Genomic DNA, 57306 nt, shown 5'->3' with positions numbered 1-57306 from the left:
CTCAGGCTTATATAACTTAGCGATCCGAGTCGATAACCCAGTATTTATGCGCGAGTCGGAGCAGAAAATTGAAATCCTGCCCCAGCCCGTACGGCTGAACGTGCGCGGTGAAGTAGGGCAGCCCCATCAGCTGTACATCAGCACCGAAGCCAACGTGATGTTAAGCGAGCTGCATCTGGCGTTGACCATTCTGACTCCGGATCAAAACAGTATTGCGCTGGCGGTGACGCCAACTCAGCTGGAGCAACAGTTGCCGCTGGATATGCTCAGTGGTTACGGCAGCTTCTTTATTTCGGGCATCGCGGTTGGCACCACCGCCGATGGCAACGAATTTTATCTGCAGCTGCCGAAGCTGAATTTCTATATTACCCCGCCACCGCCACCACCACCGACCGAAGAGGAGTTGCGCCAGCGGCAGTTAGCGCAAGCGCAGCAGCAAGAAGCGGAAGCCAAACACAGTGCCATCCTAACCATGGTCATGAGCACCGTGGTGCTGTTTGTGATGCTGGCGGCTGGGATAGGGGCATGGTGGTATCGACAAAAGTGGGTTAACCAACGGCGTCAGCAACAACAGCAAGAAGCCGACAAAGTGGATCTGACCCCAGATGAGGTTGACTTAAGTGCTTTTGCTCAGCCAAACAAGCCAGATTAACAACAACTTTTGCTGCACTTTTAGGCAGTTGGTTGAAGTTTGACTGAATGAGCTGAAAAGTCTTAAAAACCGTTTGACGGCGATTAGGACATTCCTTAATATTCGCTCCGTCTTCAGGGCGCTGCGGCGGTCTGATAACGGTGCGGAGTGGTAGTTCAGTTGGTTAGAATACCGGCCTGTCACGCCGGGGGTCGCGGGTTCGAGTCCCGTCCACTCCGCCATTATTTTGCTGATTGATACATTGGATCAGCGCAGGGGATTGAGCGTTCGCAAACTCAGTCAGCTGTAAAAACCAGTTTCGGCGGAGTGGTAGTTCAGTTGGTTAGAATACCGGCCTGTCACGCCGGGGGTCGCGGGTTCGAGTCCCGTCCACTCCGCCATTATTTTGCTGATTGATGCAATGGATCAGCGCAGGGGATTGAGCGTTCGCAAACTCAGTCAGCTGTAAAAACCAGTTTCGGCGGAGTGGTAGTTCAGTTGGTTAGAATACCGGCCTGTCACGCCGGGGGTCGCGGGTTCGAGTCCCGTCCACTCCGCCATTAATTAAAAAAGCCTGCTTCTGTTGAAGCAGGCTTTTTGCGTTTCTGCCCTCGATTCTGTTTACGCTTCTCTTCTCTTCTCTTCTCTTCTCTTCTCTTCTCTTCTCTTCTCTTATTGCTATGGCCCTCTTGCTATTTAAGCCTACCGCGACCAAGCAACCCTCAGTTGATCCTCACCCACCGTTACCGTGATCCTGCCTCTATTGCGTGCCGTAATCGGCCGCGAAAGGCGACGCTCTTACTGCAATGAGGATCCGCTTGCACCGGATATCAGTATTGATGGCAATATTCACTTCCACTTGTTGCGCTGGGCTACCACACTGTAGGTGGACGGATATTAAACAAAGTTGCTTGAGTGCGGGTATCGTTGCCTTTTAAAGGCGCATTTGGGAGGTATTTTTTTCCGATTTGGGGTTTTATTCTGCTCTGGGTCGATGCTGCAGTAGAGGCTGAAGTTTTAATAAAAACTTTGCCATGTGTGCCAAAAAATGCCGCTGTCCAAGATGTCAGCACTCAAACAAGCTTGAATCATAACTACTTGCATTATTTACGTTTTTTTATAGTCTAGTGGCCCTTGCGGCAGTTACCTCTAATGACTACGGTCACGACTTTGGTTGGCTCAGAGTAAAATCTATTCTGTGATTATTCCGGCACTGAGTTACTCAGTTGACGGAAATGGGGTAAGCGGTATTATCGTATCGGTAAGGCAAGCTTAGCTTGCCAATTTGTGGAGATTCTATTGTGATTAACGTGTTTCTGGTCGACGACCATGCTCTAGTTCGGACCGGCATTCGCCGTATTCTGGAAGACGAACGTGGCATCAAGGTTGTTGGTGAAGCCGAAGACGGTGATCAAGCGGTGCTGTGGTGCCGTAAGAATACAGCGGATGTGGTCGTGATGGACATGAGCATGCCGGGGATCGGCGGCTTAGAGGCAACCCGCAAAATTTTGCATTTCAATCCAGACACCAAAATCATCATTTTAACGGTACACACGGAAGAGCCCATTCCATCACGGGTTATGGCGGCCGGCGCGGCGGGCTTTTTAACGAAGAACGCGCCACCGGCAGACATGGTGCAAGCGATCCGTGCGGTCGCCTCTGGCCAGCGTTACATTGATCCGGTGATTGCTCAGCAAATGGCGCTGCGCCCATTTAACCCAGAAAAGAACCCGTTTGATGAACTGTCTGATCGTGAACTGCAGATCAGCATGATGGTCACCTCGGGGCAAAAAGTGTCCGACATCGCTGAGCAGCTGAACATCAGCCCAAAAACGGTTAACGCCTATCGCTACCGTTTGTTTGAAAAACTGAAGATCAGCGGCGACGTAGAATTAACTCGATTGGCAATTCGATATGGTATGTTAGACGCAGAGAAAATCTGATGTCGTCGGTCCATGTCTGAACAATTTGACCACCGAGCCTTTCTGAGCTCGGTGACCAGTGAAGCCGGTGTTTATCGTATGTACGATACACCGCAAGGCACTGTCCTTTATGTTGGCAAAGCCAAAGATCTAAAAAAGCGCTTAAGCTCCTACTTTCGAACCAACGTGCCCAGCGTCAAAACCCGCGCGCTGGTGGCACAAATCGGCCATATTGAAGTCACGGTTACCCACACCGAAACCGATGCGCTGATCCTCGAACACGATTACATCAAGCAATACATGCCGCGCTATAACGTGCTGCTGCGTGATGATAAATCCTACCCCTATATTTTGCTGTCCGATCATCGTCATCCGCGATTGGCCTTTCACCGTGGCCCACGGCGTGCCAAGGGCAGCTATTTTGGCCCATACCCTAATGGCGGCGCGGTGCGCGAAAGCTTGCACCTGATGCAGAAGCTATTTCCTATTCGTCAATGTGAAGATGGCTTCTACCGCAATCGTTCTCGCCCCTGTTTGCAATACCAACTGAAGCGCTGTTCTGGGCCCTGTACCGAGATGATCAGCGACGAGGAGTATCAACAGCAGGTGCAGTTGGCTAAGTTGTTTTTGCAAGGCCAAAGCCAGCAGGTGCTGGGGCAGCTGGTTGAAAAAATGGAAGCGGCCAGCGGGCAGTTGCAGTTTGAAAAAGCGGCACAGTATCGCGATCAACTGTTAGCGCTGCGGCGAGTGCAAGAACAGCAAGGGGTGCAGGGCACCAGCGATGGCGAGTTGGATGTGGTCGGAGTTGCCGTAGAGGGCGGCATGGCCTGTGTGCATGTACTGTTTGTGCGCAAAGGTAAGATTGTGGGCAGCCGCAGTTACTTTCCTAAATTGCCTAATAACACCGACAGCGAAGAGGTGCTGCTGGCGTTCTTATCGCAGTTTTATCTGGGCGGCGGAGACGATCGCATGGTGCCCAAAGAGATCATTGTGAACATCAGCAGTGATGAGTTGGCACCGCTGGCGCAGATTTTGTCACAGCGCAGCGACAGCAAAGTGGCCATTAAAGCCAAGGTTCGCAGTGAAAGAGCCCAATTTCAGAAGCTGGCGGCCACCAACGCCAGTACGGCTCTGAGCAGCCGCATTGCCCATAAGAGCACCATTACCGAGCGACTGCGCCAATTAACCGAAGCGCTGGAGTTAGAGCACAGCATTCGGCGGATGGAATGTTTCGACATCAGCCACACCATGGGCGAGAAAACCGTGGCCTCTTGTGTGGTCTTTAACCGAGAAGGCCCAGCGAAGCAGGAATATCGGCGCTACAACATCAGCGGCATCACCCCAGGGGATGATTACGCCGCCATGACCCAAGCGCTGCAGCGGCGTTATCGCGGCAGCACCGAAGCGGAAACCCTACCCACCATCTTGTTCATCGATGGCGGTAAAGGCCAGCTAACCCAAGCGGAAGCGGTGCTGGAAGAGGTGCTTGGCGGTACGGATTTACCGATGCCACTGATGGTCGGGGTGGCGAAAGGGGAAGGGCGCAAACCTGGGCTGGAAACACTGATCTTAGGTTTCAGTCGCGAGATCATCGATCTGCCCTCGGATTCACCGGCCTTGCACTTGATCCAGCACATCCGCGATGAGGCGCACCGTTTTGCCATCAGTGGCCACCGCGCGGCGCGGGGCAAAGCACGAACGCAGTCAACACTGGAGTCCATCCCCGGCATTGGCGCCAAGCGACGGCAGCAACTGCTGAAATTTATGGGCGGAATGCAGGAATTGAAGCGTGCAAGTGTGGCCGAGATCGCTAAAGTGCCCGGGATCAGTGCTCAACTGGCACAAAAGATCCATGATGCGTTGCGCAGCTAATGTAAATTGCGGCATGATTGCCGGCATAAAGTTAAGCCGGATCAACTATGAAACTCAACATCCCTAACATCCTGACCCTTTCCCGTTTGTTTATGATCCCGGTCTTCGTCGCCTTGTATTATGCGCCGTGGAAATGGTCCTTTGTTGCCGCCGCAATTTTGTTCGTGGTGGCGTCGCTGACGGATGCCCTTGATGGCTACTTAGCGCGCCGTCTGAATCAATCCACCCCGTTTGGTGCCTTCCTTGATCCGGTTGTTGATAAGCTGATGGTTGCCACCGCGTTAGTGGTGTTGGTCGCCGAGCTGCACAGCCCAATGGTGACTTTTGCCGCGGTTGTTATGATCGGCCGCGAAATTGTAATTTCCGCCCTGCGGGAGTGGATGGCAGAGATGGGCAAGCGTGGCATTGTGGCGGTGTCGTGGTTGGGGAAATTCAAAACGGCAGCGCAAATGGTGTCGATCACCGGCTTAATTGCCCATTGGAATCCGCTGGTGGATCAGATCTCACTGTACCTGTTGTACATCGCAACCTTCTTAACCGTCTGGTCTATGCTGTCTTACATTCGCGCTGCCTGGGGTGATTTAACCCGACATGGTTGATCTGTCGCCGCAGTTTGTTTTGTTTTACAACGGTTTGATTGAAAAGGCGGCAAACAGTTCATTCTAAGCAAATCCGGCGTTGACCTAAGCAGGGTTTCAGTTAGAATACGTCTCGTCTTCGGGGCTGACCTAAGTTGTTGGCTTCGCTAGAAATGCGGCACTAGCTCAGTTGGTAGAGCGCGACCTTGCCAAGGTCGAGGTCATGAGTTCGAACCTCATGTGCCGCTCCAAAATTCAGTTTGTTGATGGCTCAGCAAACACCAAGATATGGCGCGTTGGCAGAGTGGCTATGCAGCGGATTGCAAATCCGTGGACCTCGATTCGACTTCGGGACGCGCCTCCACATCGACGATAACGTTTCGGCGTTATCGCACTTGTTGCCCGAGTGGTGGAATTGGTAGACACAAGGGATTTAAAATCCCTCGCTCTTAGAGTGTGCCGGTTCAAGTCCGGCCTCGGGTACCACCTTCTTGTTTCGATAAGAACGTGGTGAATGCGAACGAAAGTTCGTGATCAGCGGCACTAGCTCAGTTGGTAGAGCGCGACCTTGCCAAGGTCGAGGTCATGAGTTCGAACCTCATGTGCCGCTCCAATATCTCAAGACGCACAAGCGGATTGATACAGTACTACGGCGCGTTGGCAGAGTGGCTATGCAGCGGATTGCAAATCCGTGGACCTCGGTTCGACTCCGGGACGCGCCTCCACATCGTCGATAACGTTTATCGTTATCGCACTCGTTGCCCGAGTGGTGGAATTGGTAGACACAAGGGATTTAAAATCCCTCGCTCTTAGAGTGTGCCGGTTCAAGTCCGGCCTCGGGTACCATCTTTCTTCTTCTGGAAGAGAGGCGGACAAAACAACCAGCCAAGTGCTGGTTTTTTTGTCTCTAAATTTTGTCTCGTGCCATGCTTCCCCACCGAACGGCAGCGTTCCTTGCCTCTGATTGACTGCTCTCCTGCTGTTGCGTTTACCACGCAGGGCGGCCAGACAAAAGGCTGGTCAATCCACAACCACAACGATATATTCAACATTGTATATAAATGTTAATTCCATATATTTATTAAGGTTTTAACGTTGCGGCAGTGCATTATGTTGATGGCTGCCACAGGTTGTGAGCAGTACACATAATGAATAAGAAAAACTACTACGACATTTTAGGGCTGCCGCCGTGCATCGATGCAGTGGCGATCCGCGCCACCACCTCGATCTTACGCAATCGCTATCAAACCGGCTCGGCCCAAGAGCAGCTGAAATTTAAACCGTTGCTGCAAGAGATTGAACACGCCAGTGCGGTACTGTCTTGCCCAACCGCACGGCAGCAGTTTGATCTGGCCCAGCAAGAAAAGTGGGATCTGCGTGGCCACTTGGCCATTCGCACCACCGGCGACAGTGCCTTGGATGAAATTTGGCACTATAGCCTCAGTTATTATCCTGAGCTGGCGGATGACGATGCCCGCTTGGCCTCTTACTCACCCTCGCTCAGTTTTGCGTTTCGGCTGCTCGTGACCGAGAAAAAAGCGTTCGATTGGGGCGGCCGCATCGCCGAAGAGTTAGAGCAGCAATTTTTTCAGCACTACTTTGGCCACGAAGCGTTGCTGATCCGAGCAGCCCAGCGGCTGCTGCAGGCGCGCGAATACCAAGCGGCCTGCGAGCTGAACCGAGCGGTGGTGGTGTTTGGCCAAGCAATTAAGGTAGAGCAGGTGTTGGCAGACTTACGTCAGCGCCATCAATTAAGCGATCAATTGCTGCAGTCAGCGGCCACGCCAGAGCCGGAAATGCCCATTGTCCAATACGATCTGGAGCCAGGCTCCCAGGTGGGGCGGATGGCCGTGGGCGCCGCTGCTGCGGTGTTACTGTTAGGGGTGGTTAACGTTAACTGGTATGGCTAAGGCCGCGCAGGCACAGTGCCGCCGATCGTTTCAGGTTTTTTAGCGGCAGGTGGTGATTGAACGTCGCCAACTGATATTTCAACGCCAGCCAATATTGGCCCATCTCTTCATGGTATTCACTGTACCCCCGCGCCAGCGCCGCTTGGGCGCACTGCACCCCATTCTCGTCACTGTGGTGTTGATGGCGTTCGATGATGGCCGCCATGGCTTGCAGTCGATTTAGTCGCTTGCAGCTGATGGAATTGGCTCGCATTAAATACTCCATCAACTGCTGTTGTTGGCACCATACTGCGCCGGTTTGCGCCAACTTTAACCACAGATCCCAATCCGACGCCGAGCCTAATTGAGTATCAAAGCCACCACTGCGAAGCAGAGCGGCTTTGCTGGCGATCACCGTAGAGGTGCCCACCACGTTTTCCGCCAAAATGTCGGTCAGTGAAACCCGTTGGGCGGGCAGTTGCAGCTGCCGTTGAAAACGAGGCCAGTAGCTGAAGCAATCGACAATGGCACGGCGCTGTTCATCGATGTGCTGGTAATTACTAAACAGTAAGGCGATGTGGGGCTGCTGTTGCAGTAACCGTCGCTGCAGGCGCAGCTTGTCTGGCGTCCACACATCGTCCGCATCCAAAAAGGCGATCCACGGGCAGCGGCACAGTGCGATGGCCGCGTTGCGCGCCGCCGAGACCCCAACCCGCTCTAATCGCAGATAGAACAGGTTGGGGTGGTGCAACTGCTGTTGCTGCAGATAATCAATGGTGCCGTCATCGGAACCATCATCCACCACCCATACTTCCGCCGCTGCTTCGGTTTGCTGCCACACGGATTGCAGTGCCAATGGCAGATATTCCAAGCAGTTGTAACTGGGGATCACCACGCTAATACCAAGTGCCATCTCTTATCCTCATTTTTACGCTGTCATTTGCCAAAGCAGCTTCTGTGCCAGTCACGGCAATATCAATTTTTACCGTTAATTTTCATGGCGTTATTTATCTGTGTTCGCCGTGGTTGTGGCCACTACTGCGAATGAGTCGTTGCTGTTGCAAACTGCAATTAACTGAGCAATTGCTAGCAAAATCAACTGCTTGAATTTTGGCCTGATGCTTGCTTTTCCCCACTCATCTTATTGGTTGGAGAGTCTGCATGAAAACCATCGCCTATGTGATCCCCGCTTTTCCGGTGCTATCGGAAACCTTCATCGTTAATGAAATGGAAGCGATGAGCCAACTGGGGCACAAGGTGGTGCCGTGTACGTTTGAACGCTGCAGTGTGGCGACCATGCAGCCCCTGCAGCAGCAGTGGTTGCCTCAGGTGCAGTTGCTCAGTGAAATTTCGCGTTTTTCGGCGTTGCTGACCGCCATCAGCCTGCCGCAACGGCGTGCTGGCTGGCGGTTCATCAATGCTCAGAAGTCGTGGTCGCGCCGCAGCTTATGGTTGGCGGCCATGAAGCTGGCCCGAGTGGTAAAACAGCAGCGTTGCAATCACATCCATGCCCATTTTGCTCAGCACAGCGCCGCCGTTGCGATTGTCGCTGCCAAATTTTGTGGGGTGTCGGTTTCCTTTGTTGGCCATGGGGCAGACATCTACCAAGCCCCTTACGATCTGGAACTGAAATTACGCAGCGTGGATCTGGCCATCGGCGTGTGCCGCAAAATGGTGCAACAGTTTCAAGCCCAGCCCAGCTGCAATGCGGCACTAGTGCCTTGCGGCATTGATGCCAAGCAGTTTGCTCTTGGCCAAGGGGGACACAACCAGCGGCTGCTATTTGTGGGCCGATTGGTGGAGAAAAAAGGCGTTGATCTGTTGCTGCAGGCGCTGGCTCAACTGCCGCCATTACAGCGTCCGGGCTTGGATGTGGTTGGGGATGGGCCGTTGCTGAAGGCGCTGCAGCAACAAGCGCAGCAGCTGCAACTGGACGTGTACTTCTTAGGCAGCCGCGATCAACGCTGGCTGCAACGTTGCGGCCCCCGCTATCTAGCCTTAGTGGCTCCTTATCGCATCGCCGCCAATGGCGATCGCGATACCGGGCCGTTGGTGTGCAAAGAAGCGATGGCGCTGGGGTTGCCCGTGATCGCCAGCGATCTTATGGGCTTGGCCGAGATAGTACAAAAAAGCTGCGGTTATTCCGTGGCAGTGGAAGACAGCAGCGGCATTGCCAGCGCCATTAGCAAATTACAGCAGCTGCCCAATTGGCAGCGCCGTCGGCTGGGACTGAATGGTCGCCGCCGAGTGGAGCGCTTATACACGGTACAAACCCAAGCGCAGCGGTTGTCGCAGCTGGTTGAGGCGCTGGCATGAATCGCCGAGCGGCGTTGCATTATGGTCTTGGCTGCATCGCCCAGCGGTCGCTGTCGTTACTGCTGTTGCCACTCACCAGCACCGTGCTGGGGATCAGCGCCTTTGGTCAATTGGGGCTGCTGGTGGCGCTGGCCAACGTCGGCAGCATCGTCGCGGGGTTGGGGTTGGCCGAAACCGCCCAGCGCTTTGCCGCCATGCCGCAGCGGTTGGCTCAGCTTGCCACCTTAACCCGCTATTACGGTGGGCTGTGGTTACTCTTGAGCCCATGCACGCTGCTGTTGGCGCCTTGGCTGCCGGGGCAGTTGCAAGGGCTGTGGTTGTGGTTGCTGTGGCTGAACCTAGGTTGCGGCGCGCAACTTGGGGTGCGGCTGATGCTGTTGCGAATTGCCGATCGCAGTGGCCGTTATGCCAAGGTGATGCTGCTTTGGAGCGGTCTGCAGGGCAGCTTGACCATGTCGGCGCTGTTGCTGGGATTTGGGGTGGGTGGCGTGATGTTCGCCGGTGCTGCGGCCACGGCGTTGGCGTTGGGCTACAGCTGGCGCGGGGAATCGCTTCCGCCTGTGGATCCGGCGCAACAAGGCGTGCGCTCAGCGCCGTTGGGCGCTGATCCCCAGCCCCGTCATAGGCGCTTTGCCCACATCATGCCGCTGCTGCGGTATGGGGTGCCGATGGCGCTGTGTACCGCCATTGGGGTGGTGTTTGTTGGCTACGAGCGGCCGTGGCTGGCGCAAACGCTTGGGGTGGCGGCGCTGGGGCAATATGCGTTGATGGCGCAGCTGGCGTTCCTGCCAATCTATCTGATTGAGCCCTTTAATCTGTGGTGGTTTCCGCGGCGGATGGCGTTAGCCCAGCAGCGTCACCACCATGAGTTGGCACGCTGGAGTGACATTGGCGTGTTTCTGTTGTTGCTGGCGGTCTTGTTGGTGGCGTTGTTGCTGCCGCCGGTGGTGCAGCTGTTGTTTGCTCCCGACTATTGGCCTGCGCTGCAATGGTTGCCTGGGTTGCTGGCGATCGCCTTGCTGCGTCAGCTTGCCAGTGTGCTTAATTTGGGCGTGTATTTTCGCGACAGTGGCCAGTTGCCGCTGCGGCTCAATGCCGCCATTGCGCTGCCAGCGTTGCTGTTGGTACCACTGGCTGTCGCTGGCGGTGGGGTGTTGTGGCTGCTGTGGTTAATGCTGGGGCTGATGGCCGTGCGCGCGGGGCTGTTCTACTGGCGCAGCCAACAACTGTATTGCCTGCCTTATCAGCGGCAGCAGCTGTTGCTGGCGCTGACTGTTGGCTTGGCAGCCTTAGTGGTGGATCAACCGCTGGGGTACGCCAGCGCCGCGCTGCTGCAACTGGGGTTGCTGTGGCGACGCTACCAGCAGCGCAGCGCGGCCACGATGCCGCTGGGGCAACCATCATGATCCCAGACTCTGGAGCGATTTCCCCCCTGCGGGGCTTACGCCAGCGGCTCAAGGCAAGCGGTCGCCATACCTCCCGCCAATCACTGATTGGTGCATTGCTGCTGATGTTGCTGGGGGCGGCGCTGTGTGTTGCTCAGCCGTGGTTGCCGCTGTTGGCAGCGGTGGCGCTGTTAGGGCTGCTGGTGTTGCTGCGTTATTTGGCGGTCGCGGTGGTGGTTGGCTTTGTGTTGCTGTCGGCGTTTCGGTTGCACGAACTGAGCCCGCTGCTGTTGCCGCTGCGGTTGCCGCAACTGCTCGCCTTATTGGCGTTGTTGGTGTTGGGCTGGCGCTTGATGATTGAACGCAACCTGACCCCTTTTCTGTTGGCGGAAGGCAAGTTGCTGTTGGCGCTGTTTGGCGTGACGGTGCTGGGGGCGCTCTTGGCCAGCAACAGCGGCTTGGCGTTGAATTACCTGTTGGGCAGTTGGATCAAAGTGGTGCTGATGTGCTTTGCCTGTTCATGGTTGCTGCAACAGCAACGGCATATCGATTGGCTGAGCTGGGGGATCATCATCGCCGGCGGCGTGGTGGCGCTGGTGGCGCTGTATAACAGCCATCATGGCCTCGAACTGGTGGAAGGCAGCCGAGTCACCATTGGCCGCAGCTACGGTTCGATGCTGGGGGATCCAAACGATCTGGCGTTGGTGCTGTTGTTGCCGTTCAGCTTTGCCTTAAGTCGCAGTTTGCAACGATCCCAAGGGCAATGGCTGGCCACGTTGGTGGTCTTGCTGCTGTTGGCGGCGATGTTGGCCACCCAAAGTCGCGGTGGCTTGCTGGGGTTGGCTGCCATCAGCTGCTTGTTGTTGGTGCGGCGCTTTCGCTTGCCGCGCTGGCTGTGGGCACTGGCGCCGCTGTTGCTGCTGTTGCTGTTGTCGCTGGCGGGGATCGCCGAGCGTCAGTCTGGCGGTGCCGCTGAGTCTGGCATTGATGAATCGGCCTTAGGGCGGCTTTACGCTTGGCAGGCGGCGTTTTCAATGATGTTAGCCAATCCGCTGCTGGGGGTGGGGCTGGATAACTTCTACGCCAACTACTACTTCCATAGCCCCCATTGGGACGGCAAAAACCACGCGGTGCACAGCAGCTGGTTTCAGGTGATGGCCGAAGCGGGGTTAAGCGGATTCATCTTGTTTGTCGGTTTCTATTTGCTGCTGTTACGGCGGGCATTTCATCTGCTAAGCCACGCCGATCCGAACGGTTGGCACTTAGCTTGCTTTGCTGGGGTAGTGGGCTTTGGCATCGGCGGCACCTTCCTGACCCAAGCCTTCACGTGGCCGCTGTACATCATGGCAGCGCTGATCTGGGCCCAATGGCGCATCACTTCGGAGAACGGTTATGCAAATTGCAATTAAGGCGTGGTTACGCCCCCATTATCATCAACTACGGCAGTGGCATGCACCGCCGTTGCAACTGATCTATCGGCCATTGCTGTGGTTGTTGCAAGGCAGTCGCCAAGGGCTGGCGCTGTTGGCGCGCACACTGCTGTGGACCCCGCTGTGGCGCAGCCAAATTGAGGGCGGTGATGGGCTCTACCTGTACAGCGGCTTGCCGCAAAAATTAGGGCCAGTGGCGATAACCATGGGCAGCGGCTGCCGCATGAGCGGCGTTAGCACCATTTGTGGCCGCGCCAACAGCCGCTTGAGCGTTGGCAATAACGTCGACATTGGCTGGCAAAACAGCATTGCCGTAGGGACTCAGATTGTGATTGAAGACAACGTGCGGCTGGCGCCGAAAGTGTTGCTGGCGGGTTACCCCGGCCACCCACTGAACGCCGAGGCGCGGGCGCAAGGGTTACCGGAACTGCCGCAACAAGCGCGGCCGATCCGCTTGCAACGGGATGTTTGGCTGGGCACCGGGGTGATCGTGGTCGCGGGGGTCGACATCGGCGCTGGCACCGTGGTGGCCGCCGGCAGCGTGGTCACCAAGTCGATGCCGGCTCACGCGCTGGTTGGCGGCAATCCGGCGCGCGTGATCCGCATGTTGGAGACGCCACAATGAAACCATCAATGCTTATTTTCGGCGAAGATTGGGGCAGGTTGCCCTCCAGTTCGCAACACTTAGCCTTGGCGTTGCAAAAACAGTTTCGATTGGTGTGGGTGAACTCCATTGGCTTACGCCAGCCAAGGCTGACGGATCTGCGCCGCCTGCTGCGAAAGGGGTTAGCTCAAAGCCACAGCGCAGGTGAGCACGCGCCGTTTCCAGTGATAGCCCCTAAAGTCTGGCCACTGGCGCAGTCGCGCTGGTTGCAGCGCCATAACCGCCAGCAGCTTGCGCGGCAGCTCCAGCCCTATGGCGATTTTGATTACATCTGGTGCGCATTGCCTAGTGCGGTGGATTACCTGAGCCTGTACCCCAAGGCCGAGGTGATCTACTACTGCGGCGATGATTTTTCAGCGCTGGCGGGGGTGCAGCATCAGCCTGTGGTTGAGTGTGAACAGCGGTTGTTGGCGCGCTGTCAGCACCTGTTTTGTGCCAGTGAAACCCTGCTGCACAAGCTGCCTCACGCGAATGCCAGTGTGCTGCCCCACGGGGTCGAGCTGGTTAAATTCAGTCGCCCCCAGCCGAGGCCGGACGATCTGCCCGAGGGGCCGATATTGGGCTTTTATGGCAGCTTAGCGGCTTGGATCGATTTTGAGCTGCTGCATCAGTTGGCGCAGCAACTGCCCCAGTGCCAGTTGGTGCTGATTGGCCACCGTGGCGAGTGCCCCGATAAATTGCTGCGGTTAGCGAATGTGCACCTACTGCCGTTTAAACCCCATCAGCAGTTGCCTGCTTACGTGCAGCACTTTGATGTGGCGCTGTTGCCGTTTAAGCGCAATGCCCAGATCGCCGCTTGTAACCCATTGAAGTTAAGAGAATATCTGGCCGCTGGCGTGCCGGTGATCAGCAGCCCATTTGCGGCGTTATCTCAGTATCGCTGCGGCATCGCAACGGGGGAGGGCTGGCAGGGGTTCGTGACCCAAATTGTGCAAACGTTGCAAACCAAACCTCATCGGGCTGGGATCCGGCGGCAGGTGGCGGGGGAAAGCTGGCAGCACCGAGCTGACAGCCTATGCCAACGGCTGCAACTCCCGAGTTGCAAACTGCAATAGCTCGCCGAGTTCATTTTTACTTAATTGATTAATAACGATTATTTTGTTGGCCTGGTTCCTGCAATAACACTGGTAGACACCCCATTCACGCTTTACCCCATGCAGATTGACGTGGGTTGAAGCGGATAGGTAAGGAGCCAGATCATGCGTCGTCGTTATCACCATCTTGCCCCGTTGTGGGCCGTGGCGTTGTTGTTGAACGTTGGTTGTGCCAGCACCGGTTCATCCTCTGCGCCCACCGGCACCACGCTGGGGCAGCCGTTAGTGTTGCAATGGCAAGCGGATCAATCGGCCGCTTGGCTGCTTGGGCAACATCTGACTCCCCAGCTACTTGCCAGTGCTCGTTTGGCTATTGCGGTTGGTCCGAGCAACCAACAACAACCGTTATGGCAGCGAGCGCTGGTAGGTCAGCAACGGCAGCGGCAGCTGGAAACGGGGCTGCGCCAATTGGGCTACCAAGGCCAAATTGATTGCCGTTATCAACCGGCGTTAGCCGCCGATCAAATTACCGTGGGGCTGACCCATGCTCAGTGACTCGGCGCAGTTGTTCTTCTATCGCTGGTTGTACCATTTGTGGTGTTGGCGACTGGCGTTGTGGTTGCCCGCTCTGGGGTTAGCTGCGCTGCTGTGGCTCAAAGGTGAGCTGGGGGATAATCGCTACCGCAGCCATACGGTGATGCTGCTGCAAGAGTCGGCATTGGCCAACCCCTTTTTAAAAGACATGTCGGTGGCGGTGCAACTTAAGCAGCGACTGTCGGGGCTGCGCGCCTTGCTAGGGTCGCGGCAACTGCTGCAAGAGGTGGCAGAGCACAGCGGCTTGATTGATGCCACAAGCAGCGAAGCCGAAGCGGCCATGGTGCGAGCGAAGTTGCGTGATGCGGTGTCGATGGAAGTGATGGGCGACAGCTTGGTGCGGCTGCAAGTGATCTGGCCGCAAGCGGCATTAGCCCAAACCATTTTAACTTCGTTTTCCGTCAGCTTTCAGCGCCGTTTAATGGCGCCGGGGCAACGGGCGGTGGAAGACTCGCAACGGTTTTTACAGGTGCAACTGCAGCGGCAAGAGCAGAGCCTGAATGAGGTCGAGCAACAACTGGCCAGCTTTAAACAACAAAATGCGGCGCTGCTGCCGGATCTGCTGGGGGCCAACAACCTGGCCTTACTGGAAGCGGAAACCAAAATCCGCCAACAGCGGATCGCCATTGAAGGGGCGCAGTCGCGCTTACTGTCGGTCAAAAATCAGCTGGCCAGTGCCAGCCCGCTAATGGGCGAGATTGAGCAGCGCATTGTGCGCACCCAAACGGAATTGGCGCAGTTGAAAGGGCGCTATACCCCGCGTCATTCGGCGGTGAAGGCGGTGCAGGCGCGTTTGTCGCAATTGCAAAGCGAGAAACAGCGTTTATTGAACGCCAAACCTTACGATCTGGAACAGCACCTAGACAACCTGTGGCAGCTGGCCAGCACCATCGACAGCAGCGAAGGGCAAACGCCGATATTGGTGTCGCAGCTGCGCCAGTTGCAGCAAGCGCAAAACCAACTGGCGGGGCTGCAAAGTGAACTGGAACTGTTGCAACAACACCGCCAACGCATTGGTGAGCGGATGAGCCAAAGCGCCGCGGTTGAGCGCAAATTGGCTGAGTTGGAGCGGTTGGCGCTGGGGCGGCGCGAACTGTATCAAGAGCTGCTGGTGCGCTACGAAAAAGCCCGTGTGACCAGCGAACTGGGGATGTTTGAAGCCCCCAATAAAATCCAAGTGATCGACGCCCCCAATTACCCCAGCCGCAGCCTTGAGTTGCCGTGGTTTATTAATGTGTTGTTTGGCCTCGCCGGAGGGCTGGCGCTGGGGATCGCGTGGGCAACCATTCAAGCGCTGTGTGATCAGCGCATCTATGCCCGAGTTCAGCTGCAACAGCTGGCAGCCGAGCTGACCTTCACCGAAACGAGGCCAAGCCGATGATCATTGCCCAACTGGTTCAACGTTTTAACCCTGGCGGCTTAGAAACCATGGTGTTGGCACTGGGCCAGCACTTAAGTCAGCAGCATCAGTTGCACTATTTTTCCCTCGAAGGCAGCACCGAACAGCTTAAAGATGAGTGGCCGTTGCTGCGTCAATTCAAGCATGTGCACGGCTTAGGCAAAACCTCTGGGCTGGATTGGCAGCTGCCTCAGCGGCTGCGACAGCAATTACGGCAGCAGCAGGTGCAGTGCTTGCACAGCCATCATATTGGGCCGTTGCTGTATGGCGCCTTGGCCTGCGCCGGTGCCAGCCCCATTGTGCAGCTGCACACCCACCATGATGCGTGGCATCTGCGTCAGCCCAAGGCCCGTTGGCTAACGCGGTTGGCATTGGCGACCAGCGGTGCCACCAGCGTGGCGAATGCCGACAACGTTGCTCAGCAACTGCAAGCTTTGGGGTGTGGTGTGGATGCGGTGGTATTGAATCGCGTTGATACCAATCGCTTTTGTCCGGCGGACAAAGCCCAAGCGCGGCAGCAATTGCAGTTGCAGTTGCCGCAACAGGCGTGGCTGTTCGGTGCGGTGGCGCGTTTGGTGCCGGTGAAGCAGCTGCAGCTGCTGGTGCAGGCGTTGGTGTCGTTACCCCCATCGGCGCAGCTGGTGCTGGCGGGGGATGGCCCTTGTCGTCAGTCACTGCAACAACTGGCGCAGCAGCTGAAGGTGGCTTCGCGCTGCCACTTCTTAGGCCACCACGATCAACCGGAGTTGGTGTACCAAGCGCTGGATCAATACTGCCTGTGCAGCGCCGACGAAGGGGCGCCAATGGCGTTGTGGGAAGCGCAAAGCTGTGGGTTGCCAGTGCTGTGCGCCGATGTGGGCAGTTGCGCTCAGCTGTTGTGCCCCAGCAGCAGCCGCTTGCTGACGGCGGCGGAGTCTTGGTCGGCGGCGCTGCAACAGGCGCACCAAACGGCAACGCAACATCGGCTGGCTGCGGCGCAACAGCAGGCGGCTCGCGCCTTTGCGCTGGCCAGTGGCGGGCTTGAGGCGATGGCCTCTGAATATCAACATCAATACCAACACCACTATCAGCAACTGCTGGCGGAGGGCTAACATGCTGCTTATTTTTCTGATCTCAACGTTACTGCTGTTGATCCATCTGTGGCTTTACCCGCGCTGGATGCGGCAACAGGCTTCGGGGCAAGCCGTGGCCGATACTGCCGCTACAGCCGTGTGGGCTCGGCGGCAAGTCGTGGTGCTGATCCCCTGTTATAACGAAGCCCGATCGCTGCGTTTTAAGCTGAATAATTTGCTGAAGCAGCGTTTCCCAGGGGCACAGTTGACGGTGCGGGTGGTGCTGGATGGTTGCAGCGATAACAGCGCGGCGGTGGCGGCGGAGTTTCGCGTTGCCTACCAGCAACAAGGGATCCGCTTGCAGCTGTTTAATCATCGCCATAATCGCGGCAAATGCTTTCGCTTGAATCAACATCTGCCACGGCTGCAACCGCGCTGCGATTGGGTATTACTAAGCGATTGTTCGGCGCTGCTGAGCCACGATGCGTTAGCGCAGGTTGATGGCTACTTTAATGTGCCCGATGTGGGCGCCGTGAGCGGCGCTTACTGCCATGGCATGGATCGGCGTTTACACCAGCACTGGCAGCAACTGAATCAGCTGCGCCAAGGCGAGGGCGCCAGTGGCCACTTAATGGGGGGCACCGGCGCAGCCTTAGCCCTGCGCAGCCACCTGATCCAACCGCTGCCTGCCGATTGCATCAACGACGATTTTGCACTGGTGATGCAGGTGATCGCGCAAGGCCAGAAAGCGGTATTGGCCCCGCAGCTGAAAGCCGTTGATATCGCCCCACGCAGCAGCGAAGCGTTGTTCGCCCAGCGGCGCCGAATTGCGGCTGGCAATGTGCAGCAGCTGGCGCCGTTATGGCAGGCGATGCGCGCCAAAGCCTGGCCGCAGCGGCTGATGGCGCTGTGTGGCAAGGGGCTGCGGGCGGCGGTGCCGATGCTGGTGCCCGTGATGCTGTTGTCGGCGCTGGCGGTACTCAGCCAGTGGCTGGGCGCGCTGGTGGCACTGGCGGCAATGCTGCCAGTGGTGGTGGTGTTGCTGTGGCCCCATGTGGGCGGGAAAGGCACCGTTGCCCACCTCAGCTTGGCCTTGCAAGGGGCGACGATGGGCTGCCTTGGGGCGCTGGTTGGGATCCGCCCTAGTTGGCAGGGGCGAACGCAACCGGCGTCATCGCGGCGGGCATGGCAACCCAGCTCTGCCCCCCAAACGCCGCCGCAAACCGCAGATAACGCCATGTTGGATCAGGGTGAACCCTATCAGCCGCCATTGGTGAGCGGGATCAAGCGCAGTGTTGATCTGCTGTTTTCCCTGCTGGGGTTAGGGTTGGTGGCGCCGCTGCTGCCGTTGGTGGCGCTGGCGATTAAGCTGGATTCAACTGGGCCGGTGTTTTATCGACAGCTGCGGGTAGGGGCTCGTTATGCCGACAAAACCGAGCTGATCTACATCACCAAATTTCGCACCATGACCGTTGATGCCGAGGCCACCGGAGCGCAATGGGCGCGGCCGAATGATCAGCGTATTACTCGGGTTGGGGCGGTTTTGCGGGCAACGCGCTTAGATGAACTGCCGCAACTGTGGCAGGTGCTTACGGGGCAACTGTCGCTGGTGGGGCCACGGCCAGAACGGCCGCAGTTTTGTGGCGAGCTCGAACAGCGGCTGCCGTTTTACTTAGAGCGCACCTACGGCCTGCGTCCGGGCTTAACCGGGCTGGCTCAAGTGAATCAAGCCGGTGATACCTGCCTTGAGGATGTGCAAACCAAGTTGCAGTTTGATCATGCCTACGCCGCCGCTTTGTGCAGCATCAGCACCTACCTCTTAATGGAGTTACAGGTGTTAACGAAAACCGTGTGGGTGGTGCTGGCGGCCAAGGGGCACTAACGATGCGCTAGGGGCGGCAAGAGGCGTTGTTGGGCAAGACATTGGCGGCAGAGATCGCAGCGGAGATTGGCGCTTGGGCTGGCGAGTGTGGTTACGGCCATTAGACTGACCGGTACTTACCGGTACTTAACGGCAGAGCATACCCCTGTTGTTTGTGGCGCTTGTATGTGGCGCTCGTTGGTGGTGATCGTTAGCGGGATGAATTCGTGCGCTGAGTGGGCGGCGTGCAAGGATTGCAAAAACACACTCTGCTTTGGCAATGCAGGCGTTGCAAAATAGGATTTAAAACTTTTTATCTAATAAAAACAAAGGCTTTAAAGTTGGCATTGGCTATGCAGGGATAGGGGTATCCAGCGGGGTAAATCCGTACCCCACCCACCCAAAGCAAGGGGGCCAAGCATGGCTATCGCAATCGATCAAAACCTGCAGCCACTGATCTTAGCAATGCCGCGTCAATTTGATATTCAAAGCGTGCCAGCGGTAAAAGAGCGGTTTGAAGCGGCGCTGGCAGACAGCACTCAACCGGTCATTCTCGAATTCACTCAAGTCGCCTTTATCGATTCCTCTGGGATCGGCGCGGTGATTTTTCTGTTCAAACGGCTTAAAGGGCAGCAACGCTCAATTCAAATTGCCGATGTCAGCGGCCAGCCGCGACGGATCCTAACCATGCTCAAGGTGGATCGCGCCATTGAGTTTATTGGCGTGGGAGCCAGCGTATGAAAGCCGCCATCGCCTTAGCCGCATTGCTGTGTGGCGGTTGTACCTCGTGGCCACAAGAGGGGCACGGTGGCTACGCGGATCAGTCGCTGCCGTGGGATGGCTACCTGCAGTCCCCAGCGCATCTGGCCGAGCATCAAGCGTTACGCAGTCGCGTTGTGGCTGCCCAGCAAACCTTGGAACTGCTGCGGTTACGGGGCGCGATGGATTGCTTACCGGAACGCACCTACCAAGCCGATCAGTTGTTAACCTTGGTACGCCAAGAGCTGGCGGATGGCCTGATCGCCGATGCCCATGAACACCAACTGCTGCTCGATAATCATCTGTTTCGGTTAACCACTCGCCTTACCGCACTGCAACAACAAACCGGCTGCAGCTGGGGCTTAAGTGCCCAAGCGCAGCCGTTATCCGAACAACAACTGCTGACGCTGTTACTGCAAGCGGAACAATTCGCACTGGATCGCGCCGAGCTGTTGCCGCTGTTTCAACAGCGTTTACAACTGTTGGCCCAGTATCTGGCCGAACACCCAGGACTGTTGCTAACCATCACCGGTTACACCGATACCGAGGGCACAGCCGAATATAACCAGCAGTTAGGGCAACTGCGGGCCGAGGCGGTTGCCGCCCAATTAACCCGTTACGGTGTGCCGGACGCGCAGCTGCAATTGCGCTCGGAAGGGGCCGCGTTGCAGCTCAACCATGCCGACGCTAAAACCGCCGCACTGGCCAGCCGCCGCATCGAATTTCGTTTATCGACGGTGGCCATGGCACCCACCGAGCCGGTGCCGCTGCAGCAGTGGCGCTCTCGTTTGTGGGGGAAACAGTAATGAGAACTTGGCTGATCATGGTGCTGTTGTGCTGGCCGCTATTGGCCGGCGCGCAGGAGCAGCGCCAACTGCAAGCGGGCGACGCCATCACCATTGTGATGCCGGGAGAGGCTGATTTTGAACAGCCCTTCCAGCTGGATAGCGAAGGCAAAATCCGCTTGCCTGAAATTGGCAAGGTGCGCTTGGCGGGGCAGACGCTCGGCCAAGCAAAGCAGGCGATAAAGCTGGCGCTGTCCTCGGTGTACCTCAACCTCGATCAGTTTGATCTGGAACTGAGTGAGCGCAAATTGCTGTTGCGGGTTTTGGGTTATGTGGCCACCCCCGGCGAGGTGATCCTACCCAAAGATGGCAATGTGCAGATGGCGATAGAAGCCGCTGGCGGCCTTAAGCCCGGCGCGCAGCTTGATAAGTTGCAGCTTAAGCGCGATGACCAAGTGATCCCATTTAATTTCAAAGCCTATCTGGACTCCGGCAACAGCCGCTTATTACCGCAGTTACGCAGTGGCGATCAGCTGTTTGTGCCCGCCTCGCCATTAACCGGCAACGTGGAAGTGAACTTTGATGCGCGCTCATTGATCGCTGGTGGCGATGCCGGTGACGACGACCAAGCCATTACTCTGTTTGGCGAAGTACGGAACCCCGGCAGTTTCAGTTTTAAAGAGGGGATGGGGCTGGTCGACGCCTTGATGCGCGCCGAAGGGGTCACCCGTTACGCCGACGTAACTCACATTCGGGTGATCACCGATGGCCACCCCTACCTGTTCGATTTAAAAAGCTATTTAGACAGTGGCGACAGCCATGGTCAGCCGCCATTAAAATCGGGCACCTTGGTGTTTGTTCCGACTCAGATCGAGGTGGTGTCGAACACCCAGCGCACCGTTTACGTGATGGGCGAAGTGCAGGCCCCTGGTGCCTATGAAACCGGCGATAACGTTACCTTTTTGGATCTGCTGGCCAATGCCGGTGGGCCAACCCGCTTTGCTCAAACCCGTGACATCCGAGTGTTGCGCTCGGATCAATCGGTGGTTGAGGTGAACTTACTGGCTTATACCGAAAACCAAGGGGGTCCCGCGTTACCGGCGGTGCAGCCCGGCGATGTAATTTTTGTGCCGGAAAAAACCGACGTAAACGAGAAATCGTGGCTGAAGATCCCCGCCAGTGACGCCATTAAAATCATCGGCGCGGTTAAAAATGCCGGCCGTTATGAATGGGACGACAACATGTCCTTTTTAGACTTGTTCGCCCACGCAGGCGGGCCTGAACAGCACGCGAATTTGGCCGAGATTGAGATCGTCAAAGAAAGTGGCGACAAACAGATATTTGATCTGGATAAGTTCATCCGCCAAGGCGGGGCGTTTAATGCACTGCCTACGTTGCAAGCGGGCGATACGGTGGTGGTGAACGAATTGCCCTGGGATCCCAGTGACAACAAAAGCTCTTGGGTACGCCAAAGCGCAGAAAGCTCAATCTATGTGTTTGGCCAAGTGGGGGCACCGGGGCGGTACGCCTTTACCGAACAACTGGGGTTTCTGGACATATTGGCCGCCGCAGATGGCCCAACCGACAAGGCCGATCTTGGCCAAATACGGATCACTCATCGTGATGGCAGCAAAGCCCGAGTCACACAGCTGAACCTAGCCCGTTACTTTGAAAGCGGCGACGAAAGCGTCCTGCCACAGGTGTTGCCCGGCGACACCATCTTCTTACCGCAGCGCCAGCGCCAATGGTTAGAAAAGCCGTCGGAGCAAGTGGTGCGGTTGATGGGCTCGGTGCAGAAACCCGGCCGTTACAGCTTTGACCAATCCATGAATCTGCTGGATCTGCTGGCCGAGGCCGGTGGCCCCGACGACAACGCCTACATCGAAAAAATCGTGGTGGTGCAGCACAGCTGCTGCGAGCCACAAGCCCGGATCTTTAACTTAAAGAAGTTTGTTACCCAGCCCAATTACGCCGACATTCCGGTGCTGCGCCCAGGGGATACGGTGTATGTGCCGGATCAAAGCCAATCCAACTGGCATATCTTCTTAACCGGAGTGCGTGACGCCTTAAGTGTGGTGGCCCTGTTCGCCTTAGGAGCCGCGATATGATGCCGATATTGCAACAACTGAATGCGCTGCCAGCGCTGCTGCGCCAGCATCAACTGGGCCACATTGGGTGCGCGACCGTTGGCCACAGCCGCAACAGTTTAGCCCGCTGCGAGCACACCGCCGCTGCGTTAGCGCAATCGTTGTCTGCGCCGCTGCTGGTGGATTTAGATTGCAGCGCGCACACCCGAACGCCGCCTCAACACCGATCGAACCGCGGGGAGGATCGTGCCCCAACGAACGATTGGAACCTTAATGACATCAGCGCCCACACCGCCATTGATCACGCCGACCGTTTTGATCTGTTGTTGGCACCGCAAACGGTCATGGCCCCCAGCAGTGAGCAACTGCAACATGCGTTGCTGCGCTGGCAGCAAGAATACCCCGTGGTGTTGGTGCATTGCGGCAGCCTGCAGCACCCCGATAACCTGCAGCTGGCACAGGGTTGCCAAGGGCTGTTGTTGTGGGTGGATGCCGGTCAAGACGATGAAGCCAGCGTGCGCCGCTGCTTGCAAGAATGTCAGCTACGGCAAATTAACGTTGTGGCGATGGTGCTGGATAAACAGCAGCAACCGCCGCTAGGGCAGTGGCTGGCGCAGGCATGCCCGCGTTGGGTGCCGTTGTCGTGGCCACAATGGCTGCAACAGCAACCGTGGTTAAATGGCCTTAGCTTGTAAGATAAAGTTTATTTCTTTCCTACACTTAAACTGCCGCACTGGTGACTGCTGAGGGAAAGGAAATGACACAGCAACTGCAACGGGTGTTATTAGTTGAGGACACCGAGTCACTGGCTCGGGTTTACGGCGCTTATCTGCGCGATCACCCCATCCATATTGAACACGTAAAAACCGTGTCCGACGCCAAGCGTTCGTTAACGCGGCAGCTGCCTTCGCTGGTGTTATTGGATCTGCACCTGCCGGATCAAGGCGGCATCGAAGTGTTAAAAATGCTGCACAACAGTGGCTGTACCTTGCCGGTGATTGTGATCACCGCCCATGGTTCGGTGGAGGCCGCGGTGGAATCGATGCAACTGGGGGCCTATGACTTTGTCGCCAAGCCCGTGGATGCCCAGCGGCTGCAGGTCACCGTGAATAATGCCCTTAATTTCTATGCGCTGAATCGACTGGTTGATCAGATGCAAAGCCAGAAAAATCGCAGCAGCTATTTTGGCTTTGTGGGCGCCAGTACCGCAATGCAAGCGGTGTATCAATTGATTGAGCGCGCGGGCCCCAGTAAAGCCACGGTGTTTGTGCTGGGGGAAAGTGGCACCGGCAAAGAGGTGTGCGCCGAATCGCTGCACCTTGCCAGCGAACGTGCCGACAAAACCTTTGTGCCATTAAACTGCGCCGCGATTCCCCGCGAACTGGTGGAAAGCGAGCTGTTTGGTCACCGCAAAGGCGCGTTTACCGGCGCGCAAAAAGATCGCGATGGCGCGGTACTGGGTGCCCATGGCGGCACGCTGTTCTTGGATGAAATTTGCGAAATGGAGCTGGATTTACAAGCCAAGCTGTTGCGCTTTTTGCAGTCGGGCAAGATCCAACCGGTGGGCTCGGATCAACTTATTGATGTGGATGTTCGCATTGTGTGCGCGTCCAACCGAGATCCGTGGAAAGAGGTCGAAGCGGGGCGCTTTCGTGAAGACTTGTATTACCGTTTGCATGTGTTGCCGATAAATTTGCCGCCACTGCGGCAGCGTGGGGATGATGTGTTGCTGCTGGCGCGCAAGTTTTTGCAGCAATATGGCCAAGAAGAGGGCAAGCGTTTTGTTGGCTTTTCGCGTCAAGCGGAGTGGTGTTTAACCAAATTTGGTTGGCCGGGCAATGTGCGTCAGCTGCAAAATATCATGCGGCAGATTGCGGTGATCCAGCCCGGAGGCAAGGTGGCGGCCGAGCAACTGCCGTTGCCGCTGGCGGGGTTGCAGCAAGAGTTAACCACCAGCGCGCCGGATCAGTTTCAATGGGATCAAGGCGAGCCGGTCGCTGCTGCCCCAGCACCGGCCTTAACGGTTGCCACGGAGCCGCTGAGCAGCTTGGCGTCAATCGAACGGCAAGCGATTGAACAGGCGATAGCGCAATGCGAGGGCAACATTACCCAAGCGGCCAGCATGTTGGAGGTAAGCCCTTCAACCATCTATCGAAAAATGCAGGTGTGGCAGCAGGTTTAAGTCGTGGCCAGCCTGATTTTTTGGGGCGGCCATCGCGGCTTTGCCCGATGGCCAGATGGCAGGCAACGGCATTCATTGCGAGGCGGATTGATAGCAGCTTAAACATTGGCTAAGGGTTTGCTGCCCTTGCCACTGAGCTTGCACGCGCGCTTGCCCCTGTGATCGCAACTGTTGCCATTGGGCTGGGGTTTGCGCTGCCAATTGCCGCAGCGCTTGTGCCATCTGGGTTAACTCATTTTCAGGCACTAAACGGCCAACCCGGTCATCAATCAACTTAGCCAGATCCCCAACCGCAAACGCCACCACCGGCACGCCAGCGGCCAACGCTTCTAACGCCACCAATGGCAGCCCTTCATAGCGCGACGGCAACACCAACAGATCCAGTTGCGCCAACGCGCGGTCAACCTGATGGCAAAAACCGTGATCTTCGATGTTGCTGGGTGTCAGCAGCGGTGCCAATTCCCCTGCGCCAAAGCTGTGCCAGCCAAACTGCGGCAGCTGCTGCGCTAAGGCAACCAAGCGATCCAGCCCTTTATCGAGGCAGTAGCGGCCAATAAATCCGATCTGCAGCGGCGTGCCCGTTGCTTGGCGCGGCGCCGCGATGTGGGTAACAAAGTTCTTTATCACCATGGGCGAACCGGGCAGTTGGGCGGCAATGCGCTCGGATACGGCCAGATTGATGCTGCTACGGGCACTGAGCCGGTCTAGCCATTGATAGCAGCGCAGCTTACCGTGGCCGCATTCTCCGGCATGAAAGGTACTGATCGCACGACGGCCACTGCCCAGTGCCGCCAAACGGCAGAGGATCCCAGCTTTATAACCGTGGCTGTGAAGTACCCCTTTTTGTGCCAATTGCCGTAACTGTTGCAGTTTTTGGCGGGGGCTGCCGATTAAGCCAATATGCGGCAGCTGTTGCAGATTGAGTTGCGTTTTGAAACTGCCATCGTCGTAGCGTTGCCACAACAGCAAGGTAACGCAGTGGCCAGCTTGGCTGAGTAAGCGCCACAAGTGGCACACGTGTGCCTCGATCCCGCCGTATTCACGGCCATCCAGCACTAAAAAGATAGGCAGCGCCATTGGGTTACCTCCATTGCCAATCGTTGCGACACCAAGGGGAGAGCCGAGATGCCAATGTGGCATAGGCAATGCAATGGCAATGCCAGAGATGGCATAACAGGAGCAGATCATGGGGGCGTTACTGAACCGGATAACCTTGGCGAAGTTGGAACAAGAGGCCGGAGCGGATCTATTAGAAGAATTGATCATGGTGTTTGTGGATGAACTGGATCATCGCTTGCTGCAGCTGCAGCAAGTGCGGTTGCCTGAGCAACTGCAACAGTTGGCGCACAGCATCGATGGCGTGGCGCAAACGTTTGGTGCCGATCGGCTGGCGACCCAAGCGCAACGGGTGGAGCAACAAGCGATGGGCAGCCGCTTGATGCCGGTGGCGGGCACGGGGGAGTTGATCCAGCTGTTGCAGTTAACCTGTCAGCAATACCGCAAGCAGTTAACGGTGCGCGGTTAGCTTGGCCACCAACAGAGGCAGTGCCTGTGCCAATAACTTGGGGCAGTGTTGCTTGGCTTCTAAACCAATTAATGGCGCCTGCAGGTGGAGACCAGCTTGGGCATCAGCGCCAACGGCGGCGGGCTGTTCGCCGTGGCTTAAGGCGCACGTCACGTTAACCTGAGCATAATGTTCAAACAGCTCAATTTGTTCGCGGTTTGAACGCAGGCCAATAGGGCCAGATTCACTGCTGAGGTTGCAGATAAATCCGATGGGCTTTTGTGCCAACAGCGCTTGCAGTTCCGTCACCAAAAAAGTTGGGCACAAACTGGTGAGCAAGCTGCCGGGGCCAACCAAAATCGCATCGGCGGCGGCCACCAATTGCATCGCTTCGGTGGCGGCGCTGACACTGGGTTCTAATCCCAGTTGGCTGGGCAGGTGGTGGGCGGCGTCGATGGCGGTTTCACCCACTATCGTTAATCCACCGTGGTAGTTTGCGCGCAGTTGCGTTGAGCTGTCAGACATCGGCAACAACGGCTGACTCACGGCCAGCAACCGCCGCAGCAGATCGATGGCATCACTGGGAGAAACGCACAGTTGATCCAGCGCCAGTAGCATTAAGTTGCCCAGGTTGTGGCCATGCAGTTCGTCATCTTGTTCAAAGCGGTAATCCAGCAGCAGCTTGCCTAGGTGCTCATCGTCGGTCAGCGCACTGATGCAGTGGCGGATGTCGCCTAACGCGATGCCGCCGTGGCGCTGACGAAGACGACCGGTTGAGCCACCGTCATCGGTGGTGGCAATCACCGCACCAAAATCAAACTGGCACAGCTTAAGTGCTTGCAGTAATCGGCTTAAGCCATGCCCGCCGCCAATGGCAACCACCTTTACTTCCCTGTTAGCCAACATCGGCCCCTATCCCTGCTGTTTGATACCCTGATTTTAGGCGATTTTATTGAAACCGCTGCGGTTACTCGACGGATTAAATTGTTGTCGCAGGTTGTCACTAGCTCGCTATAATTGTTGTTATTTGGCAATAAATTTCAGTCATATAGCGGAGGATAGATGAGCTTTCAATTACGCCCCATCGGTAGCGAGGACGATCCCGCCATCGCCACCATTATTCGCACGGTATTGACTGAGTTTGGGGCCAACCAGCCGGGTTTTGCTTGGCAAGATAAAGAGATCGATCGCCTGAGCGAAGTCTATCAGCCGCAACACAGCCGTTATTTGGTGGTAGAACGCCACGGCGAAGTGCTTGGCGGGGCCGGTTTGGCGCCTTTTGCGTGCCATTTAGATAACGTTTGTGAACTGCAAAAGATGTATCTGTCGCCATCGGCTCGAGGGTTAGGGGCGGGACGATCCTTACTGGTGCGCTTACTGCAATTCGCGCGACAGCAGGGCTACCGTCACTGCTATCTAGAAACCTTTGGCCCCATGACCCAAGCGCAGCACCTGTACCGCGGCTTAGGTTTTGTGGAGTTGGATGGCCCATGGGGCAACAGCGGCCACAATGCGTGTGACCGCTTCTTTTCAATTAAGCTGTAGGTTGATAAAACTGCTTGGTCAGCAGGCAGGCTATCGATTGCTCACTGGCATCAAAATGGGGTTGGGGCAGGGCTGTTGGCTCGAACCAATGCCAGCCTTCGCATTTATCCGGTTCCCGATTGGTGATGAGTTGCCCTTGGTAGCGGGCATAAACGCACACCGAAATGGAGTGCAGCCCTTCCGCCGCAAAGGTGGCGAGATTATTGGTTAATCCTATCACCGTAACCGCATCTAGCCTGACACCGGTTTCCTCTTGCAGCTCGCGGATCGCGGTTTGTTCAAAAGTTTCCCCCGCTTCCATGTGTCCACCAGGGATCGACCAATAGGGCGCGTGTGCATTTTTTCTTTTACCTAGCAGTACCTTGCCATCCTGTCGTTGCAAGATGATGCCGACGCCGACCGTCGGGCGTGTCGCTGTTGTTGCGGTCAAACTGCTCCATCCTTGTCTTATTTCATGTTGGCTCAACTATCTTATAGGCAAGCTGGATTGAGCAACAGCCGTTGTTATGCCAGTGCCATCGCGCGACACGCGGACGATGGAGCACCTTGTGGGGCGGCAATGTACGAACTAAAACCCTATGGATTGTTGTTGTGTGGTGCCATGTTGGCGCTGTGGTTTGAGCTGGGCAGCTTGGGGCAGTTTTGCGCGTTAACCCTGATGCTGTTGGGGGCGACCATCTGGATCCTCCGCTCCAATTATCGACGCCAAGATAAACGGCCTCGACGAGGCTGGATGCCGGAAGTGTTGTACGAATACTGGCCGTTTATCTTACTGGTGGCGGCTACCGGCTTGGTGTCTTGGCAACAAAGCCTGCTGCCGCTGTTGCTGGCGGCTTTGTTGGCGGTACGGGCGATTAACTTACTGTATTACCGTAATCAATACCGTGTTGGGCCAGTAAAACCGACCCTTGGGGCGCATTAACGGGCAAACGGCGTGCCGCAATCGTTGCGTTTTAACGCCAGCCCATTAGAATATCGCGCCTTTATCGGCTGTTGAACCCAGCTGTGGTTGTATTGTAAAGGCGCGTCCCCTCTATGTCTGCTCAACCCTCAGATCCCCATGATCCACAACTGTCTTGGTCGATGCTGCATCCGCGCTATGTGGGGTTATGGCTGGGGCTGTTTACCATCTGGCTGTTGGCGTTTGTGCCGTATCAAGTGCGGGATAAACTGGCGTTGCTGATCGCCAAGTTTATGGGGCGGCCAGGCAGCAGCACCCGACGTCGAGCCGAAATTAATCTGCGTTTGTGTTTCCCTGATTGGTCTGATGCCCACCGCGAACAGGTGCTTAGGCAAATGTTTGCCCGCGCTGCCCAAGTCAGCTTGGCTTACGGGATCTTGTCGGTACGCAGCAAAAGCTACTTAGAACGTCACATCAAACTGCATGGAATCGAGCATCTGCAACCCCATTTGGATGCGGGCACGCCAGTGATCTTATTGGCCCCCCATAACTGGGCGATTGAGTTTGCAGGGGTGCTGCTGGCTTCCCGCGGAGCACGTTGGACCGCGATGATGAAACCAAACCCCAACCCACTGATGGATTGGGCGATGCTATTAGGCCGCAACCGCTTTAAGGGAAAGTTGTTTACTCGGCAGCATGGGATTGAGCGTTTGCTTAACCAAATACGGCAAGGGTATGTGGCTTATTACCTGCCCGATCAAGACCACGGCATGGCCAAAAGTGAATACGTACCGTTTTTTGCGACCCACAAAGCAACCTTGCCGGGTCTCGGTAAGATGGTAGAGAAAACCGGCGCGGTAGTGGTGCCGATGTACGCCAGTTATGATCCCGCCAGTGGCCAATTTGCTGGGCACATTCAAGCGCCGATGACGTCGGTGCCCAGTGGCAGCCCACAGGGCGATGCGCGCTTATTGAATCAGCAGCTGGAGGCGATGATCAGCGCGGATCCTACGCAATACATGTGGATTTTAAAGCTGCTAGATTCCCGTCCTGAAGGGGAGCCCAGCCCCTATCGGCGGCCAAAAAATACGCATTGATGGCGTTAGCGAGCCACAAAAGCGACAGATGTGCGCGTTAGCGTTGTTGCGCACCACGGGGCAGGGTAAGGTGATTGGGTACGAAGCGATAATAACAAAGAGACGTAACCATGCCGCACAGTGCCATGGACCGCTGCTACCAAGTTCAATTCGGTCCACAACTGCTTCACCCTCGTAACTGGCCAGCCTGGTTGGCTGTTGGTGCCTTAGCGCTGTTGGCGCTGATCCCAACGCGGCTGCGGATCGGATTGGCCAAAGCGCTGGTGCCGTTGGCGCGCCCGCTGTGTAAAAAGCCCATCCGCATCGCCTGCGCCAACCTGCGCCACTGCTTTCCTGACCAAACTGACGCCCAGCGCAAACAGCTGATTGATGAACTGCTGCACACCTTTTTGATGAGCAGCATCAGCATGGGTGGCTTGGCCATCCACAGCAAAGCCTCGTTGCAGGCAAAGATCAATTTGAACGGGATTGAGCATCTGAATCAGGCCCGTGCCGAGGGGCGCTCAATCATCTTTTTAGTGCCGCACATGTTTGCGCTTGAATACGCCGCCGTCGCATTGACGATGACTGGATTGCCGATGATTGGCATGGTGAAGCACCATCGGAATCAGGTTTTTAACTGGTTTGCATGTCGGCAGCGAGTGCGCTTTGGGGGCAGCTTATTCCACCGCGAGGCGGGGATCAGCACCATCGTTCGTGCGCTTAAAGAGGGCAATAGCCTGTTCTATTTGCCGGACCAAGATCATGGCCGTGATAAAAGCGTCTTTGCGCCGTTTTTTGGTTGTCAGAAAGCCACCTTGCCGGTGCTCAGTCGCATTGCCCGATGCGCTAATGCGGTGGTGGTGCCATTAGCCGCGGGATTCTGCGTAGACAGTGGCCAAGTTGAGGTGTCGCTACAGGCGCCATTAGCGCTAGATGATCTGGATAAAGAGCAAGAGGCGCGGCTGTTGAACCAGCAGATGGAGCAGCTGATCAGCCCCTATGCGGCGCAATATATGTGGTTTTTAAAGGTGCTAAAAACTCGGCCGGAAGGGGAAGCGAAAATCTACTAAGCGCCGTTGTTTAAGGTGGCGTTAGCTCCGGCCACAGCTGCGCTACCGTGATGGTTTCGGCGATCAACGCCAACTTCTTCGGTCGAGCTAACCGCTTGATCCGGTACTCCAATTTAAGGGCATTGCTCTTATCCCCTCCGCGTTGTTGAAAGCGCAGTGTTAAGGGGCCTTTGCCCCTCAGGCTGCGGGCGGTTTTGGGCCCATTCGCTTGGTGCTCGCTAAAACGGCGGCTAACGTCGGTGGTGATGCCGGTATAAAGGCTGCCCGATTTAGTTTCGATCAGGTAAAAGTACCACTGCTGTTCACACATTGAATAATTTTACTCCGGTTACGGCTGGGCAGTGATAATTGTGCCAATGGTCACTTTTATTGTGCAACTGATGTGGTTGTCGAAAGAGGTTTTTTTGCTGTTTTATCGAACTTTTTTCATTATGACAAACAGTGAAAAGTGATCTGGTTTGCATAAGTACCCATCTACCCCCAAAGGGGTATTTTATGGGTATATATGAGTACATACTCTGTCATCGAACTTCGCGACACCTGTAGCGAATAGTGAGGATGATGATGAAAACTCTAAACAAAATTATTGTAGCCATGGCACTGGCTGGCGTAGCAACTGTTGCAACAGCAAAAGTGACCGAAAAAGACGCGGTAAACGAGAACTGGAAAGGTCAATTCCCAGACCAGTACAACTCTTGGGCCACCACCAAAGAAACCTCTGAAATCGTTGATTTGATCAAAGACGATCCAAACCTGGCAATCATGTTTGCTGGTTACGGCTTCTCTAAAGATTACAACAAGGCCCGTGGTCACTACTACGCCCTGGTTGACGTAATGAACACCCTGCGTACTGGCGCTCCTAAAGGCGACACCGATGGCCCAATGGCTGCCGCATGTTGGTCTTGTAAAGCACCTGACGTGCCACGCATGTACGACAAGATTGGTGAAGGTACCTTCAACAACAACAAGTGGGGCAAATGGGGCAGCGAAATGAGCAACAGCATCGGCTGTGCTGATTGTCACGTTCCAGGTTCTTCTGAAAACACCATGTCTCGTCCATACGCTAAGCGCGCAATGGAAAAACGTGGCCTGAAGTTCGAAGAGCAAGAAGCAGAGATGCAAGCGGCTCAGACCTGTGGTCAATGTCACGTTGAATACTACTTCGATAAGACTGACGACAAGAACGTTCGCTTCCCTTGGGAAGTTGGTTTCTCTGGTGAAGACGCAGAAACCTACTACGACGGCATCAAGTTCAAAGATTGGACTCACAAGATCTCTAAAGCACCAATGCTGAAAGCTCAGCACCCTGAGTTTGAGACTTGGTCTACTTCTTCTCACGCAGAGATGGGCGTTACCTGTATTACCTGTCACATGCCTAAGAAAGAGAACGCGAAAGGTCAGGAATACTCTGATCACAACGTAGGCAACGCGCTGGACGCTTTCGACACCACTTGTGCTGATTGTCACGACAGCAAAGCGGAACTGAAAGAAACCATCGAAGCGAACAAAGCTGAGATCAACGAACAGAAACTGGCTGCTGAAGTACTGATCGTTCGCGCTCACTTCGAAGCTAAAGCGGCTTGGGATGCTGGTGCAACCGAAGCTGAAATGGCGAAGTCTCTGGATCTGATCCGTAAAGCTCAGTGGCGTTGGGATTTCGCCATCGCTTCTCACGGCATCGCGGTTCACAACCCAGCTGAAGGCCTGCGCCTGCTGGAAGCAGCTCAAGACTTCGGTCAGCAAGCTCAAGACGAACTGAAGAAAGTTCTGACTAAGCACGGCGTTAAGCAACCAGTTGCCCTGCCTGATCTGTCCACCAAAGCGGCAGCTCAAAAAGCGGCCATGTGGGACATGAAGAAGCTGAACGCTGACAAGAAAGAATTCTTGGAAAAGCGCGTTAAAGGCGAGTGGAACTACCAAGCTCACTAAGCGGTAGCTACTAGCTAGAAAAGACCCAGCCTTGTGCTGGGTCTTTTGCGTTTCGGCGTCGATATCAATCCATTCCTGTGCGGCAACTGCAGCAAACTGGGGTGTGGATTGATATGATGTCGGCCATCGTGGTGCCACTAATTACAGGTTAAATAAGCAATGAAAAAAATCGTACTTTGCGCCGATGGCGAATGGGATGGCCGCAGCGGCTTACACCAGCAAAGTAACGTAGCGCGGTTAGCGCGCTACTTGGCACCGAACGACGATAACGACCATGTGCAGCTGAGCTATTTTGAGCCGGCAAAAGCGGGGGTGCCAAATCAAGCTCGATTAGAGCGGGATCTGTTGCAAGCCTACCGATTTATTATCCAGAACTACCAAGCTGGGGATCTGCTCTACTGCTTTGGTTTTTCCTACGGCGCATTTTTGATGCGCTTGCTCACCGGCTTGATTGATGTCTGTGGCGTGCTGCAAAAGCACCACTTGGCGCAGGCGGAACGAGCGTTAGCCTTGTACTGGCAGTTGCGGATGGACAGCAACGATCCGGCCGCCGTGCAGTTTCGCAGCCATTTTGCGGTAAATGAACAAGCCGAAGTGCGCCTAGTGGGCCTGTTTGACTGCGTAGGTGAGCATGGGGTGCCCGCCCGTTACTTGGGCAATTTGGATGATTACTCGGTGTACGACAACGCCACCGTACCGAGCTGTGTACGTACTGGTCGCCATGCGTTGGCTTTGGATGAAACCCGCGGCGACTACGTGCAAGCCTGTTGGGATGAACTTGATGGCGTTAACCTGCAACAGGTGTGGTTTAGCGGCGATCATCAACAGTTAGGTGGCTTAGAGATTGAGCACGATGGCCAAGGTTTATTGGGGGATCTGCCACTGGCGTGGATGGTCAACCAAGCCACAGAGGCGGGCTTAGAGTTTGACGCCGGGATCTACGCCGAGCTCAACCCCAATCCGTTGGCGTCGATCCCGCAAGCGCGCTCTACCTTTGTGAATTACTTTGGTCGTGGCCGCCGTCGCTTACAGCCAAATCACTATCTGCATGAGTCGGTGCAAACGCGCTGTGAGCAGCTGAGCTACCAAGCCGATGGCCTTGAAGAGTTCATTGAAACCGTTGGTTGGCAAATTGCGGTGAACTGATCCGGCCCGTTTTAATCGTTTACATGGCTGTCGCGATCGAATTTAACCGACTATTTTTTAGTGTCTTATACTAAAAGTAGTGTGCGACAGGGCTGGATTTCAGCGGATGCATGGTGGTTAAGGACGGGAGCCGACAATGACGTTATTTCGACAGCTAGTGGTTCGAGTGGCAGCAATCAGCATTGTTGTGGCGTTGGTGCTGCTGCCATTAAGCTGTTATTGGCTTGCCGATCAATTGCAGCTGCAACAGCAGCAAGAGTCCAGTCAGCAACTGCAGCGTTTTCGGCTGCAACTGCAACAGCAATGGCAGCGAGATCAAGCCTTTGATCTCAGCCTTCTGGCCAGCCCGTCGGCCTTAGCGTTATTCCACAGCATTCGCATCGAGGCCGATGGCAACAACCTTAACCAGCGTTTCACCACCGCCGCCCAATATCCCGCCCTCGTTTCGGCGCTGCCGCTGTTTAGCGATACGCCACTGCAAGCGCGCATCGATCGCGATGCCTTACCAACCGCCACGCTCTTTGCCCTAAGCAATAGCGGCCGCTATTACCAGTTGTGGTGGCAGCAAACCGCGATGCTGAGTGTCATGGTGCTGCTGTGGTTGTTGTTGGCGCTGCTGGCGATCTCCGTTGGGGTGAAACGGCAATTGGCGCCTTTGTTGTTGCTGTCGCAGCGAGCCGAAGATCTCAGTCGCTTGAAGTTTTCCTTGCCGTTGGCGGTACCTGAAAGCCAAGAGCTGGGCAAGATCACGAATGCCATCAATGCACTGGCAAAAAAGCTGAAGTGGGAATTGGACGGCTACCACAAACAGGTGGATACCTTGAAACGGGCACTGTTAACCGATCAGGTGTCCGAATTGCCCAATCGCGCCTTCATTGTGGAGCGCATTGATTCGTGGTTGCGCGAAGCCGAAGCGGGGGTATTGGTGCTGATTAACATGAAGTTCTTAGAAGACGTTCGGCTGAAGTTTGGCTTTGAATATCGCGACGAACTGGTGGCTAATTTTTCCCGTAAAGTGCGCGAGCTGGTCAGTAGCCAACCGGGATTGCTGGCGGCACGGATCAGCGCCGAAGATTTTTTGATTGTGGTCAGCAGCGCCGATTACCAACAGGCAGTTAACGCCTTGCAGCAGCTGACCTCACAAACCTACAAAGACAGCGATCTCAACATCAGCGCCCCTTATGGCGTAGGTGTGGTGCAAAAGCATTTGCAGGGCAAAGCGGAAGAGATCCTAGCCCAAGCAGACAACGCCTTAGTGCAGGCGATCACCGCACCGGATCAGATCTGCTGGTATCAACAGCCGGCGGAAGCGCCGCTGTTTCGTCAGCAGTGGCGTAATGCCTTAACGCAGGCGGTGCACGAAGCCCACTTTCGTTTTGTCGCGCATCCGGTGGTGGACGCCGCTGGGGATCGGATCCAGTTGGATTTGGACATTGAACTGGATGTGAATGGCCGCTTGATGAGCGAACAAGAGCTGTTGCCCTATTTGAAGATGCTCAGTCTCGCTAATGATTTTGAAAAAAGTAAAATCCGCGCCGCCGCCGATTTAGAGATTAAATTCACTCCGGTGGTGTTTAACCTGGTGCCCCAAAGTGTGGAAGATCCTGAGTTTGGCCGGTGGCTTAGCCGTTTCTTACAGCAAAAAGAGTACGCCTTTCAGTTTGAGATAAGTGAACGGCAGGTGTTGGCGGCGCCCGATGCGGTAAAACGGTTGCGATCGGAGCTTAAAAACCTCGGTTACAAGCTGGGAGTGAACCATTTTGGGATGCACTTGGTGGAGCTGGATTACATCAGTTGGCTGCGACCGGACTACGTAAAATTGGATCCGGCCTTTAGTGCCATGCCCCATTCGCCAATGCAGGCTGAGATGTGCCGCACTATGTTCAACACGTTGCAAACCTTGAATATTTCTTTGTACTTGGCTGACATTCCCAATGAAGAAGCGTTAACGCAATTCGCCAGCATGCCCTACAACGGCTTTAAGCGGCTGGGTGACGAGATGCTGATGCAGCCTAAAGCGGAAGCGGCGCTGACGTAAAAGTGAGCAAAGACCGCGGGTCGATTTGAGCCGCTGTTGAAGCAAGCCGAGGATGCAAGCAGTGGATGCCATGAGTGGATGAAAGGCGTTGGTCTCAAGAGTTAGCGTAAGGCGTGGATGCTGGGCGACTCACTCCGCCGAGGCAGCCGCATCATGCTCAGATCGCGCAATCATAAAAAAACACCAGTTGCGTTGCAGCTGGTGTTTTTTTGGTTGCGGCTTACTTTACAGCGCAACGGCGGCGCCGTTCGTGGGTTAAAAATCGAAACCGAAGGTCAGGGTGTATTCGCTGCCCGGTTGCTTGTAGAACACACGTTGCCCCTCTTGCTGATATTCACTTTTCTGCGCTAACAGGTTCTTCGCTTTAACCTTGATCGCCAGCTGAGGCATCGGGTAGTAAGCGTAAGTGAAATCAAGAGAGCTAAAGGGCTGTTCGTACACATCATCCAATCCGGCGGTGCCAGCGTAAGCGATGCGATCCCCAAAGACGTTATACACCAAGGTGGCGGCGTGGCTTTGATCCATCGAATCAAAACTCAGCTGCATGTTGGCGACCCATTCCGAGTGGCCGGTCATGCGCCGCGTTAGGTTGGTGGGGTTGATGTTACCCGCCGGTGAGATCTCGATTTGTGAATCGCTTAGGGTTAGGTTGCCCGCAAAGAACAACCCGTCCCAAACGTCGGAATTGGGGCTGATAAAGCCAAGCTCTTGGTGAAATTCGGTTTCAATGCCGTACAGTTCGCCACGATCGGCGTTTTGAAAGGTCAGCAGGGTATCTTGTTCCGTGATCACCTGAACCGATTCGATCGGCGCGTCCAACTCTTTGTAGAAGCCAGCCACCGACAGGTTACTGCCACTTTCCAGATACCATTCCCAGCGCAGATCAAGGTTGATGATGTCTGAGCTACGCAGCTCGGAATAACCAATCATATCAAAGCCGCTGTCGGGATCTTGAAATCGCACCGGCGCTACTTCACGCAGATCGGGGCGGACGATGGTTTTACTGAGCGCGAAACGCCACTGCATCTGCTCGTTTTGGATCCAAGTGGCAGACAGGGATGGGAACCAGCCATCTTCGGCGCGGGTGTAATCGCTGAGCTGATTGCGGCCCCCTTCGTCGGAGATCTCGCCATCGGCGGTCAGTGGCAGCACCATCTGCTTGTGATCTTCGTAGCGCACCCCGGCAGTAACGCGGAAGTCGTCGGCCCAGGTTAAATCAAACTCAGCAAAGCCCGCATCCAGCCGCTGTGCAGCAACGTAGTCGTCGGTTTCAGAAGTGGTGTCCAGCAAGGCAAAGCCGTTGGCCGGATCGTTGATTGCGCCATCGCTGAAGATCTGATCGAATTCGCCGGTCAGCAGCTCGGTTTGGTAATCCGAGGTATCAAACGCCAAGCGGGTGGAGTAGGCGGTACGGCTGCGTTCAAAAGATTGGTAGCCACCGGTTAATTCAAGTTCAGCATCCCCCAGCAACAAGGGCAGCGTTAGCTGGTAGCCGTAGTTTTTGCTGTCGTCTTGCAACAGGCTGTAGCGATACACCGCCGCATCGGCGCGGCCTTGCAAGGCGCGGCTGCTGATGTCGCCATTGGCGTCTTGCAGCACCGAGTATTTGTAACTCAATTCGGTCGGCGCATCGCGTTCGGCGCGGGCGTCAGTGTAAAACCAGTTGGCTTGCAGATCCCAAAGTTGCGGGAAGAAGTGTTCGCCACGAATCTGGTTGGCCACCAAGAGGCGTTGTTGGTAGTTGATGTCGTACTGTTGCAGCGCGTTGTCTTCATCAATGGTGTCGATGGTTTCGTTAATCGCTACCGAAACGTCATCCGAGCTGTCATGCAGGTAGGTGGTGAAGGTTTCAATCTTATGATCGTCGGTAAACTCCAGCCCCATGTTGCCCATGAGCGACCACTGCACAATGGAATCGGAGCCAGAAACCAAAGAACTGGTGGCGATCTCGCCGTTGGCGTTGGCCAGTTCAAATGCCTGTTTTTGGTAGTTCTCTACCTGTTTCTTGTAGTAACTGCCGGCCACAAAACCAAAGCGCCAGTCGCCGTTGTTATCCAGTTCAAAACGGTTGCCAATGCTGGCGCTGCCGCGATAGCCCAAATCGGCGTCGTCTTTGGTAACCGTCATGTCGCGGTTCATCGTCAGTGCAAGGTTGCGGTTGATCGCTTCGGCTTGGTCGATGTCGCCTACGCTGCGGTAGATGTCGGTAACAGAGACGCCCCCGTACTGTGCCATCGCTTGGTTGATGGCGTCGGGCAGTTGGCGCAGGCCGTTGTCTTGGCCGAGGGCATCGTCGGCATTGGCGTAGGTCAGGCGGTCGTTACTGTGGTTGCTGTTGTATTGGCTGCCCAACGAGGCTTTGATGAAAAAGTCATTGGGGATGCTTTTGGTACGAATATCAACGTGACCGCCGCCAAACGCCGCCGGTGCAGCTGGCGACGCGCCTTTTTGCACACTGAGGGATTCAATGATTGAGGCAGGGAACATGTCCAGCGGCAACACGCTGCGGGTTGGATCCGGCGATGGCACCGACGCCCCATTTAACGAGGTGCTGGAGTAACGCTCGCCTAAGCCGCGCACGTAGATAAATTTGCCATCGCGCAGCGTTAAGCCGGTGATCCGGCGTAGGGCGGCGGCGGCATCGCTGTCGCCGCTGCGGCCGATCTGCTCTGCGCCCATTAAATCGGCCACGTAGGGCTGCTCGCGGCGCTCGTCGATCACTTCCGAGGCAACGCGCTGCAAGCGCCCAACCACCGAGATAACTTCGATTTGCTGGGCGTCCGTTTGGGCCGCATCGGCATCCGCATCGGCGGCATTGGCGGTGGGAATGAACAGCGTGAGCGAGAGTGACAAGGCTTGGGCCACCCCAAGACCAACTTTGCTGGTGTTAAAACGCGGTGAGTTTTTCATTGTGGTTGTTCCTGTGTCCGTATGAAACAACAGGCCATGGCGGCCTAGGGACGAGGTAGAGAAAAAGAGAGGGCAGCGTGGGCTGCCCTCAATCAGGCTTAGTTGGCTGGGTGGGTCCAGCCGCTGGTCCAGTCGTCGCTGCCATTAAAGGCACCGATGTAATCGGTGGCATCAAAGAAGCTGTCGGCGCTCATGTCTTTGCCGTTGCCCAAGGCGATGGAATCGCTGCTGGGGATGCCGTTGGTGAGTGCGACCGCGCCTGCAACATTGCCGGTTTGGGCTAAGAACCACGTTTGCAAATCAAAGGCCGGTACGTCGGCGTCGTTCTTAAAGGGTTCGCTGCAATCGATGATGCTGTGGTTAATGCTGAGATCAGCACTGGTGGCGTTGGCGATGGTGTCGCTGCCGTCAAACTCTAAACACTCCCCAGTTACCGCGCCGGTTGTGCCGCCTTGAACAATTAAGTTGCTGATGGTGGCAGAGGTGGCAACGCGCAGGATGATCCCTTCGGCATCGTCACCGCCGGCGTGTGTGCCGCCAGCCGGTAAAATGGTGATGTTCGACAGCGTTGGCTTGGACGTTGGCGTGCCCAGTGGATCCGATTTCGAGCTGTCACCCTCGATGCCACGGTTGGCGTGGTTGTCTTGCTGGGTAATGAAGATGTGTTGCGCTTTGCCGGTCCAACCGTTGGTCCAATCCAGCGAGTCGTCAAAGTTATCAGTAAGGTACAGGTACTTCAGGTTGACGGCGCCGCCCCAAAACTCAACCCCATCGTCGTCGTTCATGTGCACTTGGATGTGATCCACCTGCGTGCCAGAGCCAACTGCGCCGAAGCTGATCCCGTTCAGTTCTTGGGTGTCGTTAATTTTAAAGCCGCCATACTTCACCACCACGTGGCTGAGGGTGCCGCTGGAATCGCTGTTGTTGTTGCCGCCGTATTGGTGATTGCCTACTTCAAAGGCGACATCGCAGTTATCGGCACTGGCGCAGGTGTTCACCAAGCCGTTGCCCAATATCACCAAGCCACCCCATTGACCTCGGTCGCCAGCTTGGCCGCTTACGTCTTGGAAAGAGGTGAAATTGATGGGCTGTGTGGCACTGCCTTGAGCCATGATTTTTGAGCCACGGCTGATCACCAGATAACCGCCATCGTTGCCGTAGACGGTGGTGCCCGCTTCAATGCCCAAGGTGGCGCTGTTGGTGTTGTCACCGCCAATCACAACGGCGCCATCGAGCTTGTAGACCACGTTGGTGCCCGCTAATAGGGTGACATTGGTGTTGATGTTACCGCTGAGGGTACACGCCAGATCGGCGCCATCAATTAAGGCGGCATCGGCGGCATCATTAACGGTACCAGCAGGGCAGGAGCTGAGCGGTTGCAATACTTCTGGGGCCGGCGTTTGGCTGTGAATGGCGGTCGTCCAACCTTGGGTCCAATCGTTGCTGCCATCAAAGGCACCAATGTAGTTGGCGTCGACCAGACGGGGATCGGTGTTGGCCAAATCGGCCTTGCCACCGGTTAAAGCCAGCGAGCTGCTATTGGGCTGGTAACCGCTGAGATCCGCAGCAGCAACGATGTTGCTGGTTTGGCCTTGGAACCAAGCGGCAACGTCAAAGAGAGAATTGCCATCGCTGTCTTTAGGATCCTTAAACGGCTCAACACAATCAATTAATGAGTGGCTCATCACCAGCTCGCCACCTTGGGCATTGGCCACGGTATCGGTGCCATTGATCTCGAGACATTCGCCGGTTTCTAGCCCGCCTTTCACCAAGGTGTTGTATAAGGTGGCGCCGGTAGCGACACGGAACAAAATGCCTTCGGCGTCATCGCCAGCGGCGTTTTCACCACCGCCAAGCTGCAAGGTTAGGTTGGCCAGCGTTGGCTTCGACATCGGTAAGCCCAATGGATCCGATTTGGAGCTGTCGGCTTCAATGCCGCGGTTGGCGGCGTTGTCTTCGGTACGGATGTAAACGTGCTGAGCGCTGCCTTGCCAGCCGTTGGTCCAATCCAGAGAGTCATCGAAGTTATCGGTTAACACCACCTGTTGTACCGAGACATTACCGCCCCAAAACTCAATGCCATCGTCGTCGTTTTTGTGTACTTGCAGATGGTTCACGGTGGTGCCCGCGCCAACGCCAGCAAAGGAGATCCCGTTCAGCTCTTGGGTGTCGTTAATTTTAAAGCCGCCGAACTCCACCCGCACGTACTGCAAGGTGCCAGAGTTGTCTTGCTCGTTATCGCCGCCGTATTGGTGGTTGCCCACTTCAAAAGAAGCGTCGCAGTTGACCATGTCTGCACAAGTATTTACTGGGGCATTACCCAATAAAACCAAACCGCCCCATTGGCCGCGATCGGTACCCAGCCCTAAGCCAGATTCTACCGAAGTGAAGACAATCGGCGCTTCGGCGCTGCCCAGAGCGTTGATTTGCGAACCACGGCTGATCACCAAATAAGCGTCGCTGTTGCCTAAGATCTTGCTGCCCGCCTCGATGTTAAGCGTCAGGCTGTCTTGGTTGTCACCGCCGATAACAACGGCGCCGTTAAGCTCCCACACCACGTCGTTACCCAAGGTGATGGCCGGTAAGTTTCCACTCGTGGCACTGCTGGCTGCGGCGGCTAACAACGCACCGGACAAAGTCCAAACTTGCTTGCCGTCTACCATCGCAATGGAAGAAGACTTCTGGGCAAAGCTGCCGTATTTGGCGGCGATGGGATCCGTTGGGTTGGTTGGTGTCGTCGGGGTAGTGGGGGCCGGTGTGGCTTCGCTGCCCGTATCGATATTGATGTCGCCGCCACAAGCGCCCAGCAGAATGGCTGAGGTTAAGGCACTGAGTTTAAACAGTTGATTCATTTTCATTGTTGTCTCCGACAGACGGATTTGAAGTGATGGTCAATAAGTTGATGCGCTGAATGTAAAGGCGCGATATGACGGAGACGTTGAGCAAATGCGTCGCTTTAGTGGCAGCACGGCGGCAAAACCATGACCACGGCATGACCAATTGATGACGGCGCGTTTATTTGTCCATATAAAACAGTCGCTTATGTTTTATTGTTGGCGCTGATTGAGGGCTTGATGAGGCGGACAAAGTGGCTGTTGATGGTATTGAAATTGGGTTTTGGCTTGGTTGCTAAGAGGAAATAACACGATGTAGATCAGATGATTGAACAGAGTAAGCAGGGAAAAACAGAAAACAGCCCCCCTACGACGGCACCATGCTCTGGGGGCGGAACGTTAGCGCGTTGGTTGATGCAGCTTGATGATGTCGGCTTGTTGCTGGGGGGGCAGTCCGCCTTCGTTAATCACTTGCGCCATTTGGGTCAACTTTTTGTGCATCATCTGATTGATCACCACCATTCGCTGGGTGGGGTTGTTACATAGGTTAAGGCGTTGATCTATGTTGCTTTGCAGTGCCTTAAGTTGTGGCTGTCGTTCACTTTTGGCGCTGCTTATGGCGTCGGCAATCAGTGCTTGGCGCAGGGCTTCTAACTGCTCGGGGTGATTCATGGCCAGTTCCTTTAGCCGATCAAAGCTGGGTAACGCGGTCATGGGGCGGCCTCCAGTAAGGTGCGATAAGCGTGATCGGTATCTCTAAGCTAAGACCGCTTCAACGTTTTTGGCAAACTCCCTTTGTGACATCACCGAAACAAGTTGCTGATTTAACGTTTTTTATTTATTCGAGCGCACAGACAAAGCGGCACGTTAGCGTAAATGGCAGAGGCCGATCGCGAGCAAAATTGCCGCAATCGAGAAAAATATCGCGGATCACCGTGTTCACATCAAAGAGATGGCGGCGAGAATGAAACCATTTCAGCCGTAACATGATTGGCTTCAAATTGTTGGTGAAAAGTTATCGGTATTACTTGGGTTCTTATGATGTTGCCGTAGAATCTCAGGCCTCAAAACCAAGGTGTAAATAAAATGTGGTGTCGGTGGATTCTTGCTGTTGCGATATTGCTTAGTACGTCAGTGCTGGCGCAGCCGTTGCAGTACGCGATTTGGCAACCGAGCGAGCAGCCATTAACAGCGTCGCAGTTAACGGCGCTGGATCTGTATTTTAGCGAGCAACTGCAACAGCCGGTGCAACGAGTGCCGATCAGCAGTGGCCAGCAGATAGTGGATAAAATGGTGGCCGGAGAGCTGGATTTTGGCTGGGTGAATTTGATCACCAGCTATCAGTTGCGACGTGCTTTACCCGAAGTGGAACATACCGCCCAGGGGTACGACGACCAGTTCTACCGCTTCTATATTGTGGCGCGTACTGCCACCGGCTTAAAACCACAACAATGGTTTGATGGCCGCCAGTTGGCGCCGTTTCGAATTGCGCTTGGCCCTAAAAACTCATCTTCATCCAATGTATTACCGCAATATTATCTAGAGCAGCTTTATCAGCAAAAAGTGTCGGATATGTTCCGCTCAATCCGCTACTTCCGTTCACAGCAGCAGATCTTAGCCGAGTTAAAAAGCGGCCAAGTGGACGTCGGGGCGGTAAGCTATCAGGTTTATCAGCAGGCGGTACGTGATGGCAGTGTGGATCCCAGCGACATCCGTATTATCTGGACCAGCCCGATGTTTCCGAACAACTATTGGATGACTCAACCGGCTGGCAGCTATAGCACCGCGTTGCAGCAGGCACTGGCGCAATTGCACTTGCAGCCGCAGCTACAGGGCATTGAACCCCGAGGGTTTGTATCGGTGGATGCAGGCACGGTTGCCAACATCGATAACACCTTGGCAGCCGCTGGGGTAAAAGGGCGTTAACAGCACTGTTTTTTTATCCAGTGCTCTCTGCTAACATGTTGTTTTCTTAACATTGCTATTTTGAAAGGGGCGCAGCCATGGCGGTGATCGTCAAGTACGTGGTGGAACGCAAAGGTGAGGAAGTAATGACTTTTTCCAGTAAGCAGGAAGCAGATGCCTACGACAAGATGTTGGATCTGGCGGATGAGCTGGTGCCATTGTTGGCGGCATCGAAACTGCTGGAAGAGTCGCAACAAGAAGAGTTAGCACTGTATTTGGCGAAAGAAAAAGACCATCTGGCCAACGTGCTTAAGGGCAAAAAGCCCGCGCCGAAGCCGAAAGCGAAACCCAAAAGCAGCGATTGATGTCAGGCGGATAACGCCAGTGACTGTGCCGTTGCAAAAAACGCCCATCCCAGTGATGGGCGTTTTGCGTTGTAAGCAGCTATTTTGTGGCCGCTTTACGCTTTGGGGCGTCTGCCGTTGCCGGCACTTGCCAGTACGCTTTAGTGAGCTCTGCCACGGTGGTGCTAAAGCTCGTTAAGGTGTCCATGTTGGACTTAACGTAGGCTTCCGCTTTGCTGCTGAAGCTGCTGGCCAGCTCTGATTGCTTATCCAGTAACTGCATCGGCGTGCGGCATTCACTTAACCCTTGGCCGATCTCTGAACCGCTTTTGAGCACTTCGGTTAGGTACTCGTTATTGCGAGTTGCCACTTCCGTCAGCAGCTGGGTTTGCAGCTCCTGCAGCTTCACTTGTTGCTCGATGCTGCGCTGCAGACCGTCTTCCATTTGTTGCTTGATGTCGTTCAACATAACTCTTGCTCCATGAGGTTGGCGTAGCATTGTGCACCGCACAATGTGCAGGCTTAATGTAGGAGCAGCAGCGGCAGCGGTCAAGCGGATATTGTGCACTGCACAAAAACTTCATAAATGGATAAAAGTGCTCAATAAACAACATCAATAGCTACCGTTGTGCGGGGGAAATTACTACAATCAGCCAAAACCTATGTGGCACTGCACGATGAAACTGATCAAGCGTTATCCCAATCGTCGTTTGTACGACACTGAATTGAAGCGCTACATCACCTTGGTTGAGGTGCGCGACTACATCAAAAGCTATCAGGCTTTTACGGTTATTGATTCGAAAACAGAACAAGACATGACCCGACAGGTGCTACTGCAAGTGCTGGCCGATATGGAAAGCGAAGGGCAGAAGTCGGTACTGACCAATCAGTTTCTGGAAGAGATAATACGATTGTATGACAGCCACATGACCGGCATGGCGGGGCAGTGGTTAGAGCAATCGATGGTGAGCCTGTTGGCGCAACAACAACAGTGGCAGCAAGAGTTACAGCGGATGCAGGATTTCAACCCAGCCACGTTATTTAATGCGTTCTTTAAGCCTAAAAACGATCGCAAAGATTAGCGATCAGATCACAGGTGACGCGCTTCTTCCCAGTTGTAAGAGATGTAGCCCTGGATGCCATCAACGTTAAGCTGCTGAAACAAACTGAGCTGATCGGTGTTCTCGACCCGAGTTGCGATGGTAACTAAACCCAGGTTTTGGGTGGTGCGGCACAGCGCTGCCAGCAGTTCGCGCTGTTGTTCTTCGTGCAATCGTTGGCTGTAGAGGTAATCCAATTTAACGTACTGCGGTGGCGGCAGTTCGGTTAGGTAGCTTATCTCTTGTAAGTGGCGGCCAAAATGGTCGATGGCAAAGTGAAATCCGGCGGCATCAATCAACTCACAGGCCAGCATGCTTTCTTCCCGTTGGTGAAAAAACGCCGCTTCTGGGATCTCAAACACCACTTTCTCTTTCAGCTTGGTTTGGATCAGCAATTGATGCTTAAGCCAACGCAAAAAGCCGGGATCACTGAGGCTATACGCCGACAGGTTGATGGCGGTTACGGGCCCTTTGTTACGCTGGCCGATCCGAGTAAACACCTGTGTGACCACGTACTTATCAAACTCGGCGATGAAGCCGGTTGCTTCTAAGGCGGGGATAAATTGCCCTGCGCTGCAAGATTCACCGGTCAGCAACAGCTGGCTGAGCACTTCGTAATGTAACAAGCTACCATCGGGGCTGAGCGCCGCCTGTTGGCGCAGCACCACTTGGTGTTGAGTAATGGCGCTTTCAACCAGTTCAACCCATTGGCGGCGGCCGCGTACCATCCCTTGTTGGTTGTGCTGGCGGATGATCGCCTGACGATGATCCTGATGGGTGTTTTTGGCCAGTAGGTTGTCTAGTTTGGCCATCATCGCGCTCGGATCGTGGGGGGCCACGCTGAACAGCATCACCACTTTATGGCGTGCTAAATCTTTGCTTTGCAGCTGCTCTGCGGTCTGGCTAACCATGTTAACCAGCTTTTGCCCCAACGGTTGCAGTTCGTCTTCAAGAATGTCGGTGATCAGCAGCCCCAGCTCGTGTTCGTGCAGTCGCACTAAAGTGAGATGGTGGGTAAGCGCCAGCATCTGCTGGATCTGTTGTTCAAGTTTGTGGCATTGGCTGCGATAGCCGGATTCGTGCCCCAGCTTGCGGCTGTCACTTAGGCTGGGCATATGCAGCAGGATCAGCACGCCGCAGTTGCCCTCTTTGATCCAGGTTTCCATGCTGGATTGCAGCAACAGTCGATTGCCAAGGCCAGAGAGTGGATCGTGATACAGCCGCTGCCGGATCTTATCGGTGCGATCCGCTTGCTCGGTGATCAGCTGATTCATTTGACGCGACATCACCTTAATGGCGTAGCCAATGTGGTTGAACTCTTGCACCGTACTGTTGCAATCCAGTGCTGGCACCGCTTGTTGTTGGCTTATCGCTTGGGCTTGGCTGCTTAAACTTTGCAGCGGCTTTAACAGTTTTTGCAGCAACAGCAGGCTCAAGGCGTTCACCAGTACCAATGCGGCAATGAGCGCCACGGCGAGTTGGCGACACTGTTGCCACAGTTGAGCGTGGATCCATTGGGGGTTGGTGCTAAAACTTAAGCTGGCCAGCGGTCGCAGCTGCTGTTCCAGCAACACGCTGTGGCTGTGAAGGGTGGGAATAAAGGGGCCATCTTGGCGCCAAAGCAGTTCGCCGCTGGCAAGCTCTAAGCGACCATTGGCGAGCCGTGACAATGGCTGCGGATCCGCCATGATGGTGCGGATCAGTGGCTTATCTGCCGCAATCAATGCTGGTTTTAAATTGGCGGCAAAGTAATCGCTTTGCTGTGTTAGGTACCGTTGCTGTTGCTGCTGCAGGCTTTGGTATTGCAGCAAGGCAAAAGCACCAAGCACCAGCAGCAACAAGCACACGTTGGCCAGCGCCAGCCGCAGCACCATTTTGTTCAGTAGCGTCATGCTTCCCTTGCTCAACTCTGTCGCAATCCATTGCTTTAACGCCGCAAGGCGGCATCCCAGTGCACTGATTATGGTTGAGAAATGAACGTTCGGGACAGAGCCTGCGGATTAATCGGTATCAGCGGTTGCTTGGTGCAGATGCAGATGCAGATCCAGCCACACTAAGCGGTGATCCGATGAATCACTGCGCTGTTGCATTAACCGGGCGAGCGGCTGATCTTTCGTTGGCCAGAAAACGCCGCTGTTACGGATGGTTAAGCCGCGCTTGGATGGCAGTACGTAATCCACCCGTGCCCGCCACGCGGCGGTGTGCTGTGCACCAAGGGGGTTGGTGCTGCTGTGGTTGCGGCCGCCGCTGCTGGTTGGGATCTCACTGGCATTGATGGCTGGGTGGTGAAGCAATTGTTCAATGGCACCGCTGCGGCTGTTGCCTTCATCGGCCGAGGCGTTGTAATCCCCCAGCACCACAAAGGGGGCATCGCCGCGAAAGCCACCGTGGCCACCTTGATCGTCGCTAAGGTAGTGACTGTTGTTGGGCTGCAGGTAATCAGCCCAGAGGCGGATCTCATCGAAGTTGCGGGCGCCATTGCGTTTTTCCGCGCCATCAAACACCGGTGGGGTTGGGTGTGCGGCCAAAATGTGCAGTGGCTGATTTTGGATCAACAGCGGCAGATCCCAATGGGATTTTGACGACAGCCTTAACCCTGCGAAGGTGGCGGCATCGTAAAAGTGACTGCCATCGGGGTTGTGGATCGGTTGATGGTTGGGCATCTGCGCCCAGCGAAAGTGCTGAAAGGTGCGGATCTGTTCTGTTTGGATTGGGTAACGCGACAGCAAGGCCATGCCGTATTGGCCGGGATAAAAGCCAAAGCCGTACGCGTCTCCGCCGACGCCACTGGCAACGCCATCGCCATCGATATCAAATGGGCTTGGTACGCCGGTGTTCACTGGCGCCACGTAGCGGTATGGGTAATCAATGGCTTTGGCACCACGCTGGGGCCGGTTCAGGTAGTTGCAATTGAAAGCGTCGATCCCCTGAGTTTTATCCGCTATGTAATCAAACTCATTAAGCAGGATCACATCGGGACGAACCCGTTGAATGATTTCGGCAATGTTACGGATCTGGCGGTGGCGGCCGGTGGCCAATCGCTGTTGCAACGCATCCGGTTGCAGTGGCTCGCGGGGGTGACGGCGATAGTTACTCGCTTCCATGCTGACGTTAAAAGTGGCGATGCGAATGGGGATCATGCTTATTCCTTGGATCCAGCCGATGTGGCAAGAGCAGGCGGCTATTATAGCGTTTTGGCAGCCAATTAACGCGCTGGCAATGGGATAAAACAGCCGTGAAATGATGGAATTAGACCCATTGCTTTCCGCGATGGCAGGGCACTTGGTCAGGGCGGTCGCTGCGAACCATGCTGGGAAGACAGCTTGCGTTACCGTTACTAACAAAAAGCGCTGTGGTTGCGAGGCTCAGTGTGCTGCTTTTGCTTGCCTAACGTCGGCTTTTCCCACAGGGTTACAGCATGTTAATCGATGGGATAGGTAACTGAGTGGATCCAGTGAAGCAAGGCGTAATGGCGTGGTTGTGGCAATTTGTCCGGCCTTATCGCTGGCGAGTGGCGGCGGCAATGGTGGCGCTGCTTGTGGGCTCGGTGACGTGGTTAGCCTTGGGGCAGGGCGTGCGGATCCTCGTGGATGAAGGCTTCCTGTCTGGCGAAATTGGCGCATTAAATCGTGCCATGACTCTGGTGTTGCTGATCAACTTTGTTGGTGGCATGGCGGTGTTTGTGCGTTTTTATCTGGTGAGCTGGCTGGGCGAGCGGGTCAGTGGCGACATCCGCAAACAGGTTTATGATCATCTGCTTAGCCTCTCGCCAGACTTCTTTGAATCCACCCGTACCGGCGAGGTGATCTCACGCTTTACCGCTGACACCACGGTGTTGCAAACCGTGGTGGGTTCGAGCTTGTCGATGGCGCTGCGGAGCATGGTCACCGTGCTTGGGGCAATCGTGATGATGGGCTTCACCTCAATGAAGTTAACCGCGTTAGTGCTGGTGGCGGTGCCGCTGGTGTTGGTGCCGATTTTCTTTTTTGGTGGCAAGGTGCGGCTGCTCTCGCGCCACAGCCAAGATCGGGTTGCTCACCTTGGCGCACACATCGACGAAACGCTGCACGAGATCCAAACCGTGCAAGGCTACGGTCATCAGCAACGGGATGGCGATAAATTCTCGAATCACGTCGAGGCGGTCATGGATACCGCAAAAGTGCGGATCCGCTATCGCAGCGGCTTAATCGCTTCGGTGATGATCTTGTCGATCTCGGCCATCACCGTGGTGAGCTGGATTGGTGCCATTGAAGTGATCAACGGCGATTTGAGCGCCGGTCAGCTGACGGCTTTCATGTTCTATGCGGTGTTGGCCGCAGGGGCGGTGGCCACCATCAGCGAGGTCATCAGCGAAGTGCAGCGGGCTGCCGGTGCCACTGATCGCCTGCGTGAATTAACCGAGGTGTTGCCGCAGATCAGCGCCCCAGCTGATCCACAACCATTACCGCAGCCACTGCAGGGACAATTAACCCTCTCGGCACTGGCGTTTGCCTACCCAAGCGATCCAAACCGTCCGGTGTTAGCGCAGCTGTCGCTGACCATTGCCGCAGGCGAACGCCTCGCTTTGGTGGGCCCCAGCGGTGCGGGCAAATCAACCATATTCCAACTGTTAAAGCGTTTTTATCAACCCCAACAAGGGCAGATCCTATTGGATGAGGTTAGCATCGATAAGGTGGATCCGCAGCTGTGGCGCGCCCAATTTGCGCTGGTGCCCCAAGCGCCGGTGATCTTCGCCACTTCGGTGTTAGAGAACGTGCGTTACGGCCGCCCCGATGCCAGCGAACAAGAGGTTATTTCCGCCTGTGAGGCAGCCTGCGCCGATGAGTTTATTTCGTTGATGTCAGACGGTTATCACAGTCAGCTAGGGGAGCGGGGGGTAAAGTTATCCGGCGGTCAAAAGCAACGCATCGCCATTGCGCGGGCGTTGTTAGCGGATAGACCGATTTTACTGCTGGACGAGGCGACCTCGGCACTGGATGCACATAATGAAGCGTTGGTGAAGCAAGCACTGGATCGATTGATGCAGGGGCGCACCACCTTGATTATTGCCCACCGCTTGGCCACGGTGGTAAATGCCGATCGCATTGTGGTGTTGGATAACGGTCAGATCAGCGCGATTGGTGATCATCAGCAATTGTTAACGCAGAATTCGCTCTATCGACAATTGGCCGAGCTACAGTTACTTACAGATATAACGTAATGCCACTAGGAGACTAATATGATCAATAACAAGCTACCTCTTGTGGATCTTCACCGCCATTTAGATGGCAACATTCGCCCCCAAACCATTTTGGAATTAGGGCAAAAGCACGGCATCGCATTGCCGGGCAATGATTTAGACAGCTTAATGCCACACGTCAGTGCAGTGGGGAACCAACCCAGTTTGGTGGCGTTTTTAGAAAAGCTGGATTGGGGCGTAAAAGTACTGGTTGATGAAGAGGCGATCTATCGGGTTGCCTATGAAAACATCCAAGACTTGCAGCAAGATGGCATCGATTACGCTGAGCTGCGGTTTTCGCCAAGTTACATGGGGCGCTTTAGCCACATCGCCCCCGAAGCGGTCATTGATGCCACCGTCGCTGGGGTGCAAGCTGGGCTGAAACGCTTTGATTGTCAGGCCAAGCTGATTGGCATTTTAAGCCGCAGTTTTGGGGTAGAGGCGTGCCAACGCGAGTTAGACGCCATTTTGTCGCGCCAGCACGCCTTTGTGGCGGTGGATCTGGCCGGCGATGAACTGGGCTTTCCCGGCAATCTGTTTGAACCGCACTTTAAGCAGGTGCACAAAACCGATCTGAACATTACCGTGCACGCCGGTGAAGCGGCCGGAGCCGAAAGCATCTGGCATGCGCTTGAACGGCTTGGGGCTCAGCGTATTGGCCACGGGGTTAATGCCGCTGCGGATCATAAGCTGATGGAATATCTGGCCACCCGCCAAATCCCACTGGAATCCTGCCTAACCTCGAACCTGCAAACCACCACGGTGTCGAGTTTAGCGCAGCATCCGATTAACGATTTTGTTGAGGCGGGCATGTGCATCACCTTAAACAGCGATGATCCTGGGGTGGAGTGCACCACGCTCAGCAAGGAGTATCAACTGGCGCACGATGAGGTTGGGCTTACTGCGGCGCAGTTAGCGCAGATCCAGCGTAATGGGGTGCAGGCGGCGTTTTTGTCTGATGGCGAGCGCCAGCAACTGCTTGAGAGCAAACTCAACAATTAGCATTGGCCAGCTTGCAATGCACCGATGATGCCGTAACCTAACGGGTTGATAGTAAACGCTGTTCTTGGAACGGCGTTTTTTTATGTAAAGAGGATCTGCAGTGAACGCAATAGTGGCCGGTTTCAGTTTAGGGTTATCGCTGATTTTAGCGATCGGGGCGCAAAATGCGTTTGTGTTGCGCCAAGGGGTGCAACGCCAGTATCTGTGGATGGTATGCACCATTTGTGCAGGCTCGGACGCCATTTTGATCAGCGCCGGGGTATTTGGTTTTGGCGAGCTGATAGAGCAAGTGCCGCAATTACTGCAGTGGGCCAAGTTTGGCGGAGCCGCGTTTCTGCTGGCCTATGGCTTCTTCAGTTTTCGCAGTGCCTTTACTCAGCGTCACAACCTAACTGCCAGTAAAAACGGTCAACAAAGCCGTTGGCAGGCGGCACTGGCCTGCTTGGCGTTTACTTGGCTTAACCCCCACGTTTACCTTGATACCGTGGTGTTGCTGGGCTCGGTTGCGGCTCAGTTTCAAGGGCAGCTTGAGCTGTTCGCACTGGGTGCCATCAGCGCTTCTTTTGTGTTTTTCTACGCTCTTGGCTTTGGCGCTCGGGCGTTGTCGCCGTTGTTTTTGCGCCCCCGCGCTTGGCAGGTGTTGGAATTTCTTATCGGTACCGTGATGTGGGCGCTGGCGGCCCTGTTGCTGCTGGGTTAAGTCGGCTGCAACGCTTGGCTAAAGCAATGGGTTAACAGTTCAATGCGAGCGGCGCTCACTTGGTAGCGCCGTTTGACTAAATAGATGGTTTCTTCGATGGGGGTCTCGAGCGGCCAGATCTTAATTTTGTCCTGTTCGGCAAAGGCACGCACCGCATGCAATGGCAACACGATAAAGCCCAGTCCCAGTGCCACCGGCTCTAACAGTAAGCCAATTTGGTTGGAAAATCCCCGCCGTGGAAACTGCTCAATCTGTTCAAATTGCGGGTAGTTCGCCGCTAACAGCAGGTTGGCGTGGTGACGGCCATCGGGGTGATCCAGATAACCCAGCTGCATCAGGCTGTCCCAACTGACGTCGTGGCAATTTGCAGGGGTAACTAAACAAAGGGCTTCGCTGGCAAAGGGCTGACATTGCAGTTCCGGCAGGGTGCTGGCGCGGGTCATCAAGCCCAGATCCAAGTGGCGTTCAGCCAGTTGCCGTTCAATGCCGTCGTTGGGGGCAAATTGATACTCAATTTGCAGCTGGCTGTGCTGCTGTTGCAGGGTCAAACTGATGGGGTACAGCTTCAAACCAACGCTGCCCGGCGAAGCGATCCGGCACCGCCCTGCATGGGGATCATCTTGGCCAAGGCTTTGCTCTAATTGCGCCAGTTCAATCAAACTTTGCCGCGCTTGGCGATACACCTGCTCACCGGCTTCGGTGAGCGAAAACTTTTTGCCTTCACGCAATAGCAGCGGCTGGGCGAAATGCTGCTCTAATTTGCGGATCTGCTGGCTCACCCCCGGTTGGGTCATCGCCAGTTTTTCTGCGGTACGAGTGAAATGACCGGTTTCGACCAAGGTGCAAAACGTTTGTAACCAATCCAAATTAACCATGCTGTACCGTTATGATTTTTTATTTAATGAATAACATGCTGTAGTTATTGTCGGAATTTCCGGCCCAAGCTGCAAGGCAGAGGTGGGCAAAAATGGCAGCAAGCTCGAAGCATGGTTATTTATACAGTGTTTTGTTGCCGCGCCGAGTGGCTAACGGTACTCTGTAGCCACTCCAGCAGCCTGTGATTATCAATGAAACGCCTGATTATTGCCGAAAAACCCAGCCTAGGCCGCGCCATTGCCGCGGTGTTACCCAAGCCCCATAAAAGTCACCAAGGTTACATTGAAGTGGCCAATGGCGATTGCGTCACTTGGTGTGTCGGCCACCTATTAGAACAACTGAATCCCGACGAATACGATGAACGCTACAAGCAGTGGCGGCTGGATACCTTGCCGATCACCGTTGACCAATGGCAATTAAAGCCACGCAAAGGGATGAGCCAGCAGATCGGGGTGATCCGCAAGTTGCTGAAGCAAGCAGAGCAGGTGGTGCACGCGGGCGATCCGGATCGAGAAGGGCAGCTGCTGGTGGACGAGATGCTGGATTTTTTGAAGCTTAGCGGTGCCCGTAAACAACAGGTGCAGCGGTTACTGGTAAGCGATCTAAACCCTGCGGCGGTAACAAAAGCGCTGCAGCAGCTTAAACCCAACCGCGAGTTTGCGCCGTTGTCGGTGTCGGCCTTGGCGCGCAGCCGCGCCGATTGGCTTTACGGCATGAACATGTCTCGCGCCTACACCTTGCTGGGCAAGCAAGCGGGCTACGGCGGGGTGTTGTCGGTGGGGCGGGTGCAAACCCCAGTGCTGGGGCTGGTGGTGCGTCGAGATCAGCAGATCGCCGATTTTGTTCCCAAGCCGTTTTATCAATTGGATGCCATTATTCCCCACGAGCAACGGCAGATCCGCGCCCGCTGGCAACCCAGTGACGCCTGCAGCGATTGGCTGGATGAAGAGGGACGCTTGTTGGCGCGCAAACTGGCGGAACACGTAGCGGCGCGGATCATCAACCAACCGGCGCAGGTTAAGCTGAGTCAACACAAGCAAAGCAAGCAAATCGCGCCATTGCCCTATTCGTTATCGGCGCTGCAGATCGATGCCTCTAAGCGCTTTGGCTTGTCGGCACAGCAGGTGCTGTCGGCGGCGCAGAAACTGTACGAACAGCATAAGCTCATCACCTATCCGCGCTCAGATTGTCGCTATCTGCCCAAAGGCCACCTGGCCGATGCGCCCAAGGTGATTGCCGCCATCGCCAGCAATGACAGCGACTTAGCCAAGGCAACCGGCGGCGCAGATCTGGGGCAAAAGTCGCGCTGCTGGAACGACAGCAAGGTGTCAGCGCACCACGCCATTATCCCCACCCCCAAAGCCGGTGGCGGTAATCGCCTTGGTGCCGATGAAGCCAAGGTGTATCAACTGGTGGCGCGGCAATACCTGATGCAGTTTTATCCCGCCGCCGAGTACGCGGAGAGCAAACTGGAGTTCGAGATCGCCGGTGGCCGCTTTGTGGCCAAAGGCAAGCAGCTGCTCAAGCCCGGTTGGCGCACGCTGTTGGGGCCAGAAAAAGAGAAAGAGAGCAGCTATGTGCCGTCACTGACCGAGGGGCAGCAGTTGCTGTGCACCGATGCCCAAATTAAAGACAGCGTCACCGAGCCGCCCAAAGCCTTTACCGAAGCCACCTTGCTGCAAGCGATGACTGGCATTGGCCGCTTTGTGCAAGACAGCAGCCTAAAAGCGATCTTAAAAGAGACCGATGGCCTTGGCACCGAAGCGACTCGGGCTGGCATCATTGAGCTGCTGTTTAAGCGCCAGTTGCTGCAGCGCCAAGGCAAAAGCATCCACGCCACCGTTGCCGCCAACGCCTTGATTGGTGCCTTGCCGGACAGCGCCAGTTACCCCGATATGACCGCCCAATGGGAAAGCCAGCTGCAACAGATGGCGGAAAAACAGATAGCCTATCAGCCCTTTATGGCAGCACTGGAGCAGAGCATCGCCGCCTTGATGACCCAAGTGAAAAGCGGCGATGTGCCAGCTTCCCTGCGTCAACTGCCTAAGGTGGCACCAACCAAATTTAAGCGTAAGCGCCGAGCCAGCCCCAAAGCGAAAAAGGGCTAGTCGTTAGCTCAACACGCCATGGCCGCTAGATATCCTCGAATAGCAGCGCTGCCAGCACCGCTGCAGCTAGGGTTAAAGGTAGCGACTTAAGGCGGTAGCAGAGGTGCACCATGGCTGACAGCAACTATCGAACCGAGACCGATCCCATGGGCGAGGTTTTGGTTCCCATCCACGCCCTTTACGGCGCCCAGACTCAGCGGGCAGTCAATAACTTTACCCTTAGTGGCATCACCATGGCACCGGTGTTTATCCGTGCCTTGGCGTTGATTAAGGGCGCTTGCGCCCACAGCAACGCTGAACTCGGCCTGCTGCCGGCTGCGGTGGCACAGGCTATCTCGCTGGCGGCGGATGAGATCAGTTTGGGGCGCTACCAGCCGCAGTTTCCGGTGGCAGTGTTTCAGACCGGATCGGGCACCAGCAGCAACATGAACCTCAATGAAGTGATCGCCACTTTGGCCTCGCGTCAACTTGGGACAGCGGTAAGTCCTAACGACCAAGTGAACATGAGCCAGAGCTCTAACGATGTGATCCCTAGCGCCATTCATCTAAGCGCGGCGCTGGTGCTGACAGAGCAGCTGCTGCCAGCGCTGGATCATCTCATTGCGGTGATTGCACAAAAAGCCAACCAGCTGACTGAGGTGGTCAAGACTGGCCGCACTCACCTGATGGATGCGATGCCACTGACCTTTGGCCAAGAGCTGGGCGGCTGGCAGGCACAGTTGCAACAGGCACGGCAACGGCTTACTGCGCTGCAGCCGCACCTGCAGCAATTAGCGCTGGGGGGCACCGCGGTCGGTACTGGGATCAACGCCCCCGCTGGTTTTGGCCAGCGGGCCTGCAACCAGTTGGCGCGCAAAACTGGCCTAGCTTTGACGCTAACGGATAACTACTTTGCGGCGATCAGCGCTCAAGATACTGCGCTGGAGCTAAGCGGTCAGCTGAAAACCCTGGCGGTGGTATTGATTAAGATCAGCAACGATCTGCGTTGGTCCAACAGTGGCCCGCTGGCGGGCTTGGGGGAGATCCAGTTACCAGCGCTGCAGCCGGGCAGCAGCATGATGCCGGGCAAGGTTAATCCGGTGATCCCCGAAGCGGTGGCGATGGCGGCGACACAGGTGATCGGCAACGACACCTGCGTCACCTTGGCGGCGCAGTCTGGCAACTTTCAGCTTAACGTGATGCTACCGCTTATCGCCCATAACCTGCTGCAAAGCCTTGAACTACTCAGCAACAGTGCGCGCTCGCTGGCGGATAAGGCGATCGCGGGCATGACCATTAACCAACACCGTATTGAGCAAACCTTAGCCCGCAATCCGGTGTTGATCACCGCGTTGAATCAGCTGCTTGGCTACGACCAAGGGGCAGCCATCGCCAAGCAGGCTTACGCCGAAAATCGAACCGTATTGGATGTGGCCATTGAAATGACCGACATCGACCCACAGCGGCTGGCCAAGCTGCTTGATCCCCATGGCTTGGTTTAACTGGACAACAGGACGCACAAATGTACGTCCAAGGTGCGATAGCGAACCGACAACGGCTGAAAATGGGCAGATAGTGGCTCTTCCTGCAGCCGACAATATCGCCGGTGGCGGGGCGATATCGAGGTTAAAATGGACAAGTCACCTGAAGTGAAAAAAGCCACCGTAGCGGCCCCAAGGGCGCCCGGCGGCAAGGTCTTTAGTCATAAAGGCCAGCCAAGTAAGAAAGGCAGTAACCCTGCTGAGCAGCGCCCAAAACCGGAACCATCTAAGGCTTAGTCAGCAACAAACTAAGCCTGAATAGAGAAACTGGAATGGCGATAAATGGCATCGTTAGCCTAACGTTTAACGTGACAACTTATCGCAACAAGGTGCTGATATTGGGCTAGAACTGCGCTATGGGACGGCAGCGTCAAGCGAGAAATGGGCTGCTTTCCCCCACCAATATTGACCGTTATCGAGGCCATCGCACTTCAGCGACACGCCGAGTCACGCCCCTAGCCACAGCTCAGTCAACACTCAGTCACCCACCAGTCAACGCAGAAGCAGAGCCAAGACGCTGGTTTGCTGCTGGTTTAAAGGCTGATCACCAAGATAACAATCGATCCGATTCCTTCTTAACCACCGCGTAGCATTCGCAACACAGCGCTTCAAGTCGCGGCCGGTTGAGCACGGTAATGTGGCCACGGTGATATTCAATCACCCCCAGCTTCTGTAACTTACCTGCTGCTTCGGTCACCCCTTCACGGCGTACCCCAAGCATGTTGGCGATCAACTCCTGCGTCATGATCAATTGATTTCCCGGCAGCCGATCCAGTGACAGCAATAGCCAGCGGCACAGCTGTTGGTCGATGCTGTGGTGCCGATTGCACACGGCGGTTTGCGCCATCTGGGTAATAAGAGATTGGGTATATCGCAGCAGTAACAACAACAGATCGCCGTGGCGGTCAAACTCATCTTTAAGGCGCCGTGCCGACAGTTGCAAGGCAGAACCGGCACTTTGCACTAGGGCGCGGCTGGGGGTGCTGCCACCGCCCATAAATAAGCTTATGCCCACTAGCCCTTCATTTCCCACCACCGAAATCTCGGCAGAGGAACCATCTTCCATCACATTGAGCAAAGAAATAATCGCATCGGTAGGAAAGTAAACCTGATGCTGGGTTTCGCCAGACTCGTACA

48 protein-coding genes and 9 tRNA genes (2 of these 57 running past the window's edge) are annotated in these 57306 nt (G+C 55.4%); 44 read left to right on the top strand and 13 right to left on the bottom strand.

Annotated elements, in window-relative coordinates:
- The 14 genes from Q0796_RS07885 to Q0796_RS07820 form a co-directional block, all read left to right on the top strand.
- Positions 1-652, top strand: partial view of a TIGR03503 family protein gene (locus tag Q0796_RS07885; RefSeq protein ID WP_298441747.1) — the 3' portion only. The gene continues 620 nt to the left of window position 1, outside the view; the window shows 652 of its 1272 coding nt (coding positions 621-1272); its start codon lies off the left edge, out of view; it ends in the stop codon at positions 650-652.
- A gap of 144 nt (positions 653-796) precedes the next feature.
- Positions 797-873, top strand: a tRNA-Asp gene (locus Q0796_RS07880).
- Positions 874-955: 82 nt separating this feature from the next.
- A tRNA-Asp gene (locus tag Q0796_RS07875) sits at positions 956-1032 on the top strand.
- 82 nt (positions 1033-1114) lie between these two features.
- Positions 1115-1191 (top strand) — tRNA-Asp (locus tag Q0796_RS07870).
- A gap of 741 nt (positions 1192-1932) precedes the next feature.
- Complete coding sequence (gene uvrY / locus Q0796_RS07865) at positions 1933-2574, top strand: UvrY/SirA/GacA family response regulator transcription factor (protein WP_298441745.1); 642 nt, start codon at positions 1933-1935, stop codon at positions 2572-2574.
- A 12-nt stretch (positions 2575-2586) separates the two neighbouring features.
- Complete coding sequence (uvrC, locus tag Q0796_RS07860; protein ID WP_298441744.1) at positions 2587-4425, top strand: excinuclease ABC subunit UvrC; 1839 nt, start codon at positions 2587-2589, stop codon at positions 4423-4425.
- 47 nt (positions 4426-4472) lie between these two features.
- A complete protein-coding gene (gene pgsA, locus Q0796_RS07855) occupies positions 4473-5024 on the top strand; it encodes a CDP-diacylglycerol--glycerol-3-phosphate 3-phosphatidyltransferase (RefSeq protein WP_298441742.1) in 552 nt (183 codons plus the stop codon).
- A 154-nt stretch (positions 5025-5178) separates the two neighbouring features.
- A tRNA-Gly gene (locus tag Q0796_RS07850) sits at positions 5179-5254 on the top strand.
- A 39-nt stretch (positions 5255-5293) separates the two neighbouring features.
- Positions 5294-5367: transfer RNA gene (locus Q0796_RS07845), tRNA-Cys, on the top strand.
- Between the two features lie 36 nt (positions 5368-5403).
- Positions 5404-5489, top strand: a tRNA-Leu gene (locus Q0796_RS07840).
- Positions 5490-5540: 51 nt separating this feature from the next.
- Positions 5541-5616: transfer RNA gene (locus tag Q0796_RS07835), tRNA-Gly, on the top strand.
- 38 nt (positions 5617-5654) lie between these two features.
- Positions 5655-5728 (top strand) — tRNA-Cys (locus Q0796_RS07830).
- A 35-nt stretch (positions 5729-5763) separates the two neighbouring features.
- Positions 5764-5849 (top strand) — tRNA-Leu (locus Q0796_RS07825).
- Positions 5850-6151: 302 nt separating this feature from the next.
- The gene (locus Q0796_RS07820; protein WP_298441740.1) at positions 6152-6913 is read left to right on the top strand and encodes a hypothetical protein; all 762 of its coding nucleotides are present in this window, start codon (positions 6152-6154) and stop codon (positions 6911-6913) included.
- Here the strand turns inward: Q0796_RS07820 and Q0796_RS07815 are convergent.
- Positions 6897-7805, bottom strand: a complete 909-nt coding sequence (locus Q0796_RS07815; RefSeq protein ID WP_298441739.1) for a glycosyltransferase family A protein — start codon at positions 7803-7805, stop codon at positions 6897-6899. The two genes, Q0796_RS07820 and Q0796_RS07815, sit on opposite strands and share 17 nt — an antisense overlap.
- 248 nt (positions 7806-8053) lie before the next feature.
- On the opposite strand from Q0796_RS07815, the gene Q0796_RS07810 reads away from it, so the two are divergent.
- The 14 genes from Q0796_RS07810 (at position 8054) to Q0796_RS07745 (ending at position 24440) form a co-directional block, all read left to right on the top strand.
- Positions 8054-9208: a glycosyltransferase gene (locus Q0796_RS07810; protein ID WP_298441738.1), complete on the top strand. Its 1155-nt coding sequence runs from the start codon at positions 8054-8056 to the stop codon at positions 9206-9208.
- Positions 9205-10614, top strand: a complete 1410-nt coding sequence (locus Q0796_RS07805) for a hypothetical protein (protein ID WP_298441736.1) — start codon at positions 9205-9207, stop codon at positions 10612-10614. The genes Q0796_RS07810 and Q0796_RS07805 overlap by 4 nt, the downstream gene beginning before the upstream one ends.
- A complete protein-coding gene (locus tag Q0796_RS07800) occupies positions 10557-12002 on the top strand; it encodes an O-antigen ligase family protein (protein WP_298441734.1) in 1446 nt (481 codons plus the stop codon). The genes Q0796_RS07805 and Q0796_RS07800 overlap by 58 nt, the downstream gene beginning before the upstream one ends.
- Entirely contained in the window at positions 11986-12648 is a 663-nt protein-coding gene (locus Q0796_RS07795) for an acyltransferase (RefSeq protein ID WP_298441732.1), read from the top strand. Before Q0796_RS07800 ends, Q0796_RS07795 begins: the two co-directional genes overlap by 17 nt.
- Positions 12645-13742, top strand: a complete 1098-nt coding sequence (locus Q0796_RS07790; protein ID WP_298441730.1) for a glycosyltransferase — start codon at positions 12645-12647, stop codon at positions 13740-13742. Before Q0796_RS07795 ends, Q0796_RS07790 begins: the two co-directional genes overlap by 4 nt.
- A 144-nt stretch (positions 13743-13886) precedes the next feature.
- A complete protein-coding gene (locus tag Q0796_RS07785) occupies positions 13887-14276 on the top strand; it encodes a hypothetical protein (protein WP_298441728.1) in 390 nt (129 codons plus the stop codon).
- Positions 14266-15696 carry a hypothetical protein gene (locus Q0796_RS07780; protein WP_298441727.1) on the top strand — a complete coding sequence of 477 codons (1431 nt, stop codon included), beginning with the start codon at positions 14266-14268 and terminating at the stop codon, positions 15694-15696. Before Q0796_RS07785 ends, Q0796_RS07780 begins: the two co-directional genes overlap by 11 nt.
- The gene (locus Q0796_RS07775; protein ID WP_298441726.1) at positions 15693-16805 is read left to right on the top strand and encodes a glycosyltransferase; all 1113 of its coding nucleotides are present in this window, start codon (positions 15693-15695) and stop codon (positions 16803-16805) included. Before Q0796_RS07780 ends, Q0796_RS07775 begins: the two co-directional genes overlap by 4 nt.
- Position 16806: 1 nt before the next feature.
- Positions 16807-18648, top strand: coding sequence for a sugar transferase (locus tag Q0796_RS07770; RefSeq protein WP_298441725.1), 1842 nt, complete (start codon positions 16807-16809; stop codon positions 18646-18648).
- A gap of 399 nt (positions 18649-19047) precedes the next feature.
- Positions 19048-19368, top strand: coding sequence for an STAS domain-containing protein (locus Q0796_RS07765; protein WP_298441723.1), 321 nt, complete (start codon positions 19048-19050; stop codon positions 19366-19368).
- Positions 19365-20192 carry an OmpA family protein gene (locus tag Q0796_RS07760; protein WP_298441722.1) on the top strand — a complete coding sequence of 276 codons (828 nt, stop codon included), beginning with the start codon at positions 19365-19367 and terminating at the stop codon, positions 20190-20192. The genes Q0796_RS07765 and Q0796_RS07760 overlap by 4 nt, the downstream gene beginning before the upstream one ends.
- Positions 20192-22279 (top strand): SLBB domain-containing protein, encoded by a 2088-nt coding sequence (locus Q0796_RS07755; protein WP_298441720.1) that lies wholly within the window; start codon positions 20192-20194, stop codon positions 22277-22279. Before Q0796_RS07760 ends, Q0796_RS07755 begins: the two co-directional genes overlap by 1 nt.
- Positions 22276-22953: a hypothetical protein gene (locus Q0796_RS07750; protein ID WP_298441718.1), complete on the top strand. Its 678-nt coding sequence runs from the start codon at positions 22276-22278 to the stop codon at positions 22951-22953. Before Q0796_RS07755 ends, Q0796_RS07750 begins: the two co-directional genes overlap by 4 nt.
- A gap of 62 nt (positions 22954-23015) precedes the next feature.
- Entirely contained in the window at positions 23016-24440 is a 1425-nt protein-coding gene (locus tag Q0796_RS07745; RefSeq protein WP_298441717.1) for a sigma-54 dependent transcriptional regulator, read from the top strand.
- Between the two features lie 72 nt (positions 24441-24512).
- On the opposite strand, the gene Q0796_RS07740 is transcribed toward Q0796_RS07745, so the two are convergent.
- On the bottom strand, positions 24513-25517 hold the full coding sequence (locus Q0796_RS07740) for a glycosyltransferase family 4 protein (RefSeq protein ID WP_298441716.1): 1005 nt from the start codon (positions 25515-25517) through the stop codon (positions 24513-24515).
- A gap of 109 nt (positions 25518-25626) precedes the next feature.
- On the opposite strand from Q0796_RS07740, the gene Q0796_RS07735 reads away from it, so the two are divergent.
- Positions 25627-25965, top strand: a complete 339-nt coding sequence (locus Q0796_RS07735; protein WP_298441714.1) for an Hpt domain-containing protein — start codon at positions 25627-25629, stop codon at positions 25963-25965.
- Here the strand turns inward: Q0796_RS07735 and yvcK are convergent.
- A complete protein-coding gene (gene yvcK / locus Q0796_RS07730) occupies positions 25948-26850 on the bottom strand; it encodes a uridine diphosphate-N-acetylglucosamine-binding protein YvcK (protein WP_298441712.1) in 903 nt (300 codons plus the stop codon). The two genes, Q0796_RS07735 and yvcK, sit on opposite strands and share 18 nt — an antisense overlap.
- Positions 26851-27006: 156 nt before the next feature.
- Between yvcK and Q0796_RS07725 the strand changes: the two genes are divergently transcribed.
- A complete protein-coding gene (locus Q0796_RS07725; protein WP_298441710.1) occupies positions 27007-27489 on the top strand; it encodes a GNAT family N-acetyltransferase in 483 nt (160 codons plus the stop codon).
- On the opposite strand, the gene Q0796_RS07720 is transcribed toward Q0796_RS07725, so the two are convergent.
- A complete protein-coding gene (locus tag Q0796_RS07720; protein ID WP_298441708.1) occupies positions 27479-27919 on the bottom strand; it encodes an NUDIX domain-containing protein in 441 nt (146 codons plus the stop codon). The genes Q0796_RS07725 and Q0796_RS07720 overlap by 11 nt on opposite strands.
- 129 nt (positions 27920-28048) lie before the next feature.
- Between Q0796_RS07720 and Q0796_RS07715 the strand changes: the two genes are divergently transcribed.
- The 3 genes from Q0796_RS07715 (at position 28049) to lpxM (Q0796_RS07705) (ending at position 30539) form a co-directional block, all read left to right on the top strand.
- On the top strand, positions 28049-28411 hold the full coding sequence (locus tag Q0796_RS07715) for a hypothetical protein (RefSeq protein WP_298441706.1): 363 nt from the start codon (positions 28049-28051) through the stop codon (positions 28409-28411).
- A 113-nt stretch (positions 28412-28524) separates the two neighbouring features.
- Complete coding sequence (lpxM, locus tag Q0796_RS07710; RefSeq protein ID WP_298441705.1) at positions 28525-29487, top strand: lauroyl-Kdo(2)-lipid IV(A) myristoyltransferase; 963 nt, start codon at positions 28525-28527, stop codon at positions 29485-29487.
- A gap of 110 nt (positions 29488-29597) precedes the next feature.
- Entirely contained in the window at positions 29598-30539 is a 942-nt protein-coding gene (lpxM, locus tag Q0796_RS07705) for a lauroyl-Kdo(2)-lipid IV(A) myristoyltransferase (protein WP_298441703.1), read from the top strand.
- Positions 30540-30549: 10 nt separating this feature from the next.
- Here the strand turns inward: lpxM (Q0796_RS07705) and Q0796_RS07700 are convergent, their stop codons facing one another.
- A complete protein-coding gene (locus Q0796_RS07700) occupies positions 30550-30849 on the bottom strand; it encodes a GIY-YIG nuclease family protein (RefSeq protein ID WP_298441701.1) in 300 nt (99 codons plus the stop codon).
- A 254-nt stretch (positions 30850-31103) separates the two neighbouring features.
- Between Q0796_RS07700 and nrfA the strand changes: the two genes are divergently transcribed.
- The 3 genes from nrfA (at position 31104) to Q0796_RS07685 (ending at position 35652) form a co-directional block, all read left to right on the top strand.
- Positions 31104-32468, top strand: coding sequence for an ammonia-forming cytochrome c nitrite reductase (gene nrfA, locus Q0796_RS07695; protein ID WP_298441699.1), 1365 nt, complete (start codon positions 31104-31106; stop codon positions 32466-32468).
- Positions 32469-32627: 159 nt separating this feature from the next.
- Positions 32628-33614, top strand: a complete 987-nt coding sequence (locus tag Q0796_RS07690; protein ID WP_298441697.1) for a DUF2235 domain-containing protein — start codon at positions 32628-32630, stop codon at positions 33612-33614.
- Between the two features lie 136 nt (positions 33615-33750).
- Positions 33751-35652 (top strand): EAL domain-containing protein, encoded by a 1902-nt coding sequence (locus Q0796_RS07685; RefSeq protein ID WP_298441695.1) that lies wholly within the window; start codon positions 33751-33753, stop codon positions 35650-35652.
- Positions 35653-35907: 255 nt separating this feature from the next.
- Here Q0796_RS07685 and Q0796_RS07680 read toward each other — a convergent pair whose 3' ends face one another.
- From Q0796_RS07680 to Q0796_RS07670, 3 genes are all read right to left on the bottom strand, one after another.
- Entirely contained in the window at positions 35908-38562 is a 2655-nt protein-coding gene (locus Q0796_RS07680) for a TonB-dependent receptor (protein ID WP_298441693.1), read from the bottom strand.
- A 98-nt stretch (positions 38563-38660) separates the two neighbouring features.
- Positions 38661-41420 (bottom strand): hypothetical protein, encoded by a 2760-nt coding sequence (locus Q0796_RS07675; RefSeq protein WP_298441691.1) that lies wholly within the window; start codon positions 41418-41420, stop codon positions 38661-38663.
- Between the two features lie 375 nt (positions 41421-41795).
- Positions 41796-42110, bottom strand: a complete 315-nt coding sequence (locus Q0796_RS07670) for a DUF3135 domain-containing protein (RefSeq protein ID WP_298441689.1) — start codon at positions 42108-42110, stop codon at positions 41796-41798.
- A gap of 372 nt (positions 42111-42482) precedes the next feature.
- Between Q0796_RS07670 and Q0796_RS07665 the strand changes: the two genes are divergently transcribed.
- Complete coding sequence (locus Q0796_RS07665) at positions 42483-43322, top strand: PhnD/SsuA/transferrin family substrate-binding protein (RefSeq protein ID WP_298441688.1); 840 nt, start codon at positions 42483-42485, stop codon at positions 43320-43322.
- A 77-nt stretch (positions 43323-43399) separates the two neighbouring features.
- Positions 43400-43666, top strand: coding sequence for a YebG family protein (locus Q0796_RS07660; protein WP_298441686.1), 267 nt, complete (start codon positions 43400-43402; stop codon positions 43664-43666).
- A gap of 79 nt (positions 43667-43745) precedes the next feature.
- Here Q0796_RS07660 and Q0796_RS07655 read toward each other — a convergent pair whose 3' ends face one another.
- Complete coding sequence (locus Q0796_RS07655) at positions 43746-44114, bottom strand: phasin family protein (protein WP_298441685.1); 369 nt, start codon at positions 44112-44114, stop codon at positions 43746-43748.
- 208 nt (positions 44115-44322) lie between these two features.
- On the opposite strand from Q0796_RS07655, the gene phaR reads away from it, so the two are divergent.
- Positions 44323-44727, top strand: a complete 405-nt coding sequence (gene phaR, locus Q0796_RS07650; protein WP_298441682.1) for a polyhydroxyalkanoate synthesis repressor PhaR — start codon at positions 44323-44325, stop codon at positions 44725-44727.
- A gap of 8 nt (positions 44728-44735) precedes the next feature.
- Here the strand turns inward: phaR and Q0796_RS07645 are convergent, their stop codons facing one another.
- Both Q0796_RS07645 and Q0796_RS07640 read right to left on the bottom strand, forming a co-directional pair.
- Positions 44736-46637, bottom strand: coding sequence for an EAL domain-containing protein (locus Q0796_RS07645; RefSeq protein WP_298441680.1), 1902 nt, complete (start codon positions 46635-46637; stop codon positions 44736-44738).
- A gap of 108 nt (positions 46638-46745) precedes the next feature.
- Entirely contained in the window at positions 46746-47885 is a 1140-nt protein-coding gene (locus Q0796_RS07640) for an endonuclease/exonuclease/phosphatase family protein (RefSeq protein ID WP_298441678.1), read from the bottom strand.
- 329 nt (positions 47886-48214) lie between these two features.
- Between Q0796_RS07640 and Q0796_RS07635 the strand changes: the two genes are divergently transcribed.
- The 3 genes from Q0796_RS07635 (at position 48215) to Q0796_RS07625 (ending at position 51665) form a co-directional block, all read left to right on the top strand.
- Entirely contained in the window at positions 48215-49945 is a 1731-nt protein-coding gene (locus tag Q0796_RS07635; RefSeq protein ID WP_298441781.1) for an ABC transporter transmembrane domain-containing protein, read from the top strand.
- A gap of 18 nt (positions 49946-49963) precedes the next feature.
- A complete protein-coding gene (add, locus tag Q0796_RS07630) occupies positions 49964-50965 on the top strand; it encodes an adenosine deaminase (RefSeq protein WP_298441676.1) in 1002 nt (333 codons plus the stop codon).
- A 100-nt stretch (positions 50966-51065) separates the two neighbouring features.
- The gene (locus Q0796_RS07625) at positions 51066-51665 is read left to right on the top strand and encodes a LysE/ArgO family amino acid transporter (protein WP_298441675.1); all 600 of its coding nucleotides are present in this window, start codon (positions 51066-51068) and stop codon (positions 51663-51665) included.
- Here Q0796_RS07625 and Q0796_RS07620 read toward each other — a convergent pair.
- Complete coding sequence (locus Q0796_RS07620) at positions 51662-52540, bottom strand: LysR family transcriptional regulator (protein ID WP_298441673.1); 879 nt, start codon at positions 52538-52540, stop codon at positions 51662-51664. The genes Q0796_RS07625 and Q0796_RS07620 overlap by 4 nt on opposite strands.
- A gap of 192 nt (positions 52541-52732) precedes the next feature.
- On the opposite strand from Q0796_RS07620, the gene Q0796_RS07615 reads away from it, so the two are divergent.
- Complete coding sequence (locus tag Q0796_RS07615) at positions 52733-54649, top strand: DNA topoisomerase III (protein WP_298441672.1); 1917 nt, start codon at positions 52733-52735, stop codon at positions 54647-54649.
- A gap of 110 nt (positions 54650-54759) precedes the next feature.
- A complete protein-coding gene (locus Q0796_RS07610; protein WP_298441670.1) occupies positions 54760-56130 on the top strand; it encodes a class II fumarate hydratase in 1371 nt (456 codons plus the stop codon).
- Between the two features lie 583 nt (positions 56131-56713).
- Here Q0796_RS07610 and Q0796_RS07605 read toward each other — a convergent pair.
- Positions 56714-57306, bottom strand: partial view of a Crp/Fnr family transcriptional regulator gene (locus Q0796_RS07605; RefSeq protein WP_298441669.1) — the 3' portion only. Its footprint extends 109 nt past the window's final position; 593 of the gene's 702 nt are visible here — the last part of the coding sequence; the start codon falls outside the window, past its right edge; it ends in the stop codon at positions 56714-56716.

It is taken from the genome of uncultured Ferrimonas sp., from assembly GCF_947489035.1.
GTDB lineage: Bacteria > Pseudomonadota > Gammaproteobacteria > Enterobacterales > Shewanellaceae > Ferrimonas.
The sequence above is the reverse complement of the archived record's forward strand: the minus strand, read 5'-3'. Positions and strand labels throughout refer to the sequence as shown.

Coding starts and splice junctions, on each gene's coding strand:
- Q0796_RS07645 (WP_298441680.1), bottom strand. CDS start 46,637: ATGACGCTACTGAACAAAATGGTGCTGCGGCTGGCGCTGGCCAACGTG.
- Q0796_RS07680 (WP_298441693.1), bottom strand. CDS start 38,562: ATGAAAAACTCACCGCGTTTTAACACCAGCAAAGTTGGTCTTGGGGTG.
- nrfA (WP_298441699.1), top strand. CDS start 31,104: ATGAAAACTCTAAACAAAATTATTGTAGCCATGGCACTGGCTGGCGTA.
- Q0796_RS07790 (WP_298441730.1), top strand. CDS start 12,645: ATGAAACCATCAATGCTTATTTTCGGCGAAGATTGGGGCAGGTTGCCC.
- yvcK (WP_298441712.1), bottom strand. CDS start 26,850: ATGTTGGCTAACAGGGAAGTAAAGGTGGTTGCCATTGGCGGCGGGCAT.
- Q0796_RS07635 (WP_298441781.1), top strand. CDS start 48,215: ATGGCGTGGTTGTGGCAATTTGTCCGGCCTTATCGCTGGCGAGTGGCG.
- Q0796_RS07785 (WP_298441728.1), top strand. CDS start 13,887: ATGCGTCGTCGTTATCACCATCTTGCCCCGTTGTGGGCCGTGGCGTTG.
- lpxM (WP_298441703.1), top strand. CDS start 29,598: ATGCCGCACAGTGCCATGGACCGCTGCTACCAAGTTCAATTCGGTCCA.
- uvrC (WP_298441744.1), top strand. CDS start 2,587: ATGTCTGAACAATTTGACCACCGAGCCTTTCTGAGCTCGGTGACCAGT.
- add (WP_298441676.1), top strand. CDS start 49,964: ATGATCAATAACAAGCTACCTCTTGTGGATCTTCACCGCCATTTAGAT.
- Q0796_RS07780 (WP_298441727.1), top strand. CDS start 14,266: ATGCTCAGTGACTCGGCGCAGTTGTTCTTCTATCGCTGGTTGTACCAT.
- Q0796_RS07700 (WP_298441701.1), bottom strand. CDS start 30,849: ATGTGTGAACAGCAGTGGTACTTTTACCTGATCGAAACTAAATCGGGC.
- Q0796_RS07620 (WP_298441673.1), bottom strand. CDS start 52,540: ATGGTTAATTTGGATTGGTTACAAACGTTTTGCACCTTGGTCGAAACC.
- Q0796_RS07770 (WP_298441725.1), top strand. CDS start 16,807: ATGCTGCTTATTTTTCTGATCTCAACGTTACTGCTGTTGATCCATCTG.
- Q0796_RS07665 (WP_298441688.1), top strand. CDS start 42,483: ATGTGGTGTCGGTGGATTCTTGCTGTTGCGATATTGCTTAGTACGTCA.
- Q0796_RS07715 (WP_298441706.1), top strand. CDS start 28,049: ATGTACGAACTAAAACCCTATGGATTGTTGTTGTGTGGTGCCATGTTG.
- Q0796_RS07690 (WP_298441697.1), top strand. CDS start 32,628: ATGAAAAAAATCGTACTTTGCGCCGATGGCGAATGGGATGGCCGCAGC.
- Q0796_RS07820 (WP_298441740.1), top strand. CDS start 6,152: ATGAATAAGAAAAACTACTACGACATTTTAGGGCTGCCGCCGTGCATC.
- phaR (WP_298441682.1), top strand. CDS start 44,323: ATGAAACTGATCAAGCGTTATCCCAATCGTCGTTTGTACGACACTGAA.
- Q0796_RS07805 (WP_298441736.1), top strand. CDS start 9,205: ATGAATCGCCGAGCGGCGTTGCATTATGGTCTTGGCTGCATCGCCCAG.
- Q0796_RS07725 (WP_298441710.1), top strand. CDS start 27,007: ATGAGCTTTCAATTACGCCCCATCGGTAGCGAGGACGATCCCGCCATC.
- Q0796_RS07750 (WP_298441718.1), top strand. CDS start 22,276: ATGATGCCGATATTGCAACAACTGAATGCGCTGCCAGCGCTGCTGCGC.
- lpxM (WP_298441705.1), top strand. CDS start 28,525: ATGTCTGCTCAACCCTCAGATCCCCATGATCCACAACTGTCTTGGTCG.
- Q0796_RS07675 (WP_298441691.1), bottom strand. CDS start 41,420: ATGAAAATGAATCAACTGTTTAAACTCAGTGCCTTAACCTCAGCCATT.
- Q0796_RS07765 (WP_298441723.1), top strand. CDS start 19,048: ATGGCTATCGCAATCGATCAAAACCTGCAGCCACTGATCTTAGCAATG.
- Q0796_RS07670 (WP_298441689.1), bottom strand. CDS start 42,110: ATGACCGCGTTACCCAGCTTTGATCGGCTAAAGGAACTGGCCATGAAT.
- Q0796_RS07810 (WP_298441738.1), top strand. CDS start 8,054: ATGAAAACCATCGCCTATGTGATCCCCGCTTTTCCGGTGCTATCGGAA.
- Q0796_RS07640 (WP_298441678.1), bottom strand. CDS start 47,885: ATGATCCCCATTCGCATCGCCACTTTTAACGTCAGCATGGAAGCGAGT.
- Q0796_RS07660 (WP_298441686.1), top strand. CDS start 43,400: ATGGCGGTGATCGTCAAGTACGTGGTGGAACGCAAAGGTGAGGAAGTA.
- Q0796_RS07655 (WP_298441685.1), bottom strand. CDS start 44,114: ATGTTGAACGACATCAAGCAACAAATGGAAGACGGTCTGCAGCGCAGC.
- Q0796_RS07760 (WP_298441722.1), top strand. CDS start 19,365: ATGAAAGCCGCCATCGCCTTAGCCGCATTGCTGTGTGGCGGTTGTACC.
- Q0796_RS07745 (WP_298441717.1), top strand. CDS start 23,016: ATGACACAGCAACTGCAACGGGTGTTATTAGTTGAGGACACCGAGTCA.
- Q0796_RS07795 (WP_298441732.1), top strand. CDS start 11,986: ATGCAAATTGCAATTAAGGCGTGGTTACGCCCCCATTATCATCAACTA.
- Q0796_RS07740 (WP_298441716.1), bottom strand. CDS start 25,517: ATGGCGCTGCCTATCTTTTTAGTGCTGGATGGCCGTGAATACGGCGGG.
- Q0796_RS07735 (WP_298441714.1), top strand. CDS start 25,627: ATGGGGGCGTTACTGAACCGGATAACCTTGGCGAAGTTGGAACAAGAG.
- Q0796_RS07775 (WP_298441726.1), top strand. CDS start 15,693: ATGATCATTGCCCAACTGGTTCAACGTTTTAACCCTGGCGGCTTAGAA.
- Q0796_RS07815 (WP_298441739.1), bottom strand. CDS start 7,805: ATGGCACTTGGTATTAGCGTGGTGATCCCCAGTTACAACTGCTTGGAA.
- Q0796_RS07610 (WP_298441670.1), top strand. CDS start 54,760: ATGGCTGACAGCAACTATCGAACCGAGACCGATCCCATGGGCGAGGTT.
- Q0796_RS07615 (WP_298441672.1), top strand. CDS start 52,733: ATGAAACGCCTGATTATTGCCGAAAAACCCAGCCTAGGCCGCGCCATT.
- Q0796_RS07685 (WP_298441695.1), top strand. CDS start 33,751: ATGACGTTATTTCGACAGCTAGTGGTTCGAGTGGCAGCAATCAGCATT.
- pgsA (WP_298441742.1), top strand. CDS start 4,473: ATGAAACTCAACATCCCTAACATCCTGACCCTTTCCCGTTTGTTTATG.
- Q0796_RS07755 (WP_298441720.1), top strand. CDS start 20,192: ATGAGAACTTGGCTGATCATGGTGCTGTTGTGCTGGCCGCTATTGGCC.